48 protein-coding genes, 4 tRNA genes and 1 riboswitch (1 of these 53 only partly in view) are annotated in these 57,671 nt (G+C 58.2%); of the genes, 28 read left to right on the top strand and 24 right to left on the bottom strand.

The window, feature by feature from the left end:
• The 3 genes from EE949_RS03445 to EE949_RS03435 all read left to right on the top strand — a co-directional run.
• Nucleotides 1-74: transfer RNA gene (locus EE949_RS03445), tRNA-Pro, on the top strand (it extends 3 nt beyond the left edge of the window).
• A 5-nt stretch (nt 75-79) separates the two neighbouring features.
• Nucleotides 80-155: transfer RNA gene (locus EE949_RS03440), tRNA-Lys, on the top strand.
• A gap of 101 nt (nt 156-256) precedes the next feature.
• A tRNA-Pro gene (locus tag EE949_RS03435) sits at nt 257-333 on the top strand.
• 587 nt (nt 334-920) lie between these two features.
• On the opposite strand, the gene EE949_RS03430 is transcribed toward EE949_RS03435, so the two are convergent.
• The 5 genes from EE949_RS03430 to EE949_RS03410 all read right to left on the bottom strand — a co-directional run bounded on the left by EE949_RS03430 (nt 921) and on the right by EE949_RS03410 (nt 5,980).
• Complete coding sequence (locus EE949_RS03430) at nt 921-1,688, bottom strand: heme ABC transporter ATP-binding protein (RefSeq protein WP_122662902.1); 768 nt, start codon at nt 1,686-1,688, stop codon at nt 921-923.
• Nucleotides 1,688-2,713, bottom strand: coding sequence for a FecCD family ABC transporter permease (locus tag EE949_RS03425; RefSeq protein ID WP_122662900.1), 1,026 nt, complete (start codon nt 2,711-2,713; stop codon nt 1,688-1,690). Before EE949_RS03425 ends, EE949_RS03430 begins: the two co-directional genes overlap by 1 nt.
• Complete coding sequence (locus EE949_RS03420) at nt 2,710-3,615, bottom strand: heme/hemin ABC transporter substrate-binding protein (protein WP_122662897.1); 906 nt, start codon at nt 3,613-3,615, stop codon at nt 2,710-2,712. Before EE949_RS03420 ends, EE949_RS03425 begins: the two co-directional genes overlap by 4 nt.
• Before the next feature lie 311 nt (nt 3,616-3,926).
• Entirely contained in the window at nt 3,927-5,321 is a 1,395-nt protein-coding gene (locus EE949_RS03415) for an ATP-binding protein (RefSeq protein ID WP_122662895.1), read from the bottom strand.
• Nucleotides 5,321-5,980, bottom strand: a complete 660-nt coding sequence (locus tag EE949_RS03410) for a response regulator (RefSeq protein ID WP_122662894.1) — start codon at nt 5,978-5,980, stop codon at nt 5,321-5,323. The genes EE949_RS03415 and EE949_RS03410 overlap by 1 nt, the downstream gene beginning before the upstream one ends.
• Nucleotides 5,981-6,150: 170 nt before the next feature.
• On the opposite strand from EE949_RS03410, the gene EE949_RS03405 reads away from it, so the two are divergent.
• The 6 genes from EE949_RS03405 (at nt 6,151) to mntP (ending at nt 11,960) form a co-directional block, all read left to right on the top strand.
• Entirely contained in the window at nt 6,151-6,420 is a 270-nt protein-coding gene (locus tag EE949_RS03405; protein WP_027900126.1) for a PepSY domain-containing protein, read from the top strand.
• A complete protein-coding gene (locus EE949_RS03400; RefSeq protein ID WP_122662892.1) occupies nt 6,420-6,965 on the top strand; it encodes a cytochrome b/b6 domain-containing protein in 546 nt (181 codons plus the stop codon). The genes EE949_RS03405 and EE949_RS03400 overlap by 1 nt, the downstream gene beginning before the upstream one ends.
• 38 nt (nt 6,966-7,003) lie before the next feature.
• The gene (locus EE949_RS03395; protein ID WP_122662890.1) at nt 7,004-8,302 is read left to right on the top strand and encodes a sialidase family protein; all 1,299 of its coding nucleotides are present in this window, start codon (nt 7,004-7,006) and stop codon (nt 8,300-8,302) included.
• Complete coding sequence (locus EE949_RS03390; protein ID WP_122662888.1) at nt 8,299-8,916, top strand: hypothetical protein; 618 nt, start codon at nt 8,299-8,301, stop codon at nt 8,914-8,916. Before EE949_RS03395 ends, EE949_RS03390 begins: the two co-directional genes overlap by 4 nt.
• Nucleotides 8,917-8,939: 23 nt before the next feature.
• Nucleotides 8,940-10,973, top strand: a complete 2,034-nt coding sequence (locus EE949_RS03385) for an LTA synthase family protein (RefSeq protein ID WP_122662886.1) — start codon at nt 8,940-8,942, stop codon at nt 10,971-10,973.
• 244 nt (nt 10,974-11,217) lie between these two features.
• A riboswitch (yybP-ykoY riboswitch) is annotated at nt 11,218-11,395 on the top strand.
• The gene (mntP, locus tag EE949_RS03380) at nt 11,394-11,960 is read left to right on the top strand and encodes a manganese efflux pump MntP (RefSeq protein ID WP_122662884.1); all 567 of its coding nucleotides are present in this window, start codon (nt 11,394-11,396) and stop codon (nt 11,958-11,960) included. It overlaps the preceding riboswitch by 2 nt.
• A 148-nt stretch (nt 11,961-12,108) precedes the next feature.
• Here mntP and EE949_RS03375 read toward each other — a convergent pair whose 3' ends face one another.
• The 5 genes from EE949_RS03375 to EE949_RS03355 all read right to left on the bottom strand — a co-directional run bounded on the left by EE949_RS03375 (nt 12,109) and on the right by EE949_RS03355 (nt 16,530).
• On the bottom strand, nt 12,109-13,614 hold the full coding sequence (locus tag EE949_RS03375) for a methyl-accepting chemotaxis protein (protein ID WP_122662882.1): 1,506 nt from the start codon (nt 13,612-13,614) through the stop codon (nt 12,109-12,111).
• A 207-nt stretch (nt 13,615-13,821) separates the two neighbouring features.
• Complete coding sequence (locus tag EE949_RS03370) at nt 13,822-15,120, bottom strand: NAD(P)/FAD-dependent oxidoreductase (protein WP_122662880.1); 1,299 nt, start codon at nt 15,118-15,120, stop codon at nt 13,822-13,824.
• Nucleotides 15,121-15,192: 72 nt separating this feature from the next.
• Nucleotides 15,193-15,366, bottom strand: coding sequence for a DUF3094 family protein (locus tag EE949_RS03365; RefSeq protein WP_122662878.1), 174 nt, complete (start codon nt 15,364-15,366; stop codon nt 15,193-15,195).
• Between the two features lie 28 nt (nt 15,367-15,394).
• Nucleotides 15,395-15,904, bottom strand: coding sequence for an MOSC domain-containing protein (locus EE949_RS03360; RefSeq protein WP_122662876.1), 510 nt, complete (start codon nt 15,902-15,904; stop codon nt 15,395-15,397).
• Nucleotides 15,901-16,530, bottom strand: a complete 630-nt coding sequence (locus EE949_RS03355; RefSeq protein WP_122662874.1) for a DUF1780 domain-containing protein — start codon at nt 16,528-16,530, stop codon at nt 15,901-15,903. The genes EE949_RS03360 and EE949_RS03355 overlap by 4 nt, the downstream gene beginning before the upstream one ends.
• Before the next feature lie 331 nt (nt 16,531-16,861).
• Here EE949_RS03355 and EE949_RS03350 point away from each other — a divergent pair, with 331 nt between their 5' ends.
• Nucleotides 16,862-17,329 carry a hypothetical protein gene (locus tag EE949_RS03350; protein ID WP_122662873.1) on the top strand — a complete coding sequence of 156 codons (468 nt, stop codon included), beginning with the start codon at nt 16,862-16,864 and terminating at the stop codon, nt 17,327-17,329.
• A gap of 278 nt (nt 17,330-17,607) precedes the next feature.
• Here EE949_RS03350 and yacG read toward each other — a convergent pair whose 3' ends face one another.
• The 5 genes from yacG to pilB are packed head-to-tail and all read right to left on the bottom strand — an operon-like array spanning nt 17,608 to nt 22,214.
• Nucleotides 17,608-17,808: a DNA gyrase inhibitor YacG gene (yacG, locus tag EE949_RS03345; RefSeq protein WP_087274556.1), complete on the bottom strand. Its 201-nt coding sequence runs from the start codon at nt 17,806-17,808 to the stop codon at nt 17,608-17,610.
• A complete protein-coding gene (gene coaE, locus EE949_RS03340) occupies nt 17,805-18,428 on the bottom strand; it encodes a dephospho-CoA kinase (RefSeq protein ID WP_122662871.1) in 624 nt (207 codons plus the stop codon). The genes yacG and coaE overlap by 4 nt, the downstream gene beginning before the upstream one ends.
• Complete coding sequence (locus tag EE949_RS03335) at nt 18,425-19,297, bottom strand: prepilin peptidase (protein ID WP_122662869.1); 873 nt, start codon at nt 19,295-19,297, stop codon at nt 18,425-18,427. The genes coaE and EE949_RS03335 overlap by 4 nt, the downstream gene beginning before the upstream one ends.
• Nucleotides 19,298-19,299: 2 nt before the next feature.
• A complete protein-coding gene (locus EE949_RS03330) occupies nt 19,300-20,517 on the bottom strand; it encodes a type II secretion system F family protein (protein ID WP_122662866.1) in 1,218 nt (405 codons plus the stop codon).
• A 2-nt stretch (nt 20,518-20,519) separates the two neighbouring features.
• Nucleotides 20,520-22,214, bottom strand: coding sequence for a type IV-A pilus assembly ATPase PilB (gene pilB, locus EE949_RS03325; RefSeq protein WP_122662864.1), 1,695 nt, complete (start codon nt 22,212-22,214; stop codon nt 20,520-20,522).
• A 224-nt stretch (nt 22,215-22,438) separates the two neighbouring features.
• Between pilB and EE949_RS03320 the strand changes: the two genes are divergently transcribed.
• Both EE949_RS03320 and EE949_RS03315 read left to right on the top strand, forming a co-directional pair.
• Nucleotides 22,439-22,864: a pilin gene (locus EE949_RS03320; RefSeq protein ID WP_122662862.1), complete on the top strand. Its 426-nt coding sequence runs from the start codon at nt 22,439-22,441 to the stop codon at nt 22,862-22,864.
• A 65-nt stretch (nt 22,865-22,929) separates the two neighbouring features.
• Nucleotides 22,930-23,003 (top strand) — tRNA-Thr (locus EE949_RS03315).
• Between the two features lie 303 nt (nt 23,004-23,306).
• On the opposite strand, the gene nadC is transcribed toward EE949_RS03315, so the two are convergent.
• Complete coding sequence (nadC, locus tag EE949_RS03310) at nt 23,307-24,155, bottom strand: carboxylating nicotinate-nucleotide diphosphorylase (RefSeq protein WP_122662860.1); 849 nt, start codon at nt 24,153-24,155, stop codon at nt 23,307-23,309.
• A 362-nt stretch (nt 24,156-24,517) separates the two neighbouring features.
• Here nadC and EE949_RS03305 point away from each other — a divergent pair, with 362 nt between their 5' ends.
• The 3 genes from EE949_RS03305 (at nt 24,518) to ampE (ending at nt 28,458) form a co-directional block, all read left to right on the top strand.
• On the top strand, nt 24,518-26,770 hold the full coding sequence (locus EE949_RS03305; RefSeq protein ID WP_122662858.1) for a DUF1631 domain-containing protein: 2,253 nt from the start codon (nt 24,518-24,520) through the stop codon (nt 26,768-26,770).
• 286 nt (nt 26,771-27,056) lie between these two features.
• Nucleotides 27,057-27,605 carry a 1,6-anhydro-N-acetylmuramyl-L-alanine amidase AmpD gene (gene ampD, locus EE949_RS03300; protein ID WP_122662856.1) on the top strand — a complete coding sequence of 183 codons (549 nt, stop codon included), beginning with the start codon at nt 27,057-27,059 and terminating at the stop codon, nt 27,603-27,605.
• A gap of 16 nt (nt 27,606-27,621) precedes the next feature.
• Entirely contained in the window at nt 27,622-28,458 is an 837-nt protein-coding gene (gene ampE, locus EE949_RS03295) for a regulatory signaling modulator protein AmpE (protein WP_122662854.1), read from the top strand.
• Between the two features lie 264 nt (nt 28,459-28,722).
• Here ampE and EE949_RS03290 read toward each other — a convergent pair whose 3' ends face one another.
• Both EE949_RS03290 and cra read right to left on the bottom strand, forming a co-directional pair.
• Nucleotides 28,723-29,508, bottom strand: a complete 786-nt coding sequence (locus tag EE949_RS03290; RefSeq protein WP_162874475.1) for a TatD family hydrolase — start codon at nt 29,506-29,508, stop codon at nt 28,723-28,725.
• Complete coding sequence (gene cra / locus EE949_RS03285) at nt 29,505-30,500, bottom strand: catabolite repressor/activator (RefSeq protein WP_122662850.1); 996 nt, start codon at nt 30,498-30,500, stop codon at nt 29,505-29,507. Before cra ends, EE949_RS03290 begins: the two co-directional genes overlap by 4 nt.
• A gap of 331 nt (nt 30,501-30,831) precedes the next feature.
• Between cra and ptsP the strand changes: the two genes are divergently transcribed.
• The 5 genes from ptsP to EE949_RS03260 all read left to right on the top strand — a co-directional run bounded on the left by ptsP (nt 30,832) and on the right by EE949_RS03260 (nt 39,505).
• A complete protein-coding gene (gene ptsP, locus EE949_RS03280) occupies nt 30,832-33,693 on the top strand; it encodes a phosphoenolpyruvate--protein phosphotransferase (RefSeq protein WP_122662848.1) in 2,862 nt (953 codons plus the stop codon).
• Complete coding sequence (gene pfkB, locus EE949_RS03275) at nt 33,693-34,634, top strand: 1-phosphofructokinase (protein ID WP_122662846.1); 942 nt, start codon at nt 33,693-33,695, stop codon at nt 34,632-34,634. Before ptsP ends, pfkB begins: the two co-directional genes overlap by 1 nt.
• Before the next feature lie 149 nt (nt 34,635-34,783).
• Complete coding sequence (locus EE949_RS03270) at nt 34,784-36,514, top strand: PTS fructose-like transporter subunit IIB (RefSeq protein WP_122663197.1); 1,731 nt, start codon at nt 34,784-34,786, stop codon at nt 36,512-36,514.
• 181 nt (nt 36,515-36,695) lie between these two features.
• On the top strand, nt 36,696-38,258 hold the full coding sequence (locus tag EE949_RS03265; protein WP_122662844.1) for an alkaline phosphatase D family protein: 1,563 nt from the start codon (nt 36,696-36,698) through the stop codon (nt 38,256-38,258).
• A 305-nt stretch (nt 38,259-38,563) separates the two neighbouring features.
• Nucleotides 38,564-39,505, top strand: coding sequence for an AEC family transporter (locus tag EE949_RS03260; RefSeq protein ID WP_122662842.1), 942 nt, complete (start codon nt 38,564-38,566; stop codon nt 39,503-39,505).
• On the opposite strand, the gene EE949_RS03255 is transcribed toward EE949_RS03260, so the two are convergent.
• From EE949_RS03255 to gatC, 6 genes are all read right to left on the bottom strand, one after another.
• Nucleotides 39,502-40,989 carry a PhoPQ-activated pathogenicity-related family protein gene (locus tag EE949_RS03255; protein ID WP_122662840.1) on the bottom strand — a complete coding sequence of 496 codons (1,488 nt, stop codon included), beginning with the start codon at nt 40,987-40,989 and terminating at the stop codon, nt 39,502-39,504. The genes EE949_RS03260 and EE949_RS03255 overlap by 4 nt on opposite strands.
• A 149-nt stretch (nt 40,990-41,138) precedes the next feature.
• Nucleotides 41,139-42,206, bottom strand: a complete 1,068-nt coding sequence (locus tag EE949_RS03250; RefSeq protein ID WP_122662838.1) for a calcium/sodium antiporter — start codon at nt 42,204-42,206, stop codon at nt 41,139-41,141.
• 29 nt (nt 42,207-42,235) lie between these two features.
• A complete protein-coding gene (locus EE949_RS03245) occupies nt 42,236-42,613 on the bottom strand; it encodes a septal ring lytic transglycosylase RlpA family protein (protein WP_122662836.1) in 378 nt (125 codons plus the stop codon).
• A gap of 149 nt (nt 42,614-42,762) precedes the next feature.
• Nucleotides 42,763-44,208 carry an Asp-tRNA(Asn)/Glu-tRNA(Gln) amidotransferase subunit GatB gene (gatB, locus tag EE949_RS03240; protein ID WP_122662834.1) on the bottom strand — a complete coding sequence of 482 codons (1,446 nt, stop codon included), beginning with the start codon at nt 44,206-44,208 and terminating at the stop codon, nt 42,763-42,765.
• Between the two features lie 12 nt (nt 44,209-44,220).
• Nucleotides 44,221-45,672 (bottom strand): Asp-tRNA(Asn)/Glu-tRNA(Gln) amidotransferase subunit GatA, encoded by a 1,452-nt coding sequence (gene gatA / locus EE949_RS03235; RefSeq protein ID WP_122662832.1) that lies wholly within the window; start codon nt 45,670-45,672, stop codon nt 44,221-44,223.
• A 15-nt stretch (nt 45,673-45,687) separates the two neighbouring features.
• Nucleotides 45,688-45,975, bottom strand: a complete 288-nt coding sequence (gatC, locus tag EE949_RS03230; protein WP_122662830.1) for an Asp-tRNA(Asn)/Glu-tRNA(Gln) amidotransferase subunit GatC — start codon at nt 45,973-45,975, stop codon at nt 45,688-45,690.
• 209 nt (nt 45,976-46,184) lie between these two features.
• Between gatC and mreB the strand changes: the two genes are divergently transcribed.
• The 8 genes from mreB to tldD all read left to right on the top strand — a co-directional run bounded on the left by mreB (nt 46,185) and on the right by tldD (nt 57,593).
• Nucleotides 46,185-47,222 carry a rod shape-determining protein MreB gene (mreB, locus tag EE949_RS03225; RefSeq protein ID WP_020292894.1) on the top strand — a complete coding sequence of 346 codons (1,038 nt, stop codon included), beginning with the start codon at nt 46,185-46,187 and terminating at the stop codon, nt 47,220-47,222.
• Nucleotides 47,223-47,438: 216 nt separating this feature from the next.
• Entirely contained in the window at nt 47,439-48,497 is a 1,059-nt protein-coding gene (gene mreC / locus EE949_RS03220) for a rod shape-determining protein MreC (protein WP_240350607.1), read from the top strand.
• A complete protein-coding gene (gene mreD / locus EE949_RS03215) occupies nt 48,490-48,981 on the top strand; it encodes a rod shape-determining protein MreD (protein ID WP_087264911.1) in 492 nt (163 codons plus the stop codon). The genes mreC and mreD overlap by 8 nt, the downstream gene beginning before the upstream one ends.
• A gap of 79 nt (nt 48,982-49,060) precedes the next feature.
• Nucleotides 49,061-49,660: a Maf family protein gene (locus tag EE949_RS03210; RefSeq protein ID WP_122662826.1), complete on the top strand. Its 600-nt coding sequence runs from the start codon at nt 49,061-49,063 to the stop codon at nt 49,658-49,660.
• Entirely contained in the window at nt 49,657-51,114 is a 1,458-nt protein-coding gene (rng, locus tag EE949_RS03205) for a ribonuclease G (protein ID WP_122662824.1), read from the top strand. The genes EE949_RS03210 and rng overlap by 4 nt, the downstream gene beginning before the upstream one ends.
• Before the next feature lie 176 nt (nt 51,115-51,290).
• Nucleotides 51,291-55,115 carry a YhdP family protein gene (locus EE949_RS03200; protein ID WP_122662822.1) on the top strand — a complete coding sequence of 1,275 codons (3,825 nt, stop codon included), beginning with the start codon at nt 51,291-51,293 and terminating at the stop codon, nt 55,113-55,115.
• 184 nt (nt 55,116-55,299) lie between these two features.
• Nucleotides 55,300-56,151, top strand: a complete 852-nt coding sequence (locus tag EE949_RS03195) for a carbon-nitrogen hydrolase family protein (RefSeq protein WP_122662820.1) — start codon at nt 55,300-55,302, stop codon at nt 56,149-56,151.
• Between the two features lie 2 nt (nt 56,152-56,153).
• Nucleotides 56,154-57,593, top strand: a complete 1,440-nt coding sequence (gene tldD, locus EE949_RS03190; protein ID WP_122662818.1) for a metalloprotease TldD — start codon at nt 56,154-56,156, stop codon at nt 57,591-57,593.
• Nucleotides 57,594-57,671: the final 78 nt, after the last annotated feature.

Below are 57,671 nucleotides of genomic sequence, written 5' to 3'. Positions count from 1 at the left end.
GGTATAGCGCAGTCCGGTAGCGCGCCTGCTTTGGGAGCAGGATGTCAGGAGTTCGAATCCCCTTACCCCGACCATTTTTGGGTCGTTAGCTCAGTTGGTAGAGCAGTTGGCTTTTAACCAATTGGTCGTAGGTTCGAATCCCACACGACCCACCATTTTTGGCCTCAGCAGCAATGCCGGGGCCGAATCTTATAGATCTGATGCCATTCGCATCAAATCGCAGACGGCTGGTTGAGGCGTCTTTAAAAGTTTCACCCGGGGTATAGCGCAGTCCGGTAGCGCGCCTGCTTTGGGAGCAGGATGTCAGGAGTTCGAATCCCCTTACCCCGACCATCTTCACAAAAAAGCCTGATTTAAGCCTTGTGCTCAGATCGGGCTTTTTTGCGTCTGCGTTTTGGTTGTTTATTCAATCGTATGTTGTCTGGCGAACACGTTCGCACTTATCAGACTACCTATAACTCCTGTCGGGTCCAGGGTTTCTGTTGGAGCGAGGCTTGCCCGCGAAGGACGTTAACGCGATGGTCCCTGACATACCGAGTCGGCTGGTTCGCGGGCAAGCCACGCTCCAACAAATCCCTTGTTTGCTGCTTGAACGCGCGGTGTCAGGGCCGCTGGGCGATTCCCTATCAAACAGTTAGTCACTGAAATGCGCTTTCTGTAGGAGCTGCCGAAGGCTGCGAAGCATTTTTCCTGACATACCGCCATCGCAGCCTTCGGCAGCTCCTACAGGTCCAGTGTTGCTGTGTGAGAGCCGACACTGGGCGATCTGCTTAAGAGGGACGCCCCCCCGTTCCGCGAGAAGCTGATTTTCAACGCGTTAAATTAATAGCGGAGGCCTAAGTCAATCCGCATCAGCACGTCTAAAATCAGGGTTCGTTGATATCTTCATTTCCCCGCTAAAGCAGTTCCCACGTGTCTACTCAGCGAACAATCACCACCGGGTAGCCATCCATGGGGTGTTCTTGAATGAGCACTTCGAGGCCAAACACCTCATGCAGCAAATGTGGCTGCAAGACTTCGGCAGGAGTGCCCAGCGCATGGATGCGCCCTTCGGCCAGCAATAGAAGCCGGTCGCAGTAGCGGGCCGCCAGATTCAGGTCGTGCAATACCAGCGCCACCGAGACGCCATCGGCAGCCAACTGGCGAATCCGTTGCAGAGAGGCGTGCTGGTGACGTGGGTCGAGAGCTGCGGTGGGTTCGTCCAGCAACAGGGTTTTGCCGGATGCCGCAGGCCAGAGCTGGGCGAGGGCGCGAGCCAGTTGCACCCTTTGGCGTTCGCCCCCGGACAGCTGCGTATACGTTCGTTGAGTCAGGTGTTCCAAAGCGCAGTGAGCCAGCACCTGCTCGACGATTTCGGCGTCGGCCTGGGCACCGCTGTCGTGTGGCAGGCGACCGAAACTCACCACTTGGTTCACCAGAAAGTCGAACTCCAGCGTGGACGTCTGCGGAAGCACGGTCATCTTCTGCGCCCGTTCGCGCCCCGTCCATTTACCCAGTGCTTGTCCTTCCAGCAGCACCTCGCCGGTACTCGGCGAAAGCTCCCCACTCATGGCGCCGAACAGGCTGCTTTTGCCCGCGCCATTAGGGCCGAGCACGCCCAGCACTTCACCTGCGACGAGGCTCAGATCGATATCGCGCAAGCGCCAGTTGTCACCGGTTTGCAGGCCAAGGCCAGAGACGCTGAGCATCAGATCCCCCGACGGATCAATAGATAAAGAAAAAACGGTGCGCCCAGCAAGGCCGTGACAATGCCCAGCGGTAATTCGGCTGGCGTCAGCAACATGCGCGCAATGGTATCTGCCAACAGCAACAAGCTTGCGCCGCCGAGCAGGGACGCGGGCAATAGCAGTCGATGATCAGGGCCTGCGAGCAACCGCAGCAAGTGCGGCACCACCAGCCCGATAAAACCGATCAGACCGGCAGCGGCCACCGCAGCGCCAACCCCCAGTGCGGTACAGAAAATCAGCTCGGCTTTGAGTCGCTCAACTTCGATGCCCAGATGGCGGGCTTCCGATTCACCCAACAACAACACGTTCAAGGCGGCAGCCCGGCGGGGTAACCAGGCGGCTACCGCGAGCACGATCAGCAGCAACGGCCAGAGGCGTGCATAACTGGCACCGTTGAGGCTGCCCAGGTTCCAGGAAGTCAGTTGCCGAAGTGTTGCATCATCGGCGAGATAGCCCAGTAACCCGATTAATGCAGCAGCCATGGCGGTGATTGCGATCCCGGCAAGCAGCATGATGCCGACCCGGGTCTGTCCGGCCCGGTAGCCGAGTCGGTAGACAATGGCCGTGACACCCAGCCCGCCAGCGAACGCGCACAGCGAAAGCAGGTAAGGCTGGAACCATGCAGGTGCGGCCATACCGCCCAGACAGATCGCAAACGCTGCGCCCAACGCCGCGCCTGTCGAGACGCCGATCAAACCCGGATCAGCCAAGGGATTACGGAACAGTGCCTGAATGGCCACGCCAGTGATTGCCAGCACCGCGCCCACGGCAATCCCCATCAGGGTACGGGGCAGGCGGATCTGACCGATGACCAGCACCGCCTGTTCGTCGGCGTCGACTGGCAAACCCGTTATGTGCGCCAACGCGCGCAAGGTATCCATCAATGCGAGGTTCAACGGGCCAAGCGTCAGAGACAGCAGCACGCTGACCAGCGTCAGCGCACCAAGGCCGATCAATAAGGGCCTAGCCTGGAGTCTAAGGCTCATGGTTTATGAGCGATCATCGGGGCGAGGGTTGGACGGAAAGACTTTGCCAGCGCTTCTGCGGCAGCGGGCAGGCGAGGACCCAGCCCGCCCACCAGCAGCGTGGCATCCAGTGGCAACAGATGGTTTTCACGCACTGCGCGGCTGCTGGCCAGACCGGGGTTTTGCGCAACTAATGCCTGCGCGGCAGCCGGGCCATTGATCCGCCGATCAGCGATGACAATGAACGCAGGGTTCAGTCCCAGCAGCATCTCACTGGACAATGGTTTGTAACCCTGGTGGGTAGCGATGTTGGTAGCACCTGCCTGGGTCAGCAACCATGAACCCAGTGTGTCCGATCCTGCTACCAGCGGTCGGTCGCCGGCTCCACCGATGACTAGCAGTACTCGTGGTGCCTGATCCTTGTTGGTCGCCAGCCGGGTGGAGAGGTTGTTCAGGCCGTCGCGAAACGCTGCAAATTCCGCCTGAGCCTGTTCTGGTTTACCCAGCCACGCACCCAGTTGCTTCAGGTTATTTTGCAGCGCCGGAAGTTCAGGTTTTGAGGACAGCATTTCGACCCGGACCGAAGCGCGGCGCAGTTGCTCCAGCACGGGGGGAGGTCCCATTTCCTCGCTGCCGACCAGCAAATCCGGACGCAGCGCCAGAATGCCTTCGGCGCTTAGCTGACGTTGATAGCCAATCTTTGGCATTTTTTCCAGGCTGGCAGGATGTTGGCTGGTCGTGTCGACGGCTACCAGTCGAGACTCTCCCCCCAGCTCGACGATCCACTCACTCACCGATCCTCCCGCAGATATCCAGCGCTGGGGCAACTCTGCTGCGTGGGTGGTCTGGGCCAATAGCCACAAGCCTGCCGCTGCAACGAGTGCTTTGGCAAAAGAGGAAGGGTGGGCTGCGAAGCGGCTCATGGCGATGTCCTTAAGGCATGACCCGGCGATGCGTTTATCAGCGTTCGCCAGGTTGGAGAATTCGAGAACCTATACTATCCGCAAATGACATTTTTTCTCATTAAGATGTCGTAACCTTTTTCCATTAGCAGCCAACTGGGCACATCGACTGCTCCGGGAAAAACACAGGACCTGTGTGCGATTCTATGTTGGCCTGCAAACACAAATCCGTGGGAGCGAATTCATTCGCGACGGGGCCTGTACATCCGCAACTGATGTATCGCTTGAAATGCCGCCTTCCCGAATGAATTCGGTCCTACCATTGATCTCGGTCAGCCCGGAGCGTTTAGCTTCAGTTCTACAAGATTCCGAAGCCGCAACTGTGCACAGCACCCGCCATCAGGGCGATTGCCGATAAGCAGGCGGCTGTCGAGTTTCTTCACGATCATTTCAACGATTGCCAGCCCCAGCCCTGCGCCGTTGCTGTGGCCGTTGCTGTAGAAGCGCTCCAGCAGGCGTGGTGCGTTCTCTTCGTCGATACCAGGCCCGCAATCTTCGACGCGCAACTCAGCCTGTCCGTCATGACTGCGGTCGAGAATGACGCGGATCTCGCTGTTGGCCGGGGCGAAGTTAAGCGCGTTGGTCAGCAGATTCTGAAAAGCGACGGTAATGGCTGCGGGGTCACTGCGTAGCCGGAAGTCTTCGATCCCATCGAACACCAGTTCAACCTTTTTCTCGGCCGCCAGTGGTGTCAGCTCTGCCAGTTCCTCACGTACCAGGCTGCCCAGGTCGAAGGTCAGCAATTCGTTGTGGTTAATCTTCGGCTCGAGTCGCGCCATGGTCAGCAACTGACTGGCGATGCGCGTCGCGCGGTCGACGCCATGCACCAGGTAATCCAGCGCTTCTTCGCGTTGCTCTGGCAATTGCGCCTGTTTGGCGTTCTGCGCGTGGATGCGCAGGATGGTCAGCGGGGTACGCAATTCATGAGCAGCGTCGGCGATGAAGCGTCGTTCCCGCTCCAGCAGATTTTCGATCTGGATTAGCAGCCGATTGAGTGCTGTCTGCATGGGTTCCAGCTCTTTTGGCAGTGGCGAGAGCGCCAAAGATTCAAGACTTTCCGGCTCACGGCGGCGGATGACACTGGCCATGAATTGCAAAGGGCGCAGACCCCAGCCGATAGCCAGCCAGATCGCCAGCGCCAGAAGGGGCACGCCAATCACTGTGGGCCACAGGGTATGACGGACAATGCGTTGAATCAGATCCTGACGCACGTCGTCGCGCTCGCCAACCCAGATCAACAGTCCTTGCTGTGCGTCGACCAGCAGGAAGCCACACCAGTCATTGCCGTCTTTGAGGAAGTCATGTGAGCCTTCGGTAACGGGCGGACCGTCCAGCTCCGGAGCCTCGGCGGACCGCACCAGCAGTTCCCCGGAGCTGCGCCAGATCTGGAACGTTAAACGGGTTTCATAAGGATGTGCGGCTTCACCGCCGCCCACTCGACTCATGGCTTCGTCGAAAGCCTGATACAGACGATTGAGGTCGGTTTCGCCTGGAGGCCGTTGGCGCAAAACGCCCTGCAGCAGGCGTGCACTTTGCGCCAACTGGGCGTCGTACACCTCTTCAATTTCATGGTGGCTGTCACGTAGCGACAACCAACTGATGGTCAGGTCGCCCATGAGTAACAGGAGCAACACGGGGATAAGTATGCGTGCGCGAACTGAGCTCATCACAGAGTCTCGATCCGGTAGCCGACACCGCGCACGGTGCGGATCAATTCTGCGGAGAGTTTCTTGCGCAGGTTGTGGATCAACACCTCCAGCGTGTTGCTCTCCACCTTGTCTTGCCAGCCGTACAGCGTCGACGACAGACGCTCACGGGTCACGACTTTGCCGGGCCTGATCATCAGTTGGTGAAGTAGTTGATACTCCATCGGTGTCATGGCGATTTCGATGCCGTTGAAACTGACTTGCTGGGTCGCGGGGTCAAGGCTGATGTGTCCATGTTCCAGCAACGGCTGCGCACGGCCCTGACTGCGGCGCAGCAGCGCGCGAACCCGAGCCTTGAGCTCATCCACATCGAACGGTTTGACCAGATAGTCATCAGCGCCAGCGTCCAGACCGGCGATGCGATCCGGCATGCCGTCGCGTGCAGTCAGGATCAGCACCGGCAAAGACTGTTGATCTGCGCGAATCTGGCGCAGCAAGACGATACCGTCCAGACGCGGCAAGCCAAGGTCGAGCAGCAGCAAATCAAAGCGTTCACTGCGCAGGGCGTGCAGTGCGCTCGCACCGTCCTGCAGCCAGTCCAGCGTATAGCCTTCACTGCCGAGGGCGACGCGGATGCCCTGGCCCACGGCGCGGTCATCTTCCACAAGGAGCAGTCGCATAAGGTTTCTCGTGTCGGTGTTTCGGCAGTTTGGGCGCACATCATGCCGTTGCGGCAATGGTTCGGGCAGAGCCTTGTGTCGAGGAAGATGTAACGGGCTGTTGCGTCCTAAGCTTTCGCTAAGCTTCGTTTCGCACAGTAGCGGCTCCTTAGTTCTTACGAGTGTCTGCCATGCGTAAAGTCCTGTTGCTGGTTCCCTTTCTGCTCGCCAGTCCACTGGCTCTTGCCGGTCCACAATGCACTACTGCCGAACGCTCTACCTGGCAGGATCAGGGCAAATTCCAGGAGCAACTCAAAGCTCAGGGTTACGAGATCAGCAAGTTCAAAGTCACTGACGGCAACTGCTACGAAATCTATGGCTTCGACAAAGACAAACGCAAAGTCGAGATCTACCACGATCCGGTCACCGGCAAAGCCGTGAAGACCGAGATCAAGGGCTGATGACTCGGCCGACCCTGCGCTTGTGGGACCCGCTGGTGCGGCTGTTCCACATTTCCCTGGCCGGTGTTTTCGTCGCTAACTACTTCTTCAATGAAGCCGGTGACGATTGGCATGTCTGGCTGGGTTACTACGCGGTAGCCTGGTTGGTGGCGCGGGTGGTGTGGGGTTTCATCGGACCGCGCAGTGCGCGCTGGTCCGATTTCTGGCCGACGCCTGCGCGTTTGCGTGCCCATGTTGGTTCGCTGCTCAGGCGTCAGCCGGAACATCGGCTGGGCCACTCGCCGCTGGGTGCGTTGGTCATGGTGCTGATGATGGCGATTGTTTTCGGCATCGGTCTCACGGGTTGGTTGATGACCGAAGTGGATGCCTTGTGGGGCGCAGACTGGCCTCAGCAGATTCATGAAACGCTGGCTGACGGCCTGGCGTTGGTGGTGTGCCTGCACATAGCGGCGGCACTGTTTGAGAGTTATCAGGTGAAGGACAACCTGCCGTTGTCAATGATCACCGGCCGACGTCGGCCTCTCGCCGACGAGCCACGTGATTGAGCCCAGACATTTTGCCTTCGCGATTGTGATCACTACCCATGCGACTGACTTCTTTCAATGTACCTGTCTTGAGTGCATGCCTTGCGCTCGCTCTGGTTTTTCTCGGCGCCTGGTTCAGCCATCCGCAGCACAGCTTGTCAGGTTTTGCGGTTGCTGCTGCGGTGCCGCCGGTTGCAGGCGCTACTGCTAAAGCCAGTTACAGCACACGCTTCGCTTCGTCTGACCTGGATGATTTTGTGCACTCTTCGGCGGTGACTGCATTGCCCGGTGGCGACCTGATGTCTGTATGGTTCGCGGGCTCTCGTGAAGGTGCGGGGGATGTGGAAATCCGCGCCTCGCGATTCGACGCACGCTCAGGCGAGTGGGGCGATGAGCAAGTGCTGGCGACCCGTCAGTCCACTCAGGAGGGCACCGGCAAATACATTCGCAAACTCGGTAACCCGGTGGTTGCCCTGGCACCGGACCAGCGCTTGTGGCTGTTCTATGTGTCTGTGTCGGTAGGCGGCTGGGCAGGCAGTTCGGTCAACGTGATGGTCTCCGAGGACATGGGCAAGAACTGGTCGCAGCCACGGCAATTGGTCACCTCGCCGTTTCTCAATATCAGCACCTTGGTGCGTGCCGCGCCGGTATTTCACGCCGACGGTTCGATCGGCCTGCCGGTTTACCACGAGTTTCTCGGCAAGTTCGCCGAATACCTGTACCTCAGCGCCAATGGTGATGTGATCGACAAATTCCGCATCAGCCGCGGCACGAACTCTCTGCAGCCAACCGTGGTGCCGCTGGATGGCAAGCGCGCGGTCGCGTTGCTTCGCTACGCCGGCAATACGCATCACAAAGTGCTCGCCAGCCGCACCGAAGATGGCGGTCAGACCTGGAGTGAACCGCTGCCCCTTGCGCCGAGTAATCCCAACTCTTCGCTGGCAGCTGTTGGTACGCGTGACCGCGGCCTGTTGGTTGCGCTGAATGACCTGCGCGACGGTCGTTTCAAATTGAGCCTGTACGGCACGGACGAGCAGATGGATCACTGGACTTCTCTGATCGATCTGGACAAGTCCCCCGATCCGCTGGGCAATCCATTTTCCTTTGAGGCCTACAAGGAAATCATCGGCGAAGGTTTCCGGGCCTCCAGTGGTGAGCGCCGTCATCCGTTGGAAGAGGCGTTTCTGAGCAACCTCGATCAGCGTGTGTGTTCACCTCAAGGCTGCGACTTTGAGTACGAATACCCGTACTTCATCCGCAGCCCTGAAGGCATCTATCACCTGGTGTATTCGTGGAATAACACCTTCATCAAACACGTCAGCTTCAATGAAGCCTGGCTGGCGGAGCAACTGCTGTGATCTCTCTGTGGCAAGCCCATCTGTTCTTCAGCCTGACGCTGTTCCTCGTGACGGCTTCGCTGGCGCCAAACCTGAAGGGGCGGCTACTCATTCTGGCGAGCGCTTCAGTGTTGAGTTTTGTCAGCCTCAATGGTCTTTCGCTCGCGGCCTACGTGCGCAGTTTTACTGATGACCTGGCGATCAGCACAACGATTGTTCTTGTCTGGTTCACGTTGCGGCGTCTGAACGTGAAACTGCCTGGCGTCGATCAACCCTACGCCGTTGTGGTGATGGTTTTTGCTGCGCTGGCATTGATCCTTTACCCGGCCACATTGGGCCTGACCTACAGCGATCCTTATCGTCTGGGCTTTAATCCGCGCCCGTTGATCATTGCTGTCGCGGTCCTCGCTTTTGGCTTGCTGTACCTGCGCAATGGCCTGGGTGTGGTGATGCTGGCAGGCGCGACACTGGCGTTCGCAGTGCGCAGCAAGCCTTCGGAAAACTATTGGGATTACCTGATCGACCCGCTTTTGGCGTTGTATTGCTGCGTGGCGCTGGTGGTGATGGTTGTGCATGGCATCTATCGTCGCTGGCCATTAAAACTATCAAACGGCAAGCCCGTTTCGGGCTTGTGAGTACAACGGTCAAGGGGATAAAAATGGGGTGGCTGCAATCACGGCGCTTGCTGTATTGGCTGGGCGTGACCGTGCTGTTTTTTGTGCTGCTGAGTGTGTTGCGGCTGGTGTTTTTCTTCGGGTTCTCCGGCGTTGATCCTGCCAGCCTGAGCACCGACACCACCGTCGCACAGACGCTGGGCATCGGCTTTCGTTTCGACTTGCGTCTGGCTTTGCTGTTGGCGTTGCCCCTCGTCGTGCTGCTGTGGATTCCTCGCTGGAACCTGCTGAACGTAAGCGCGGTGCGTTGGTTGGCGCGGGTGTATCTGGCCGTTGCATTGGCGCTGATCACCCTGATTTACATCGTCGATTTCGGTCATTACGCGTATCTGGGTGTGCGTATCAATGCCAGCGTCATGCGTTATCTGGACGACGCGCAAATTTCCCGGGACATGCTCTGGCAAACCTATCCGGTGCTGTGGATCACCGCCAGTTGGCTGGCCGGTATCGGGGGCATAATCGCGGCCTTTATCGGGCTGGAGCGGCTTACCCTTGAGCGTCAGGCCAAGCCGATCAGGCGTTGGTCCGTCGCGTTTGGCGCAGTGCTCGTGACGTTGGCCACGTTGTTGGGGCTGCTGGGCCGCGTTGAAAACCTTAATCTGGAAAACCCGGTCCCGCTGCGCTGGAGCGACGCGTTCTTCTCGGGTAACAGTCAGGTGGCCGCCTTGGGTTTGAACCCGGTGCTGTTCCTCTATGACACGCTCAAAGTCGGGCAGTCTCGTTACGACGAAGAAGCAGTACGTCGCCATTATCCGGTGGTCGCTGATTATCTGGGTGTCGATAAGCCCGATCTGCAAAGCCTGACCTTCAAGCGTCAGCAGGATGTACAGCCATACAACGTGGCTGCCACGCGGCCGCCGAACGTGGTGTTCGTGATGCTTGAGTCCTTGGGCACCAGTGCCGTGGGGGCATACGGTAATCCGCTCAACCCGACCCCAAATCTGGATCGGCTGGCTCAGCAAAGCTGGTTCTTCCGGCATTTCTATGTGCCCGTGACGGGAACTGCCAAAACTGTATGGGCAAGCATTACCGGAGTCCCCGATGTGACCCGTCAGGAAACCGCGACCCGACACCCGATGCTGACCCGGCAAAACACACTGATCAACGACTTCAAGGGCTACGAGAAGCTGTACATGATTGGTGGCAACTCCGGTTGGGCCAACATGAATGCTCTGATCCGCCGCAGCATCGTCGACATTCGACTCTATGACGAGCGTGACTGGCATTCGCCTGTGGTGGATGTCTGGGGGATTTCCGATCTGGATCTGTTCAAGGAAGGCGACCGAATCCTGCGTGCGCTGCCCAAGGACAAGCCGTTCTTCGCCTATTTGCAGACGGCAGGCAATCACCGGCCGTTTACCATTCCCAAGGAAAACGACGGTTTTGAAGTCAGCAAACTGAGCCTTGAACAGGTACAGGCAGCGGGCTCGCGCAGCGTCGAGCAATACAACGCGGTGCGCTTGCTGGACTTCAATATCGGACGGCTGATGGACCTGGCCAAGGCGGGCGGCTACTACGAGAACACGATTTTTGTCCTGTTTGGCGACCACAACACCCGTATTAGCCAGATCCCGCATATGCCTCCGGCCTTTGAACAGTTAGGCCTGGAGAGCAACAACGTGCCGATGTTGATTCACGCACCAGGCTTGATAGGGACTAAAAAGGTTGAGGAGGCGGTCGGGTTGGCGGACTTGTTGCCCACCGTGGCAGGCATGGCGGGCATCGCGTTCAGCAACGGCGCCATGGGCCGGGATATCCAGCAGCCTGCGCCGGAAGGTGAACGTGTCGTGCCGTTGGTACTGCGCGAAGGTACATTCCCGTTGATCGGTGGCGTGACCCGGCACTTTTTACTGCAAATGGAACACGACGGAACCTCGCCGACGCTGCACGACCTGGCCTCGGCAACCCCGTTGGAAGACGTTGCCGGTCAGCATCCGGAGGAATTCAGTCGCTTGCGTGCGTTGACCCTCGGGCTGCATGAAAGCGCTCGAATGATGTTGTACCGGAATGTGCAGTGAGCCTGGGCCGTGGCTATGTCATCGCTTACTCACTGCAATTCGATTGCTTGAACTGCAATGCATTTACCAGTGGGAGCTGGGCTTGCCCGCGATAAGGTTTAGGTGATCTACCTGCAGAATCGAGGTGTCCTTATCGCGGGCAAGCCCGGCTCCCACTGGAATAATGGTGCTCGATGGAAATCGAGTACTGCCTGAAAACCGTGAAACGTTTGACGATATTTTCATGCCGTTAACGGGTATGATGCCCACCTTCGTTGGGGAGTAGCCTGCTGCTGAGTTATCTCAGGAGCGTTCGTATCAACATTCTCGGCAGCAGCCGTGGTACGAACACCTTTTGGTTGGCGAGACCAGCGACATATCCATGCCTAAAGTCGGGCGTGTGGATGTGTCGTTGACTCATAGCCCGACTGGAAGTAAACCGTGAGCCCCATTTCCCTCATATTCGTTGCCTTGGCCATGTCCACGGACGCTTTCGCAGCGGCCATCGGTAAAGGCTCCAGCCTGCACAAACCGCGTTTTATCGAAGCACTGCGCACCGGTCTGATTTTTGGCGTGATTGAAGCCATCACGCCCGTCATTGGTTGGGCCATTGGTAGTGCCGCGAGCAGCTTTGTCCAAAGCTGGGACCACTGGATTGCCTTTACCCTGCTGCTGATCCTCGGCTTGCATATGATCTACAACGGGTTGAAGCCGGAGGAGGACGAGGCTGAGGAAAAAGCCGGACAGCACTCGTTCCTGATTCTTGCCGTCACCGCGTTTGCCACCAGCATCGACGCGCTGGCTGTGGGGGTGGGGCTGGCCTTTGTTGATGTGAATATTCTGGTGGCAGCGGCTGCAATCGGTCTGGCGACCATGACCATGGTGACTATCGGCGTGATGCTCGGTCGGGTACTTGGGACGATGGTCGGCAAGCGTGCCGAGATCGTGGGCGGCGTCGTGCTGATGCTGGTCGGCGCGACGATCTTGTATGAGCACCTGTCGGCGTAGTCAACACCAGCATTTTGTAGGGGCTGACGAGCAGCGCGAGGCTGCGAAGCATTCATCCTGGCAGACCGCAATCGCAGCCTTCGGCAGCTTCTACAGGTCCCGTTTTTTCCGCGAGACAGCGCGGCAGAAAGAGGTAGCGTCTCAACTATTACAGCTGTTTTTTTACCGCAAACGCTGCGCCCAGGGCCTGAAGCCGGGTCGCCATTGGCGAGAGGTCTTCGCTGCACTGGATGAGGGTGACCACATCTGTAGCGTTGTTTTGTGCAATCGTGTGCACGGTCGTCAGACGATCGTTGATACCCACCGACACTGCGGATTGCTGTTCGGTAGTGCCCGCGATCAATACGTTCAGGCGATGAATTTCCAGCACATCAGCGACGGTGCTTTTCAACAGTTCCGAGCCCAGTTGGCTGGCCTGGACGCAGCGTCCAACCTCTTCGCCGCTGTTACGCATCGAGTCGGCTGCGGTACGGCTTTCCTTCTGCAGTGATTCGACGATCTGGCGAATCTCTTCCACCGAGCCTGCGGTTTTCTGCGCCAGGCCTCGAACCTCATCGGCAACCACGGCAAATCCACGACCCTGCTCCCCGGCGCGGGCAGCTTCAATGGCGGCATTGAGTGCCAACAGGTTGGTCTGCTCCGCGATTTCGCGGATGACGTTGATGACCTTGCCAATCTTTTCTGCCTGATCGGCCAGCGACTGCACACTCTGGTTAGCGCCGCTGATTGAGGATTCCAGGTTGGCGATGTCCTTGCTGGCCTTATCCACTGACTGCCTTCCCTTGACCAGTTGCTCACTGGCTTTGTTGGCGCCTTGATGGGCCTCGTTGGCATGTTGTGAGATGTCGTCCAGTGCTGTGGTGAGCAACTGCATCGAGTGAGCCATGCGAGTGATTTCTGCCAGTTGCTGCTGCGCGCCTTTGTCCAGGGTTTCGCCTGCGACCGATAACTGACGACCCATGTCACTCAAGCCGCTGGTTTCATGAATCACGCCACCAACGGTGTTGGTGATCAACGCCAGGAACTCGTCAAAGCGCTCGGATGAGTGCATGCCTGCGCGGCTTTCAGTGACGCCTGCTCTTTTGTCCAGGCGCGCGGCGGCCTGGAGGATTTTGTCCAGCAGGTCCTGGTTCTCGCTGGCTTCGCGATGGCTGTGTATCGCCAGATAAATCAGGATGGCGCTTTCAGCGACGACATAAGCGGCATGGATGAAGACCACATCCCAACCGCCGTGATGCTGCATCACATATACCGGATAACCTGAATGCTGCAGCACATGGAACAGTAAATGGTGAACGGCGATGGTCGCGGCAGCCACGACAATGGGCAGCCAGTCCCGGTAGAACGTCAGCACCGCCAACAGCGCGAAAATACCGAAGTGGACTTCGATGAGGCCTTGAGCCTGATTGATGTGCAGGCCCGACATGACCATCAGGGCAACGCCCGCCAGGCAACGAAACAAGCGGGTACCGCGCAAAACGGGATACAGCGCAGTCATCGCCACGGCCGTGCCGCCGCCGACCAGAACGGCCTGGCCAAAGGTAGAGTAAATAGTCGCCAGCCCCAGGGCGTAGATAAAACATATCCACAGGAGCCCGAGCATAATGCGGTCGGCTTTACGGTAATGATCGGTAAAACGAGGCACCGTCGACATAGCGTAAATCCTCAACATCCATTTCATGGAACCGCATGAATGCCGAGTATGCCTGCGTCTATGGGACTAAAGAAGCGGTATGCCATCACCGATGCTGTCTCGCGACAATCATTGGACCTGTAGGAGCTGCCGAAGGGTGCGATGGCGGCATGTCAGGATAAATGCTTCGCAGCCTTCGGCAGCTCCAGGGGATGGGCTTGTCAGTTGTTAATGCAGCTTCATCCGCGGCTCGGTTCCTTTGCCGATGCGGCTGCCGAGCATCAGCATCAGGGTGCGGAAGGTGCCGTACAGAGCCATCTGGTGCATGCGATACAGAGAGATGTAGAACATCCGCGCGAGCCAGCCTTCGAGCATGACGCTACCGGTCAGGTTGCCCATCAGATTGCCCACTGCCGAGAACTTCGACAGGGAGATCAGCGAACCATAGTCGGTGTATTTGTAGTCCGGGAGCGGCTTGCCTTCGATGCGCAAGCGCAGCGATTTGACCAGCAACGAGGCCTGCTGATGCGCGGCCTGGGCGCGGGGCGGGACATTGCGGTCCGAGCCTTTTTGCGGGCAGGCTGCACAGTCGCCGAAAGCAAAAATGTTTTCATCGCGAGTCGTCTGCAACGTTGGCAGCACCTGCAATTGGTTGATGCGATTGGTTTCCAGCCCGTCGATTTCCTGCAGGAAACCCGGTGCCCGAATACCGGCTGCCCAGACCTTGAGCGTGGCCGGGATCACCAGACCACTGGCGGTGATCAGTGAATCGGCAGTCACTTCGCTCACGGCTGCATCGGTCAGCACGGTAACACCCAGTTTCTCCAGGGTCTTGTGGACCGGGCCGCCAATGCGCTCCGGTAAGGCAGGCAACACGCGTGGGCCAGCCTCGATCACCGTGATACGCAGGTTTTCCGGTTTGATCTTGCCCAGTCCGTAAGCCGCCAGCTCGTGAGCCGCGTTGTGCAGTTCAGCGGCCAATTCGACCCCGGTTGCGCCTGCGCCGACAATCGCCACGGTAATTTCCTCGGCGGTGTCGCTTTGCCCCGCATGGGCGCGCAAGTAGTGGTTGAGCAGTTGCTGATGGAATTTCTCGGCCTGTTTGCGCGAATCCAGAAACAGACAGTGCTCGGCTGCGCCCAGGGTATTGAAATCGTTGGTGGTACTGCCCACCGAAATCACCAGCGAGTCATAGTCGAGGCTGCGTGCCGGAACCAGTTCCAGGCCGTCTTCATCAAGGGTGGCGGCCAGATGAATCTGCCGCGTTTCACGGTTCAGGCCAGTCATCTTGCCGAGCTGGAACTGAAAGTGGTTCCACTTGGCCTGAGCCACATAGTTCAGCTCATCTTCATAGGAGTTGAGCGAGCCAGCCGCGACTTCGTGCAGCAGCGGTTTCCAGATGTGAGTCAGGTTGGCATCGACCAGCGTGACACTCGCTGTGCCCTTTTTGCCCAGGGTCTTACCCAGGCGGGTGGCCAGCTCCAGGCCGCCAGCGCCGCCGCCAACGATCACAATACGATGAGTCATAGGGATATCTCATAAGGTTTAAGGAATTCGGGGGGAGTGAGTTGATCTGCGCGAGCGCTGAATTCGTGCTGCTCATAGCGTCAGATAACTCAACAATCGGCTCAACAGGCCCAGGCTAACCACCACTGCAACCACCACGATCAGGAGCAGCCAGGGCCGGAAAGGCCGGCGCTCAGCTTGATGCTGGGGGGCTTGCAGGTACTCTTCGACACGCTTTTGGTCTTCGGGTTTCAGGCGACTGGACATGGGAGCCTCAGAAAAGAGGGCAACGGTGTTATTCGGCAAGCAGTTCGAGCGGTTCGACCCGTAACGAATCATCTAGACGAATGATGCCGCTTTGTATCACTCGCGCGGTAATTCCGCCATGCCCACGTACGGCCTGAAAGGTGCCGTGTCCCAACCGCTGTTCCAGCCGTGCGCAGGGCTGGCACCAGCCGGTGGTCTCCAGAATCGCCTGGCCGATCCTGAAACGACGGCCTTTGAGGCTGAATAGATTGATGCCGCTGATCACCAGATTGCGGCGCAGGTCTTGCGGCACGATGGGGTGATCGTCAGGACGGTTCAACAAGGAGCTGACAACCGCGAAGTGCTCCCACTGAATTAACGTCACCTGTCGCGCATTACGTGGCCCGGGACGGGCGTGGTCACCGGTCAGCCCTGCTTCGCGGCGCGCTTCCACAGCCTCCAGTTCAACCATGTCACCACGAGACTCGGGGCGCACGCCAATCCAGCGTACCCGGCCGGTTTGCGGCACGTCGGCCAACAGCTCTTGCAGAGGGCTCATAAACTGATTCCAACATCGAAAACAACGCTGCGGCCCAGATTGGTCCGCAGAAAATCCGGTGCGCCGGGATGGGCAAACAGCACGCGGGCAAAGGTCGGCCCCACCAGGGACAACGAACGCCAGCCCTGGCGCAGGTACTCGGTGGGCGGTGGGAAGTGGCTGTTCAAATCCAGCACTTCGCGTTTGAGGCTGGCGAAGGCAATGATGTCCAGCTCACCCAGATCAATGCCGCGCTCGTTGTAGTTGTGGGCTTTTTTGCGCAGCGTCGGTGCCAGGCGTTGCAGCAGCTCATTGGCAGGAATGCGCTTGGGCTTGGCTTCGCGGCGCACCAGCTGGCTCAAGGAAAACGCGCCCCGTCTTCTTGCGAGCTCTTCGCGCCACTCGTCGTTAAGCCGACGGCCTTCATCCAGAACAAAAAACACTTCAAAACAGGCGTCGCGAAACAGCACATCCGGCGGTTCCTGCCCTGCAGCAGTGAAGTCTTCGTGGCGATGCGGGATGTTCAAACCTTGCAGTAACCGTTCACAAACCCATCGCTCACGCTCCCACTTTCGCGCATTGGAAAGGAACGCGTTGGCTTGTTCGGCCTGGATCGTTAGCAGGCGAAGGTAGTCTGAGTCATCCATAGGCCAAGCTTAGCGTTCTAATAGCTACAACTGGAAGAAGGATTAATGGGTTAATTCTGGGGGAGCGGTGCTTGCCCGCGATAAGGCTTCGGTGATCTGCCTGTCAAACCGTGGTGCCTATATCGCGGGCAAGCACCGCTCCCACAGGTTGGCCATGATTTCAAGTTCATCACTGAGCTGTGGGACCGAATTCATTCGGGAAGACGGCATTCCAGGCGATGTATAGGCTTCGGATGTACTGGCCCCTTCACGAATGAATTCGCTCCCACAGGTCCGCGCCCATTTGGGCTATGGTATTGGTTTTTCCATTCTGCTCAGGAGAGTTGCACCGTTGAAACTCTGGCCCATTCTGCTGTTGATCCTGTTGCCGTTCACCGCGCAGGCTATTGAAATTGGCGATCCTGTGCCGACCTGGAGCCTGTTTGATCAGTTCGACGAGCCGTATGTGATGAACCCGCAGAAGACTCAGACGATTCTGGTCGCCAGCAGCATGAGCGCGGGCAAAATCATGGAGAAGGCGCTCAAGGACAAACCCAAAGGCTTTCTGGAGGCCCGGCATACTGTATTCATTGCCAACATCGAGCCTATGCCTGCTTACGTCACCAAATTTTTTGCCGTGCCTAAAATGCGCAGGACTTATTCTTATCGTGTAGCCCTTGATCGTGAGGCGCAGATCGCGCCGGGTTATGGGGGGGAGGCGGCTGCTGTTCAGTGGTTGCAGCTAAAGGACGGCAAGTTGCAGGAGCGTCGTGAATTCAACGGTCCTGACGCACTTCGCGAGGCACTCGAAAAGCCATGATCGGCGCGCAGGTCCTGACACCGCAAACGAACGGCGAGAGGTGAAGCCAGCGGACATGTGCAGTCGCGGCCATCCTTCCGTGGGGAAGTCCTGTGTTTGCTTGCAAGTTTTCCTGCGTCTGGTTCGACGTCATCGCGAGCAAGCTCACTCCCACAGGGCGGCCGACATTTTGTAGGAGCGAATTCATTCGCGAAGGGGCCAGTACATTCACAGCTTGTGTATCGTCTGAAATACCGCCTTCCCGAATGAATTCGGTCCCACGGGTTGCGCGGGGTTAATCAATGGCGCTCGGGCAGATCCCCGGAAAACATTTCATCTTCGGCATCCGGGCTGACCGGAATCGCGTGCTCTTCCGACGCCCAGGCACCCAGGTCGATCAGCTTGCAGCGCTCCGAGCAGAACGGCCGGGCAGGGCTGGCAGCGCTCCATTCCACGGGGGCGCCACAGGTTGGGCAGTCGACGGTCATTGGTTGGCTCATGATTGGCCTCCGGGCAAAGTTAAATAAAAGTGATGCAGGCGCTGGACTTCGCTTTGCAGCCAGGCAGCGTCACGGTCATTGACCAGCACATCATTGGCACGACTCAATCGATCTTCTCGATTGGCCTGGGCTTTGATGATGGCTTCGACCTGCTCCTGACTGGAACTGTCGCGCAGCATGGTGCGCTGGACCTGCACGTTTTGCGGTACGTCGATGACCAGCACGCGCTGAGTGATTTTCCACTGACCTGACTCGACCAGCAAAGGCGACACCAGAATCGCATAGGGCGACGTGGCGCTGGCCAGGTCGCGCTGGATCTCCGTCGCGATCAGTGGATGCAACAAGGCTTCAAGCCAGCGGCGCTGTTCGGCATTTTCGAAGATCAAGCCGCGCAAGGCACCTCGATTCAGCGTGCCATCGGCATTCAGCACCGAAGGTCCGAAGTGCGCGGCGATCAGCGCCAGCGCCGGTCGGCCGGGCTCGACCACCCATCGTGCTGCGTGGTCGGCGTCGACTACATGGATGCCCAGATCGATAAAGCACTGTGCTGCTGCGCTTTTGCCGCTGCCGATGCCGCCAGTGAGTCCAAGAATCCAGGGTTTTTTAGCGGTTTGGTTCATCTGAAACCGGCAAATTGCAAATAGGAGTCGGTTATTTGACCACCCCAGAGCAAAGCGATCCAGCCTGCGATGGCCAGATAGGGACCGAAGGGGATCGGTGTGCTGGTTTCAACATTCCGCAAACGCAGCAGGATCAGGCCCAATACGGCGCCGACCAGCGATGACAAGAGAATGGTCAGTGGCAGGATCTGCCAGCCACCCCAGGCCCCCAGCATGGCCAGCAACTTGAAATCGCCATGGCCCATGCCTTCCTTGCCGGTGATCAGTTTGAACAGCCAATACACCGACCACAGCACCAAATAACCGGCCACTGCGCCCCAGAGCGCATCGCCCAACGTGGTGAACACGCCGAACGAGTTGACGATCAGCCCCATCCACAACAGCGGCAACACCAGGTCATCAGGCAGCAACTGGTGATCGGCATCGATCAGACTCATGGCCAGCAGGCCCCAGCTCAGCACCAGCATCGCGGCAGCAGGCCATCCAAAGCCGAAGTGCCAGGCGATGTAGCCGGACAGCAGGCCGCAGGTCAGCTCAACCAGCGGATAACGTTTACTGATGGGCGCTTTACAGCTCGAACACTTGCCGCCCAGGAACAGGTAGCTGAGTACCGGCAGGTTTTCCCATGGCCGGATTTGGCGTGCGCAATGCGGGCAGCGTGAGTGCGGCAGGATCAGGTTGAAGGTTTCGCTTGCAGGCTCGGCAGGCAGCTTGAGCATTTCCCGGGACTGAGCCTGCCAGTCGCGCTCCATCATTATAGGCAGGCGATAGATCAGCACATTGAGAAAGCTGCCGACCAGTAAACCGAGAATCAGTGCAGATAAAACAAAGGCCAGCGGTGAGCTGGCCAGGAAATCAACAAGTGACATAGTCAGACAACGCTTCCGAGTTTGAAAATAGGCAGGTACATGGCAATCACCAGACCGCCGACGATGACGCCAAGGATGGCCATGATCATCGGCTCCATCATGCTGGTCAGGTTATCGACCATATTGTCGACTTCATCCTCGTAATAGGTTGCGACCTTGTCGAGCATGGAGTCCAGTGCGCCCGACTCTTCGCCGATGGCCGTCATCTGAATGGCGAGGCTGGGGAACACACCGGTGGAGCGCATGGAAAAGTTAAGCTGCATACCGGTCGAAACGTCTTGTTTGACCTTGTTCACTGCATTGCGGAACACCACGTTACCGGTTGCGCCCGCTACTGAGTCCAGCGCTTCGACCAGCGGCACGCCTGCGGCAAAGGTGGTGGACAGCGTACGGGCGAAGCGTGCAACTGATGACTTATAAATCAGGGGGCCAATCACCGGTACTTTCAACAAGCCGCGGTCCACGCTGTCGCGGAAATTTTGAGAACCTTTGTAGCTGCGTCGGAACAGGAAAATACTGACGAACATTGCCCCCAGAATGATCAGCCACCAATCCTGAACGATTTTCGACAGGCCGATCACCATCAAAGTGAACGCAGGAAGCTCGGCACCGAACCCGGCAAAGATGTCCTGAAATTTGGGCACCACGTAAAGCAGCATGATCCCGGAAACCACAAACGCCATGATCATCACCATGATCGGGTAGGTCATGGCCTTCTTGATCTTCGCTTTGAGTGCTTCGGTTTTTTCCTTATAGGTAGCCACTCGATCAAGCAGTGCTTCCAACGCACCTGCCTGTTCACCGGCGTCCACCAGATTGCAGTACAGATCGTCGAAATATTGCGGCTTCTGCCGCAGCGCGAAGGCGAAGCTGTTACCGGCTGCGACTTCGCTTTTCACTTCTTCGATCAGCTTGCGCATGTTCGGGTTTTCCGAACCTTCAGCAATGATGTCGAAGGACTGCAGCAGCGGCACACCGGCTTTCATCATGGTTGCCATCTGTCGCGAGAAAAACGCGATATCCAGCGGCTTGATCTTCTTCCCCGAGCCAAACAGAGACACCGGTTTCTTGCGCACTTTGGTGGGGCTGATGCCTTGCTTGCGCAACTGCGCCTTGATCAGCGCAGGATTGTGGCCGGTGAGTTCGCCGGTCATCTTCGCGCCTTTCTTGTCCGTGCCTTCCCACGTGAAAACGATGGCTTTTGCTGCTTTGCTGGCCATGATCAGTCCTTGGTCACGCGGTTGACTTCTTCAAGGCTGGTGACGCCCTGCATCGCTTTGATCAGGCCCGATGTGCGCAGGTCATTGAAGCCGTCCTTGCGCATTTGTACGGAGATATCCAGCGAGTTGCCTTCTTCCATGATGATTCGCTCCAGAGCCGGGGTCTTCTTGACCACCTCGTAAATCCCCACGCGGCCTTTATAACCGCCATTGCACTGATCGCAGCCGACCGCTGTATAAATCTTGAACGTGCCGACCTGATCTTCCGGAAAGCCTTCCTTGATAAGGGTTTCTTTGGGAATGTCTGCTTCTTTCTTGCAGTGCGGACACAGCTTGCGCGCCAGACGCTGGGCAATGATCAGGTTGATGGCGGTAGCGATGTTGAACGCTGCCACGCCCATGTGATGCAAACGGGTCAGTGTTTCAGCCGCGCTGTTGGTGTGCAGCGTGGAGAGCACCATGTGGCCGGTTTGCGAAGCCTTGATGGCGATCTCGGCAGTTTCCAGGTCACGAATCTCACCGACCATGATCACGTCAGGATCCTGACGCAGGAAGGCGCGGAGTGCTTGGGAGAAGTCCATTCCTTGACGCGGATTGACGTTGACCTGATTCACGCCTTCCAGGTTGATTTCAACCGGATCTTCAGCCGTTGAAATATTGATGTCCACGGTATTGAGAATGTTCAGGCCGGTGTACAGCGACACGGTTTTACCCGAACCGGTGGGGCCGGTGACCAGAATCATGCCTTGCGGCTGCTTCAGCGCCTCCAGATACAAGGCTTTCTGCTCGGGCTCGTAGCCCAGCGCGTCGATGCCCATCTTGGCCGTGGTCGGGTCGAGCAGACGCATGACGATTTTTTCGCCCCACAGCGTCGGCAGGGTGTTCATCCGGAAATCGATGGCTTTGGTTTTCGAAATACGCAGTTTGACCCGGCCGTCCTGAGGCTTGCGGCGCTCGGAAATGTCCAGGCTGGCCATTACCTTCAGGCGCGCGGCGATGCGGCTTGCGAGGTGGATAGGCGGTTTTGCAACTTCGTGCAGGATGCCGTCGGTACGCAGCCGGACCCGGAAGGTCTTTTCGTAGGGTTCGAAATGCAGGTCGGACGAGCCAAGGCGAATCGCGTCCAGCAGCATCTTGTTGACGAAGCGCACCACCGGAGCGTCGTCTGCATCGTCCTGGCCGAGAGAAGTTTCCTTGGCTTCGCTCCCCGATACGATTTCCAGGCTGAGATCGACATCGCCCAGATCACCCAACGACGAATGGCTGTCGAAGAACTTTTCGATGGCGTCGGTGAGCTTGTCGTCCTCCACCAGAATCGCTTCGATGGCCAGGCCGGTGCTGAACTGCAGATCGTTGATAGCCTGCTGGTTGGCCGGGTCGGAAATCCCGACATAGAGCTTGTTGGCACGTTTCCACAGGGGCAGGACGTGGTGTTGGCGGATGAGCTTTTCGCTCACCAACCCCTTGGGTTGTTCTTCTTTATTAAGGCTGTTGAGGTCCAGGAACGGCAAACCGAAATGGTCCGACGACATCTCCGCCAGGACCAGTGCTTTGACCAGGCGGTTTTGTACCAGATAACTGATCAGCGAAACCTTGTCGCGCCGGGCCTGTTGATAAGCCTGTTGCGCTGCTTTTTCAGTCAGAAGTTCGGCAACTACCAATTGCTTGGCCAAACCGCTCAGAACAACGTCACTCATAAAACCACCAAACCCATACAGTATCTGGTTTATAGCCTAGTCAGGCGGCGCTGCCAATGATGCATGGCAAGGTGACCAAAATTGTCAGTTAGTGATCCTGTCGGGACACACAATTGCGCAGCCAATCAAAGGATTAGCAATAAAGAAGGATTGAACAAGGCTTGGCATGACCTATGCTTTGGCACAGGCAAGCAACACCTTATTGACGCACCGGAGCAGTACCCATGAAAGCACAAAAAGGTTTTACGTTGATCGAGTTGATGATCGTAGTAGCGATCGTCGGTATTTTGGCTGCTGTGGCGATTCCGTCGTATCAGAACTACTCCCGTAAGGCGGCGTACTCGGAAGTGATCGCGGCCATGGCTGCTATAAAAACAAGCATGGGCGTCTGCTTGTCTCAGGCCAATGCGCTTGCTGACTGTGATACCGCTGGCGAACTCGGTATAAATTTGCCACCTGTTTCAGCTGCAGGAGCTGTGAACAATATAGTAATTGGAGCTGGCACGATCGTCGCAACTCCTAATAATTTTAGAGGGATTGCTGCTGCCGATACCTGCACACTCCAAACTGCTTTGCCTGCTGCTGCAGGCGCGCCTTTAGTATGGACTTACGTCGGTAACTGCGTAGCCAACGGCTACGTTCGTAACTAAGCTATTTCTAGCTCAATGCTGTGGTGCTTGTCTTATGCGTTATACGCACTAGCTTTACAGGATTAGCCGAAATAGCTCAGCCCGGTAGAGCAGCGCACTCGTAACGCGAAGGTCGCAGGTTCGATTCCTGTTTTCGGCACCGCAGACCCAAAAAGCCCGATCCATCTGGATCGGGCTTTTTCGTTTGTGTGGCATCGTTAGTGCGTGATGCCCTTTAACAGGCTGAATCCAGACTTAGGTTCCTGACACCCATCAGTCGCACTGCCAACCCAAGGCCCTGTAGGAGTGAGCTTGCTCGCGATGGCGTCCTGTCTGACAGTGGTTTACTGAATGACTCACCGCTATCGCGAGCAAGCTCACTCCTACAGGATTCGTGTTTGCTGCGTGACAGCGCGGCGTGCTCCTACAGGGGCTTGTGTCATTGGGGCAGTCAGTTATTACCTCAAAGGCTCAACCGCATCGACAGATCCACCGCCTTCACGTCCTTGGTCATTGCCCCAATCGAGATATAGTCCACACCTGTTTCGGCAATCACCAGCAGCGTGTCGTCGTTGATCCCGCCGCTGGCTTCCAGCTTCGCTTTGCCTGCGTTGAGGCGTACGGCTTCGCGCATGTCGTCGAGGCTGAGTTCGTCGAGCATGACGATGTCAGCCCCGGCATCCAGCGCTTCGCGCAGCTCATCGAGACTTTCCACTTCGATTTCCACCGGCTTGCCCGGTGCGATCTTGTGCGCTGCAGCAATGGCCTCAGCGATTCCGCCGCAAGCCGCGATGTGGTTTTCCTTGATCAGAAAGGCATCGAACAACCCGATACGGTGGTTATGGCAGCCACCGCAGGTCACCGCATATTTCTGTGCGAAGCGCAGCCCCGGCAAAGTCTTGCGGGTGTCCAGCAATTTGACTTGAGTATTGGCGACCATGTCGGCGTAATGCCGGGCCTTGGTTGCCACCCCTGACAGCATCTGCAGAAAGTTGAGTGCGCTGCGCTCGCCGGTCAGCAACGAACGCGCCGGACCTTCTAGATGGAACAGCGCCTGGTTTGGCTGCACCTGTTCGCCGTCCACCACCTGCCAGTGCACGGCAACCCGCGGATCCAGTTGGCGAAATACCGCATCAACCCAGGCCGTTCCGGCAATCACCGCTACATCTCTGGAGATAACCGTGGCTTTGGCGAGGCGTTCGGCGGGGATCAACTGAGCTGTGATGTCGCCACTGCCGACGTCTTCCAGCAACGCACGGCGCACGTTGGCTTCGATTTCGGCGGTGAGGGTGGCGAGTTGTAAATTCGGCATAGCGGACTCCATTTCAGGTCGCCCGAGTATAAGGCAGGTTGCCCACTTAACTCACGGCGCCCCATCTATAACGGGCCTTTGCCACTCCCCAAACGAATGACAGTTGGTCGGTTTTTTACATTTCGTTGCGATGGATTGCATTTTTTGCGGTCTATCCCTGCACGCGTCAATCCGCTAGCCGGAAACGAAATGTAAAGAACAAGACTTCTCTGGCAGATCGGATATATTTTGAAAGATGATACGACTTGTATTTGACGTCACGCTTTTGACGTGTAGCGGGATGAATCGGGGGATCGCTTCACAGGCACGGGATCAAGCCCTGCTTGTGATGAGGTCGATGACGCTGTCTGGCAGGTGGCTTGATGCAAAACGACGAGAATGTTGTGCCGTTAACTAAAGCAAATACCGACCAGGCGGCTCATTCGCCCCTCGCACGCCTGCCTGTCGTTTTGCTGCAGGTTCGTGACAAAGCCGCCCAGCAGCTCAAGGACGCTCTGCAGGAGCTGTTCGATAACGCAGACGACACGCTGTTTGAAATGGCGGACCGTGCGCAGAGCAATTCCGAGCAGAACATCTTTTTCGAAGCGATGCGTGACCTGCGCCTCAAGCGTAAAAGTATCGAACGAGCGTTTCTCGACAAGTTCTACGAAGCCTTTCTGCGTCTTGGCCAGTACCAAGTGTCCGAGCCGGTTATCGCTACGCCGGTGTCATTCGACAAGCTGTCACTGGTGCACAACGATGATCTGGAAAAGACCGTTGCTGTCGACGCCATGGTGACCAAGGTCCTGAGCCGTGACGGCACTGCGCTTGCGCAACTCACGACCCGCCTGAACCAACTCGTCACTCAGCCGCTGACCAACGAAGCCAACCCTATGGGGCCGGCGATGTTGTGTGATTATTTCCTGCAGGCCGGGCGTAGCCTCGGCGTGGGGATCAAGGTCAAGCTGATCGTGCTCAAACTGTTTGAGAAATACGTCCTGTCCGATACGGACGACCTTTACAGCGAAGCCAACCAATTGTTGATTGCGACTGGCATCTTGCCGGAGCTGAAAGCTGTTCCTGCACGTCGCTCTACTGATCGCAGCACCCGGCCAAGCCGCAGCGTCGAGCAGTTCTCTGATCCTGCTCTGGCCCAGACCGCCGACAAGCTTGATAAAGGTGTGCAGGACGTTTTTTCTGCCCTGCAGGAATTGTTGCTGCAAGTGCGTGGCAATATCGTGCCCCGCCATGAGGCCAGCGCCGAAGCCCGGCCTATCTCCAGTCAGGACCTGCTGCGCTTGTTGTCGCACATGCAGCAATACGTTCCGTCGTCGGATTTACCGGATGATTTCGATCTGCGTAACCAGTTGGAGCAACTGCTTACGCGCGTCAGCGTGAAGAGTGGCAAGTTTCGCGTGGTGGGTGTCGGCGATGAAGATGTCATCAATCTGATCGCGATGTTGTTCGAGTTCATTCTGGATGATCGTAATCTGCCGTCCTCACTGCGGGCGCTGATTGGTCGGCTGCAGATTCCGATGCTCAAGGTTGCGGTGATCGACAAGAGTTTCTTCAGTCGCGGCAGCCATCCGGCTCGGCGTCTGCTCAATGAAATCGCCGCTGCGGCGCTGGGCTGGGGTGGGCGAGACGACTATCAGCGTGATTCGCTTTACGTGCGTGTCGAGCAGATCGTGCAGCGTTTGCTGAACGACTTCGTTGATGATCCGGCGATTTTCTCTGAGCTGTTGGTGGATTTTCTCGCCTTCACCAGCGATGAGCGCCGCCGCAGTGAGCTGCTTGAGCAGCGTACCCGTGATGCCGAAGAAGGCCGTGCGCGTGCCGAGTTGGCTCGTCAGCGGGTGCAGCAGGAATTGAATCAGCGCTTGCTCGGCAAAGTGCTGCCTGAAGTGGTTGTGCGTTTGTTGCAGGAAGCCTGGAGCAAGGTGTTGCTGCTGACCTGCCTCAAGCATGGTGATGATTCCGTAGAGTGGCAGGCCGGCTTGGCCGCGATGGATGATTTGGTCTGGAGCGTAGAGCTGCATGAGGAGCCAGAAGCCAGGCAGCGATTGCTTGATCTGGTGCCGGGCTTGCTCAAGGCGCTGCGTGAAGGCCTGACCAGTGCGGCGTTCGATCCGTTCGCGACCAGCGAATTCTTCAGCCAGTTGGAAGTGTTGCATGTGCAGGCGTTTCAGCACTTCTCACGCATGCAGGACGACGCTGCCAACGGCTCGCCTGATACGGCTGATGTCGAGGATGCGCAAGGGCCAGCGATGATTCAGGTGGTTGAGGAGATCGTATTGATCGCCCCGGGTGGTGAGCAGCTGTTCAACGAACCTGCGCCGCGTTTGCCGGAAGATGATGCGGGGCTCGCGCAGGTCGACAAGCTGCGTCTGGGTGGCTGGGTGGAAATTCAGGAAGACGAAGAGCACAAACTGCGCTGCAAGCTGGCGGCGATAGTCGAGCCCAGCGGGCGCTATGTGTTCGTCAACCGCACCGGCATGAAAGTCCTTGAGAAGACACGTACGGGGCTGGCGATGGAGTTCCGTCGCGGCACCATCCGCATGCTCGACGATGCGCTGCTGTTTGACCGCGCGCTGGAATCGGTGATGGGTAACTTGCGCAAGCTCAAAGGCGCGTGAGGCACAAGTGCAACCTCGGGGGATATTCCAGGTTGGCCTGGCAACGTGATTCCTGTGGAAGCAAATTCATTCGCGAAGGGGCGATACATCCGCAGCTTATGTATTGGATGAAATACTGCCTTCCCGAATAAATTCGGTCTCACTGGGTTGCGCTCCGACATAAATAGCGTTTCAGGGTGTACCACGCCAGACCCTTCCTACCCAAACCTCATCCATTTACACCCTGCCTATTTTCTTCACAGCGGGCATACTTGCCCCTATCGATTTATCCGTGCAAGGAACCTTCATGCAGCTCGACTGTGCAAGCGGCTGGTGCCGTGGCATCGATCATTGCCCCTCGCCCAACTTCAATGCGCGCCCTGAGGGGGAAATCTCTCTGTTGGTGATTCACAACATCAGCCTGCCGCCTGCACAGTTCAAGACCGGCAAAGTGCAGGCGTTTTTTCAGAATCAACTGGATGTCACCGAGCACCCCTACTTTGAGGGGATTGCAGACCTGCGTGTGTCGGCGCATTTTCTGATCGAGCGTGATGGAGAAGTGACGCAGTTTGTCTCCTGTCTGGACCGCGCCTGGCATGCAGGCGTGTCGAATTTCGAGGGGCGGGAAACCTGCAATGACTTTTCCGTCGGTATCGAGCTTGAAGGGACCGACGAGCAGCCGTTCACCGACGCACAGTACGCAGCCTTGATCGATCTGACTCGTCAGTTACAGTCTGCGTATCCGGCAATCAACAGTGCGCGGATCTGTGGCCATAGCGACATCGCACCGGGTCGCAAGACGGACCCGGGCCCCTTTTTTGACTGGTCGCGTTTCAGGGCGGCCTTGCAGGCTTGAAGTGAGGGACAGGTAAATGAGTTTTCTGGTGTTACTGCTGGCGGTCTTGATCGAGAAGTTTTCGGCACTGCGTGAGCGCGTTCAGCGTGATGGGGCATGGCTGGCCGAGCTGGCCCGGCTTGAGGCCAGCCCCCGTATGGCGTCACATCCCTGGTTGATTCTCGGACTGAGCGTATTGCTGCCGGTGTTGCTGGTGGCGTTGATTCTGGTGGTACTGGGTTCGGTCGCCAATGGCTGGCTGGCCCTGCCGGTGCATTTGCTGGTGTTGATCTACAGCCTCGGGCGTGGCGATCTGATTGCTGCGCTCGGGCCGTTCCGTGATGCTTGCCGACGCGGTGATGCGCAGGCGGCAGTCCACGTCGCCGAACGCGACATGGGCGTGCTGGCTGATAACAGCGAAGAGTTGCTCAAAGGCGTGCAGGGCCACTTGTTGTGGCAGGCCTATCAGAGCTTCTTCGCGGTGATTTTCTGGTATTTCCTGCTGGGCCCTGTCGCGGCGCTTGCCTACCGTCTGCTGGCACTGGCCGCCGAGAATGCGAAAACGCCAGGTGTGGCAGAAAATGCTGCGCAACTGCGCCACGCGTTCGACTGGATTCCGGTGCGTTTGCTGGCTGCGAGCTTTGCGCTGGTGGGCAACTTCGTGGCGGTGAGCCGGGTCATGCTGCACGAACTGCTCAACTGGGACATTAGCGCTGCGCAGCTGATTGCCAAAGTCGGTTGTGTGGCCGGTGAAGTTCCCGCTCCGGTGGTCGGTGCAGAAGGCGTCAACAGCCTTGATGTGCTCTGGGAGCTACTGATCCGCGCCGCGATTGTCTGGTACGCCGGTTTTGCACTGTGGACGTTGTTGGTTTGAGGGGGTATTTGTCGACGGGCTCAAATCTGTGGGAGCGAATTCATTCGCGAAGAGGCCGGATCATCCGCTGATAATTCATCGCCTGAAATACCGCATTCGCGAATGAATTCGCTCTCATCAAACAACATGCAACCTACTGGATTGATGTGCATTCTTTGTAGGAGCTGCCGAAGGCTGCGAAGCATTTATCCTGACACGCCGCGATCGCAGCCTTCGGCAGCTCCTACAGGACCTATGTTTGCTGCGCGATATAGCGGGGTCAGGTCAATACCACCCAAACAACTCACACGCATTCCGGGTACTCGCTTCCGCCAACCGCTCAGGCGTAATGCCCATCAAACCAGCCAGCGCCGCACAGATATCCGGCAAGTGCTCCGGGCTGTTGCGTTGGCCGGGGTACATGGCCGGTGCCATGTCCGGGGAGTCGGTTTCCAGCACGATGCTGTCCAGCGGCAGCTCGGCAATCACCCGGTGCATGCGCAGCGCCTGAGGCCATGTTGCTGCGCCGCCAAGGCCCAGTTTGAACCCCAGCTTGATGTATTCACGCGCCTCTTCACGGCTGCCCGCAAACGCATGAATGATCCCGCTGCGTTCGAGTTTGAAGCGTTTGAGGGTGGCAATCACATCGGCATGGCTGCGGCGAACATGCAGCAGCGCGGGCAGATTGAAGTCCGCAGCCAACTGTAGCTGGGTGTCGAAAACCTGCTGCTGACGCTGACGATCCAGCGTTTCAACATAGTAATCCAGGCCAATTTCCCCGACTGCACATAGCTGCGGGTGGCCTTGCAGGCGGGTCAGCCAATCGGCCAATTGGTCTAGGTGTTGCGGCTGATGTTCATCGATGTACACCGGATGCAGGCCGAACGCGGCATGCAGGGCCGGGTTTTCCTGAGTCAGGTCCCACACGCGCTGCCAGTTACGCTCATACACGCCCAGCACCACCATGTGTTCGACGCCCAGCGCGCGGCAGTTGGCGAGAACTGCTGCGCGATCATCGGCGAAATCGTCGAAATCCAGGTGCGTGTGGGTGTCGATGAGCTTCACACTCAGGCCTCGTGAATGCGTTGTTTGAAGGTCCGCACAATGGCGTGCACACCGGGTTCGTATTGATTTTTCTCGATGGCGGCCAAGGCCAGATCCAGCGCTGCGCTGGCGATCAGCTGGTGTTGCTGGGCCATCGCGTTGACGGGCAACGGCAAGAAGTCCAGCAATTGCGTGTCACCGAAGGTACCCAGATGAAACTGGTCGGGATTGACTGCGCGGCGTTGCAGTACATCGAAAACACCCTGCAATAGCACGTAGGAGGTGGTCACCAGGGCATCCGGGAAATAACCCAGGCGGTCAAAAATGTCCTGCATCAATTGCTGGCCACATTGCCTGCTGAACGCATCGCCGTGCTCGACAATCACTGAGCCTTCAAAACCATGCAGCGCATCTTCAAAGCCGCTCGCCCGTGCGCGGCTGATGCTCAGCTCCGGGCGGGCGCCGATCAGCGCGATGTGCCGCGGGCGGGTTTGCAGCAGGCTACGGGTTAACTGCAAGCTGGCGTCATGGTCGTCGCTGACCACCGAGCAGAAGTGTTCCGCGTCCATTTCCCGGTCGATGGCGATGATCGGCAAGCCTTTATTTTGTAATTCGCGATAGCTGGCATCGCTGGCGGGCAGGCAACTGGCAACAAACAATGCGTCGCAGCGCCGGGCCCGGAACAGCTGCAGCAGTTGCAGCTCACTGATGGGGTCATCATCAGAGCTGGCGATCAGCAACTGATAGCCATGAGCCCGGGCGCCTTGCTCAAGAAGTTTGGCGATCCGCGCATAACTGGGGTTTTCCAGGTCGGGCAGGATGAACCCAAGCGTCCGGGTATGGCGGCTGCGCAAACCCGCCGCCTGCGGGTTGGGGCGGAATCCGTGCTCTTCGACCACGGCCTGAACGCGCTCGACGGTCGCATTACTGATGCGCTGTTGTTCGGCCTTTCCGTTGATCACGTAACTGGCCGTGGTGACGGACACTCCCGCCAGACGTGCAATATCACTGAGCTTCACTCGTGATTCCTTTTGTTATTGATGCCTCATCAGAGAGAAGCGATTTTCACCGAAAGTGGCTGATCTGCACAGCAGACCATGGTCCACCCCAATGTTCTCAGGTTTATTTACGTTTGCCGGGCAACATTGGACCGAGTGCTCTTCAACCGGTGGAGATAATCGAGTAACGTGCCGAGCAATTAGATTAAACGTTTCAGCAACTATTTTTGTTGCTGTTGTCATAGGCATACCTTTGATCGTTTATCTGTTTCATCACCTAAGCTGTCGATCAGTCCATGATCGTTCTTAAAACAAGAATCAGGCGCTTGCCCGCGCTGTACAGGAGACAGGCATGCTCGAGCTCACTGTTGAGCAAATATCCATGGCCCAGACGGCTGTGGATAAGTCCGCCGCTTTGCAACTGCTTGCCGATTTGCTGGTGACCGATGGTCTGGTTGCCGACGGCTATCTGACAGGTCTGCAGAACCGTGAAAAACAAGGTTCGACTTTTCTTGGGCAGGGCATTGCAATCCCTCACGGCACGCCGGAAACCCGTGATCAGGTATTCGCCACGGGCGTACGTCTGATTCAATTTCCTGAAGGTGTGGATTGGGGCGATGGCCACATGGTGTATCTGGCGATTGGTATCGCTGCCAAATCCGACGAGCATTTGCGCCTTCTGCAACTCTTGACCCGCGCTCTGGGCGAAACAGATCTGGGTGAAGCGCTGCGCCAGGCGGATAGCCCTGAAGCGCTGCTCAAACTGCTGCAAGGCGCGCCGCAAGAGCTGGCCCTTGATAGCCAGATGATCAGCCTGGGTGTTTCTGCCGACGATTTTGAAGAACTGGTCTGGCGCGGCGCGCGTTTGCTGCGCAAGGCCGACTGCGTCAATAACGGTTTCGCTGCGGTGCTTCAGCAAGTGGAAGCCCTGTCGTTGGGCGATGGCTTGTGGTGGTTGCACAGCGAACAAACCGTCAAACGTCCAGGCCTGGCGTTTGTCACGCCTGATAAACCGATCCGTTACCTGGGTCAACCGCTCACCGGGTTGTTCTGTCTCGCCAGTCTGGGGGAGGCGCATCAGGCGTTGCTTGAGCGTTTGTGCTCCCTGTTGATTGAGGGCCGTGGTCACGAACTGGGGCACGCCACCAGCAACCGCGCCGTGCTTGAAGCGCTGGGCGGTGAAGTGCCTGCCGAGTGGCCGACCCAACACGTGACCCTGGCCAACGCCCACGGGCTGCACGCTCGCCCGGCGAAGATCCTTGCGCAGTTGGCCAAGGAGTTTGAAGGCGACATCCGCGTTCGCGTCCTGGATACCGGTGAAAGCGCTGTTTCCGCCAAGAGTTTAAGCAAGCTGTTGAGTCTGGGTGCACGCCGTGGTCAGGTCCTGGAGTTCATTGCCGAGCCCAGTGTTGCCGCTGATGCGTTGCCTGCCTTGCTGGCCGCTGTCGAGCAGGGCCTTGGCGAAGACGTTGAGCCGCTGCCGACCGCCACATCGCCGACGCCGGTAGCCGCGATCGTCCCTAAGGAAACCCTGGCTCCCGCAGATGGCAGTCAGATCGCTGCAGTTCCGGCATCCCCTGGCATTGCCATTGGCCCTGCGCATATTCAGGTGCTGCAAGCCTTCGATTACCCGATGCAGGGCGAGTCGGCGGCCATTGAGCGCGAGCGTCTGGAGAAGGCACTTGCTGAAGTCCGTCAGGACATTCAGGGCCTCATTCAACGCAGCAAGGCCAAGGCAATCCGCGAGATTTTTATCACCCACGTCGAAATGCTCGACGATCCTGAACTGGTTAACGAAGTCATCTTGCGTCTGAGGCAGGGCGAAAGCGCTGCTGCGGCCTGGAACAACGTGATCGACAGCGCCGCGCGTCAGCAGGAACAACTGCAGGACGCACTGCTGGCAGAGCGCGCCGCTGATCTGCGTGATGTCGGTCGTCGAGTGCTGGCGCAGATTTGCGGCATTGAAACCTTGGTTGCCCCGGACGAGCCTTACATTCTGGTAATGGATGAGGTCGGCCCATCCGATGTCGCCCGGCTGGATCCGGTGCAGGTTGCCGGCATCCTCACCGCCCGCGGTGGTGCTACTGCACACAGCGCAATTGTTGCCCGGGCGTTGGGTATTCCGGCGTTGGTGGGCGCGGGTGACGGCGTGCTGCTGCTCAAGCCAGGCACGCTGTTACTGCTTGATGGCCAGAAGGGCCGTTTGACTGTTGCGCCAGATACCGAGACCTTGCAGCGTGCTGCTCAGGACCGTGACAACCGCGAACAGCGCCTGCAAGCTGCCGCAGCGAAACGTATGGAGCCTGCGCTCACCCTGGACGGCCATGCCGTTGAAGTCTTCGCCAATATCGGCGACAGCGCCGGTACGCCGGCCGCTGTAGAGCAAGGTGCGGAAGGCATCGGCCTGTTGCGCACCGAATTGTTGTTCATGGCTCACTCCCAGGCGCCGGACGAAGCGACTCAGGAAGCCGAATACCGCCGCGTGCTGGACGACCTGCAAGGTCGCCCTCTGGTGGTTCGCACGCTCGATGTGGGCGGCGACAAACCGCTGCCTTACTGGCCAATCGATAAAGAAGAAAACCCGTTTCTCGGCGTACGCGGCATTCGCCTGACACTGCAACGTCCGCACGTCATGGAAAGCCAGCTTCGCGCCTTGCTGCGCGCCGCCGACAATCGTCCGCTGCGCATCATGTTCCCGATGGTCGGCACCGTTGAAGAGTGGCGTCAGGCGCGGGACATGACCCTGCGTCTACGTGAAGAGATCCCGGTGGCAGACTTGCAGATCGGCATCATGATCGAAGTCCCGTCAGCCGCCTTGCTTGCGCCAGTCCTGGCAAAGGAAGTGGACTTTTTCAGTGTCGGCACCAACGACCTGACTCAATACACGCTGGCCATCGACCGTGGCCACCCGACGTTGTCAGCTCAGGCTGACGGTTTGCATCCAGCGGTGTTGCAACTGATTGATATCACCGTGCGCGCGGCCCATGCCAATGGCAAATGGGTCGGCATCTGCGGCGAGCTGGCGGCAGATCCGCTGGCCGTCCCGGTGCTGGTGGGCCTGGGCGTCGACGAGCTGAGCGTTTCGGCGCGCAGCATCGGTGAGGTCAAAGCCTGTGTGCGCGAACTGAATTTGAGTACGGCAAAGCAACTGGCGCAAAACGCGCTGACGGTAGGCAGTGCCGCCGAAGTGCGTGCCCTTGTGGAGGCTCTGTAATGGCCAAGATTCTGACCCTGACCATGAACCCGGCGATGGACCTGACTGTACAGCTAGGGCCGTTGCAACTGGGCCAGGTCAATCGCAGTGAAGCCATGCTCAGCCACGCGGCGGGCAAAGGTCTGAACGTCGCTCAGGTGCTCGCCGATCTGGGGCATGAGCTCACCGTCGCCGGCTTCCTCGGCGTCGATAACCAGCAGCCTTTTGAAGCTCTTTTCACGCGTCGTGGCTTTGTCGACGAGTTTGTTCGCGTGCCAGGGGAGACCCGCAGCAACATCAAGCTGGCGGAGCAGAGCGGACGTATCACCGACCTGAACGGCCCCGGGCCGATGGTCAGCGAGGATGCGCAGCAGGCTTTGTTTGCCCGTGTTGAGCAGATCGCAACCCAGTTTGATGCAGTTGTGGTCGCGGGCAGCCTGCCGCGCGGCGTCAGCCCGGAATGGCTGCACAAGCTGCTGGTGCGCCTGAAAGCGCTGGGCCTCAAGGTCGTACTGGACACCAGTGGTCTGGCCTTGCGCGCCGGTCTTGCGGCTGGGCCGTGGCTGATCAAACCCAATACCGAAGAGCTGGCTGACGCACTGGATGCGCCGATCATCTCTATCGCTGCTCAGGCCGAAGCGGCAGCAAGCCTGCGCGCCCGGGGGATTGAGCATGTGGTGATTTCGCAGGGCTCCGAGGGTGTGCATTGGTTCAGCGCGGATACGGCGCTGCAGTCTTTGCCGCCGAAAGTGACCGTGGCAAGCACGGTGGGTGCCGGAGATTCGTTGCTCGCGGGCATGGTGCACGGTTTGCTCAGTGGCCATTCTGCACAGCAGACTTTGCGTACCGCGACGGCGATTGCCGCTATGGCTGTCACCCAGATCGGATTTGGTATCACCGACAACGCAACGCTGAAGAAGCTTGAAGGCGGCGTGAACGTTCGCACTTTGGCGGAAAGATAAAGGAACCGGCCACTGCATGGTCGATGCAGGAGCTGCCGAAGGCTGCGATCCGGTGTGTCAGACACGCCGCTTTCGCAGCCTTCGGCAGCTCCTACAGAATGCATTCCAATCAACTTGGTTATGCGCTGTTTAATAAGAGAGGCCAGGTAATGAAATTAGCCATTGTGACAGCCTGCCCAAATGGCAAGGTCAGCAGCGTTCTCAGTGCGAGGCTGCTGGATGCTGCCGCCCAGCGTATGGGCTGGAGCACCTGTGTCGAGGTCTTTGATCCGCGCAATCCGACACAGCTTTTGTCCGCCCAGGAAGTCGCCGACGCGGACTGGATTCTGGTGGTCAACACCGGTGAAGTGGACCTTTCCCGCTTCGTCGGCAAGCGTCTGTTTCAGGATTCTCCGGCCCACGCGCTGCAAGACGTTGACGGTTTTCTGCACCGGGCTGCCGAACAGGCCCAGGTCTACGAGGCATCTGCTGCTGTAGCGCCTGCAGCGTCTGGAGCCATCCCGCGCATTGTCGCCGTCACTGCTTGCCCAACGGGCGTAGCGCATACGTTCATGGCTGCTGAGGCGATTCAACAAGCTGCCAAGCGTCTTGGCTATGAGCTTCAGGTTGAAACTCAAGGCTCGGTGGGCGCGCGCAATCCGCTCAGTGCCCAGGCGATTGCCGACGCTGACGTGGTATTGCTGGCGGCCGATATCGAAGTGGCCACAGAGCGTTTCGCGGGCAAGCGTATTTATCGCTGCGGCACCGGGATCGCACTCAAGCAGTCCGACGCCACGCTGAAAAAAGCCTTGGCCGAAGCCGAGGTAGAGTCTTCCGGCAGCACGTCGAATGCGCCCGCCAGGCAGGAAAAAACTGGCGTCTACAAACATTTGCTGACCGGTGTGTCGTACATGCTGCCGATGGTGGTGGCGGGCGGCCTGTTGATCGCATTGTCGTTTGTGTTCGGTATTGAGGCGTTCAAGGAACCCGGTACGCTGGCTGCGGTGCTGAAACAGGTGGGGGATGCGGCCTTTACGCTGATGGTCCCCTTGCTGGCTGGCTACATCGCCTACTCCATCGCTGACCGTCCGGGCCTAGCCCCGGGCATGATTGGCGGTCTGTTGGCGAGCACGCTCGGAGCGGGTTTCATCGGTGGTATCGCAGCGGGTTTCATTGCGGGCTACAGCGCTTGGGCGATCAATCGCTACGTGCGGTTACCGGCCAGTGTTGAGGCGCTCAAACCGATTCTGATCATTCCTTTGCTGGCTAGCCTGATCACCGGGCTACTGATGATTTACGCGGTGGGCAAACCCGTCGCGGGGTTGCTGGAAAGCCTCACACTGTTCCTCAACAGCATGGGCACCACTAACGCCATCCTGCTGGGTGTGGTGCTCGGCGCGATGATGTGTGTCGATCTGGGTGGGCCGATCAACAAAGCGTCCTACGCGTTCTCGGTTGGTTTGCTGGCGTCCCAGAGTTACGCGCCAATGGCTGCAGCCATGGCGGCCGGGATGGTGCCACCGATTGGTATGGGCATCGCCAGCTTCATCGCCCGGCGCAAGTTTGCCCAGAGTGAGCGGGAGGCGGGCAAGGCAGCGTTCGTCCTGGGGCTGTGCTTTATCTCCGAGGGTGCTATTCCGTTTGCAGCAAAAGATCCGTTGCGGGTCATCCCGGCCAGCATCGCCGGCGGCGCGCTGACGGGTGCGTTGTCCATGTACTTTGGCTGCAAACTGATGGCGCCTCACGGTGGCCTGTTCGTGATGCTGATCCCGAACGCAATGAATCATGCGCTGTTGTATCTGTTCGCGATTGTCGCGGGCAGTGTGGTGACGGGTGTTGTATACGCAGTGCTTAAACGTCCGGAAGTGGTTGAGATGGAGGTTGCACCCGCCAACGCTTGATGTGCTGACTTTGCCGGCCTCTTCGCGAATGAATTCGCTCCCACAGGTAAACCGCATACCTCCTGTGGGAGCGAATTCATTCGCGAAAGCTGCATCTCTGGCGACGAAATTCCCGCACTGTCACAAATGCCCAATCTTGCACTGCTAGCTTTCCCCTTTACCTTCCACAAGGGGACCCTCCATGACTCAGTTCGACCCTACGCGACGTCGCATTATTCAGGCTGCTGGTGCAGGTCTGCTTTTGCCTGGTCTGGCTCCGGCCGTTATCGCTTCTATTCAGGATCGGCCGAAAATCACTGACGGTGTGCAGTCCGGTGATGTACTCGGTGATCGGGCGATGGTCTGGAGCCGCAGCGATCGGCCGGCGCGCATGGTGGTTGAATGGGACACGCGCAGCATGTTCACCAATCCGCGTCGTGTGGTTTCGGCCCTCGCTGATCAGCGTACCGACTTTACTGCACGCGTCGAGTTGAGCGGGTTGCCAGCCGATCAGGCGATTTTTTACCGTGTGCAATTTGAAGACGCCCAGTCTGGTGTGACCAGCGAGCCCTGGTTCGGCCATCTGCGCAGCGTGCCGCAACAACGTCGTGATTTGAGATTCGTCTGGAGTGGCGACACGGTGGGTCAAGGCTTCGGCATCAACCCGGACGTGGGTGGCATGCGAATCTATGAGGCGATGCGTTTGCGTCTGCCGGATTTCTTTATCCACAGTGGCGACACGATTTATGCCGACGGCCCTGTCCCGGCGCAAATCGTCACTGAAGGCGGGCGTATCTGGCGCAACATCACCACTGAAGCCAAGAGCAAAGTCGCTGAAACCCTGGACGAGTATCGCGGCGCTTATCGTTACAACCTGATGGACGACAACCTGCGACGCTTCAACGCCGAGGTGCCGCAGATCTGGCAATGGGACGATCACGAAGTGACCAACAACTGGTCGCCGAGCAAACAGCTGGATGATCGTTACAAGGTCAAGGACATACAGCTACTGGCCTCGCGTGGCCGCCAGGCCTTTCTCGAATACGCACCGATGCGTCTGCAGGAGGCGGACAACGGCGGGCGTATCTACCGCAAGATGAGCTACGGGCCGATGCTCGATGTGTTCGTGCTGGACATGCGCAGCTACCGCGATGGCAACGACGCCAACCTGGCGGATAAACCTGGCCCTACCACGGCTTTCCTGGGGCGTACGCAACTGGACTGGCTGAAAAGCGGGCTGAAGAATTCAACCGCGCAATGGAAGGTGATCGCTGCCGACATGCCAATTGGTCTGGGCGTTCCTGATGGCGAAGTCAGCCCGGGTGTGGCGCGCTGGGAAGCTATCGCCAATGGCAATGATGGCCCGGCAGCCGGGCGTGAACTCGAAGTTGCTGAGCTGTTGACGTATCTGCGTGCACAAAAAATCCGCGACTGCGTTTGGCTGACCGCCGATGTGCATTACTGCGCCGCGCATCACTATCAACCTGATCGCGCCGTGTTTCAGGACTTCGACCCGTTCTGGGAGTTTGTCGCCGGACCGCTGAACGCCGGGAGCTTCGGCCCCAACCCGCTGGACAAGACCTTTGGTCCTGAACTGGTCTTTCAGAAAGCGCCGCCTGCGCAAAATACCTCGCCGTTTGCCGGTTTCCAGTTTTTTGGCGAAGTGAATATTGATGGCCAGAGTTCAGAGATGACTGTGACATTGCGAGATCTGGATGGGGTGTCGGTGTTCGAGAAGAAGCTGGTGCCAGCGCGGGATGCCTAGAACCAAACAGCATCTGGATCTGTAATGAAATCTTCTGTGGGAGGCTTGTCGGCGCTAAGCCTCCCACAGGTTCAACACGATCCCGTGGGACCGAATTCATTCGGGAAGACGGTATTTCAAGCGACATATAAGCTTCGGATGCATCGGCCCCTCGCGAATGAATTCGCTCCCACAGAGATTAGCGCCGGCAGGCACACAATCACCGTGTATGGGTTTTGTCCGGAGCCCCTCCAGAAATTCCCTGTAACGCTATCGTCTATGCTGGCTTATCATTAGCTACCTAACGACGGGACAGGGTTCGACGAATGCTGGACATTTTTTATCAGACCTTGGCCATCACTGCGCCGGTGTTCGCCATGCTGTTCCTGGGCGTGCTGCTCAAGCGCATCAACTGGATCGATGACGGTTTCATCATGACCGCGTCGAGTCTGGTGTTTAACGTGACGATGCCCGCGCTGCTCTTTCTGGGCATCATCCATGCCGATCTGCGTGAAGCGCTGCAACCGTCGCTACTGATTTTTTTCACCATCATCACGCTGGCCGGTTTCGCGTTTGCGTGGGGCTGGGCCATCTGGCGCGTACCGCTGGCAGACCGTGGCGTTTTTGTTCAGGGCGCTTTTCGCGGCAACAACGGCGTAATCGGTCTGGCGCTGGCCGCCAGTATGTACGGCGATTACGGGATTTCTCTGGGGGCGATTCTCGCGGCCCTGGTCATCCTGTTCTACAACGCGCTGTCGACCATCGTGCTCGCGGTGTACAGCCCGGTGATCAAGTCTGATCCTTGGAGCCTGTTCAAAAGCGTACTGGGCAACCCTTTGATCATCAGCATCATCGCGGCTACGCCCTTCGCCTATTTCAAGATTCCGCTGCCGCACTGGATCGAAACCTCGGGCAATTACCTGGCGCAAATGACCTTGCCGCTGGCCCTGATCTGTATTGGCGGCACGCTGTCACTGAGTTCGCTGCATCAGAGCGGCAAGCTGGCAATCAGCGCCAGCATGATGAAGATGGTCACCTTGCCGGTGCTGTCTACGCTAGCTGCCTGGCTGTGTGGTTTCCGCGGGGCAGAACTGGGGATTCTGTTCCTGTACTTCGCCAGCCCGACCGCGGCGTCCAGCTACGTCATGGCCCGTGCGGCCAATGGCAATCATGTGCTGGCGGCTGCGATCATCGTTATCACGACACTGGCGGCCGCAGTGACCACCAATATCGGGATTTTCATTCTGCAGTGGGGTGGCTGGATCTAGTCGTCAGTCAGCGTTTTGCATGCTGGCTCAACCACTGGCGGGCGCTGCACCGGGTAACGCTGCGGCAGGATGTGCACCGGTGTGGTGATCACTATCCCGTCACTGAAGGTCGCTTCGACGAAGCTGGCCATCCAGCCCTGTTCGGGCTTCTTCAGTGTCACTTCGGTCTTTTGAGCGGTTACCGTCAGAGTCTCAGGCTGATAGCGGATGCCGCACGCATAACGGAAGTCACGGGCCAGGGGATTGCTTGCAGTCCACTGCATGACTTTGACGGGGGGTTCAGAAAAACTCACGACAAAACGTTGTGGCTCAGGCGAGCGCGTGCTTTGCAGGGTGGCCGTTGGCAGGGGGCGCCCCTCACGCAGGCGATTGATGAACGGCACCAATGCCTCTTCCAGGTACTCTCGAATACCGTAATGACTGGAGTTGGGTGCCACGCGCAGCGCTTTGGGACCTGGCAACTCATTGAAGAAAAACCGGGTGCTGTCGGGAACGAAAAAATCGTCGCCGCTAGCGTTGACGATATATTTCGGGATCGCAAGGCGCTGGCCATAGGGGCTGTCCAGATACCGAAGTGGATCTTCGATTTGCAGCAGTTTGTCGAAGGCGGCTGTTCGGGTCTGTCGGGTAATGCCTTCGCGTTGATAGGCTGAAAATGCGGCTGGCCAACTGTTCCCGTAGGTCCGGTAGGTGTGTTCCAGTACTTTGTCCATGCCCAGGACGTCGATCACGAACGGGACGATGGCAACTACCCTTTCGTCCGCAATCGCTGTGAGCCAGGTGGCCCAACCGCGCTTGGATGCGCCGCTGATGATGAACTCGTCGACCTTCCACGATGCAAGTTCGCGCTGGGCAAGGTCCATGGTTTTGATCATCGATTGCATCATGGGGATGTGCAGCGACATCGTGGGGCGTTGTTGTGGGTTTCTCAGGAACAGCTTCCAGCTGTGGGCGACGCTGTCGTCTTCCCGTCGCGCGAGACCGTCGTCGGTGTACGTCAGATATTGATTGGGAACGTTGCTGGTGGAAATGACGATGGTGCCGGTTTTTCTGGCCACCGAGATCGCTATCTCTTCGCTGAAGTCATCCGCCGGGCGCGGGGCGTCTCCTGGTCTGGGCAGGTGAGTACCGTTGTTGGCAATCAGCAATGCCTGACCGGGCCGGGCGTTATCAGGTATATAGATCACCACTTCATGAAGCCATTGGGCTGGCTCAACAAGACCCTCTGGCGACCATGTCTGGGATTTCAGTTCGAACGTGCGCTTTTCTATACCGGGTAGTGATTCAACGCCACTGGCTTTGTAACTGAGGGGTATCGATGCCTGGGATTTTTTATAGCTCATCAGCACTTCGCTGAAATTCGGCTCGCCTTTACCGACAACGGACGTCAGCGCTGCGGTGGGTTGTGCAGCTACATTGCTACTTGCGAACAACGTTAGCGCCAGTGATTGAACTGAAATCAGCAGCCTGCGAAGAGCAGCCATCTATAGCTTCCTGTTATTTGAAGTGGCCGAGACGCGCATCTAGCGCGGGAACTCGACATTCTTCGTCAGGAATATTGATGCTGCAGTAGGGTATTTCCCGATTGTTCGTGGGAAAGGGCTGACTTTCCGGTCGTCGGTGGCTTATTGCTTCAGTGCTGGCGACGCCATGCTCTGATGGTGCTGAACATGATCACCACGGCGAACACCGGCAGGACGAACTGGACCATCAGCCGCTCAAGCTTGTCGGCCAGAGGCATACCGGTGGTGAATGACACGATGTGCAGTCCGTAAGCCAGATAGAGGGCCAGCAGCATCAACCCTTCGATGCGCGTGATCCGGTAGCCCGAGTAGAACAATGGCAAGCACAGCGCGGCGACACCGAGCATCACCGGGAGGTCGAAATCCAGCGCGTTGGGTGAGACGGACAGTGGCACCGGCGCGATCAATGCTGTGATGCCCAGCACGCCCAACAGGTTGAAGAGGTTACTGCCAATCACGTTGCCCACGGCAATGTCACGCTCGCCACGCAATGCCGCGATCAATGAGGTGGTCAGGGCGGGAAGTGATGTGCTGACGGCAATCACCGTCAGGCCGATGACCCGCTCTGACAAGCCAAGATCCAGTGCGATGACCACCGATGCAGCCACCAGCAGATGACTGCCCAGCACCACGCACGCGATACCGCCAAACAACGCACCCAGGCGCAGCACAACCTGGCCCGTTTTGCGCGAGTGTGCCGTGCCGCTGGATTGGCGATAGGCAAAGCGTTGCCCGGACTGACGGAATACAGTCAGCAGGTAAACCAGCAAGCCCAGCAGCAGGATCGCGCCATCCAGCGCACCCAGTACGCCGTTCCAGGACAGTGCCAGGACCAGGGCACTGGCTGCAATCATCAACGGGATCTCCAGGCGTACCAGTTGCCGGGTAACCCGCAGCGGGATTATCAGCGCACACAATCCAAGGGTGACCAGCACATTGAAGATGTTGCTGCCTACCACGCTGCCCACGGCGATATCGGCGCTGGAGGTGAAAGCTGCTTGCAGGCCGACCGCCATTTGCGGGGCGCTGCTGCCCAAGGCAACAAACGTCAAGCCGATGAATAACGGCCGCACGCCCAGTGTGGTTGCCAGGCTCACGGCTGCACGCACGGAAAGCTCGGCACCGATGAGCAGCAACAGCAAGCCGCAGACCCATTGAAGTACGTCGGGAAAGGGCAGGGATGATAGTTCGAGAATTCGGGGCGTCCTTAGTCGCTCAGACTTTGTACGCGCACGGGCGCGGTTCCGCTGCGCACCATGCCGATCTGTTCGGCAGCCGCGCGTGATAAATCAATCAGTCGGCCACGTGTATGGGGGCCGCGATCATTGATCCGGACGATGACGCTTTTGTCGTTATCCAGATTGGTGACTTTGACTCGCGTGCCAAAGGGTAGCTGGCGGTGGGCCGCAGTCAGCGCATTTTGGTCAAAGGGTTCGCCGCTGGCGGTACGTTTGCCGTGATGCCGGGCGCCGTAGTAGGACGCATCGCCCTTTTGATCGTAGCCGCGAGCGTCAATGGTCTGATTCTGGCTAGCGCAGCCAACCAGAAAGGTGAACAGGGCTGTGGTGCCGAGAAGCCGCAGCATGGGTGCGATCCTTGAATGCCTGGACGCAATCTGTAGGAGTGAGCTTGCTCGCGATAGCGTCAGGCCATTCGATAGAGGCGCTGAATGGCATACCGAATCGCGAGCAAGCTCGCTCCTACAGGTCGTTGTGACTGTTAGAGTTTTTTAAATCAACCTTCCAGCTTTTTCTTCAGCAGTTCATTGACCTGCTGCGGATTCGCTTTGCCTTTCGAGACTTTCATCGCCTGACCGACGAAGAAGCCGAACATCTTGCCGCGTTTGGCTTCATCAGCCGCGCGGTACTGTTCAACCTGCTCGGCATTGGCTGCCAGCATCTCGTCGAGCATCGACTCAATGGCGCCGCTGTCAGTCACTTGCTTCAGGCCGCGTTTCTCAATGACTTCATCAGCGCTGCCTTCGCCATTGGCCATGGCTTCGAAGACCATTTTGGCGATTTTGCCGGAGATGGTGTTGTCGGTGATCCGCTTGAGCATGCCGCCCAGTTGCTCGGCGCTGACCGGCGATTCTTCGATTTCCAGGCCTTGCTTGTTCAGCAGACTGCCCAGCTCGACCATGACCCAGTTGGCAGCCAGTTTGGCGTCGCCACTGATGCTGACCACTTGCTCGAAGTAATCGGCTTGCTCGCGGCTGGAGGCCAGCACGCTGGCGTCGTAGGCTGACAGGCCGAACTGACTCTGGAAGCGTTCGCGTTTTTGCGGAGGCAATTCCGGTAGCGTGGCGCGGGTTTCTTCGATGAACGAGTCTTCGATGATCACCGGCAACAGGTCTGGGTCCGGGAAGTAACGGTAGTCGTTGGCTTCCTCTTTGCTGCGCATGGCGCGGGTTTCGTCTTTGTTCGGGTCGTACAGGCGGGTCTGTTGAATGACCTTGCCGCCGTCTTCGATCAGGTCGATCTGACGCTGAATTTCGCTGTTGATCGCTTTCTCGATGAAGCGGAACGAGTTGACGTTCTTGATCTCGCAGCGCGTCCCGAATTCCACCTGACCTTTCGGGCGAATAGACACGTTACAGTCGCAACGCAGCGAGCCTTCCGCCATGTTGCCGTCGCAAATGCCGAGGTAACGAACCAGTGCGTGCATGGCTTTGACATAGGCCACCGCTTCTTTGGCCGAACGCATGTCGGGCTCGGAAACGATCTCCAGCAGCGGGGTGCCAGCACGGTTCAGGTCGATGCCGGTCATGCCACTGAAGTCTTCGTGCAGGCTTTTGCCTGCGTCTTCTTCGAGGTGAGCACGAGTAATGCCTACGCGTTTCACGGTGCCGTCTTCAAGGGTGATGTCCAGATGGCCTTTGCCGACAATAGGCAACTCCATCTGGCTGATCTGGTAACCCTTTGGAAGGTCCGGGTAGAAGTAGTTCTTGCGTGCGAAAACGTTGTGCTGACCGATCTCGGCGTCTACCGCCAGGCCGAACTTGACGGCCATACGCACGGCTTCTTTATTCAGTACCGGCAAAACTCCGGGCATGCCCAGGTCAACCAGGCTGGCCTGTGTGTTGGGCTCGGAGCCAAACGCGATGGCGCTGCCGGAGAAAATCTTCGATTGGGTCGAAAGCTGGGTGTGAATCTCCAGCCCGATAACGACTTCCCATTGCATTGTGTTTTCTCCTTAGAAGCCGCTAGGCGTGCGCAGATGCCAATCGGTAACTTGCTGATACTGATGAGCGACGTTCAGCAAGCGGCCTTCCTGGAAATACGGGGCGAGCAATTGCACGCCTACCGGCAAACCGTCAGCAAAGCCTGCTGGCATGGACAAGCCCGGCAGACCCGCGAGGTTGGCGGTGATGGTGTAGAAGTCTTCCAGATATTCGGCGATCGGGTCGTTGGTCTTGGCGCCGATTTTCCAGGCCGGGTTAGGCGTGGTCGGGCCAAGGATCACGTCGACTTCGGCGAAGGCATTCATGAAATCGTTCTTGATCAGGCGACGGATTTTCTGCGCCTGCAGGTAATAGGCATCGTAATAACCGGCCGACAGCGCATACGCGCCCACCATGATCCGGCGCTGCACTTCCGGGCCAAAGCCCTCGGCACGGGAGCGTTTGTACAGATCGGTCAGGTCCTTGGGCTCGTCGCAGCGATAGCCGAAACGCACGCCGTCAAAGCGCGACAGGTTCGACGATGCTTCTGCCGGAGCGATCACGTAATAAGCCGGGATAGCGTGTTGCAGGTTTGGCAGGCTGATTTCCTTGACGACCGCGCCCAGCTTTTTCAGCTCTTCGACGCTGGCCAAGACCAGATCAGCAATGCGTGGGTCCAGACCGGCGCTGAAATATTCTTTCGGAATACCAATGCGCAGGCCTTGTAGCGAGCCGTTGAGGCTGGCGCTGTAATCCGGCACCGGTTCGTCGATGCTGGTGGAATCCTGCGGATCGAAACCGGCCATGCCTTGCAGCAGCAGTGCGCAGTCTTCGGCCGTGCGGGCCATCGGGCCGGCCTGATCGAGGCTGGATGCATAGGCGATCATGCCCCAGCGGGAAACACGACCATAGGTCGGCTTCAGCCCGGTCAGGTTGGTCAGTGCAGCCGGTTGGCGAATCGAGCCGCCGGTGTCGGTGCCGGTTGCAGCAGGCAGCAGGCGTGCAGCAACTGCTGCAGCCGAGCCACCGGAAGAACCGCCCGGTACGTGCTCGACATTCCAGGGATTCTTGACCGCGCCATAGTGGCTGGACTCGTTGGCAGAACCCATGGCGAATTCGTCCATGTTGGTCTTGCCCAGGGTCACAGTGCCCGCAGAGGCCAGTTTGCTGACCACAGTGGCGTCGTACGGTGCCTTGAAGTTATCAAGCATCTTCGACGCACAACTGGTGCGGATACCTTTTGTGCAAAACAGATCCTTGTGGGCAATGGGTGCGCCCAGCAATGGATTGTTTTCACCGGCCGCGCGGCGAGCGTCAGCGGCTTGCGCCTGGGTGATCGCCAGGTCTTCGGTGAGGGTAATGAAGCTGTTGAGCTGTGGATCGAGCTGGGTGATACGAGCCAGCAGGACACGGGTCAATTCTTCGGAAGAAAACTTTTTATCGGCGAGCCCGCGAGCGATCTCGGCCAGAGTCATTTGATGCATTGAAGGCACATTCCCTTAGTCGATGACTTTTGGAACCAGATAAAGGCCGTCTTGGACCGCTGGTGCGATGGCTTGATAAGTTTCCCGATGATTTTGTTCGGTAACCGCATCTTCGCGCAGGCGTTGGGACGCTTCGAGGGGGTGTGCAAGGGGTTCGATACCGGTTGTATCGACCGCCTGCATTTGATCTACGAGCCCAAGAATGCTGTTAAGTGCTTCGGTAGTACGCGGGATATCGGCGTCATTCAGGCCAAGTCGGGCCAGATGAGCGATCTTTTCCACGTCGGAGCGATCAAGCGCCATGGGGTTCTCCAGTGGAATGCCTACGGATGGGGTCCGTGTGTTAGATTGGCGAACACTATCGCATTTTCTACGGTCATAAGGCCGCGAACGTCGAGGGTCGTGCTCGGAAAAACCGCTAATTTAGCATATTGGCTCCTTGCCCAAAATCCCTGTCGTTGTTAGAGTTTGCCGCACTTTTTTACCCACGCGTTCCCTAGGGTCCCTTTCCCATGTTCAAGAAACTGCGTGGCATGTTTTCCAGCGATCTGTCTATCGACCTGGGCACTGCCAACACCCTTATTTACGTGCGTGAGCGCGGCATCGTTCTGAATGAACCATCAGTTGTGGCCATTCGGACCCACGGAAACCAGAAAAGCGTCGTTGCTGTCGGGATGGAAGCCAAGCGCATGCTCGGCCGTACTCCAGGCAACATCGCGGCTATTCGTCCGATGAAAGACGGCGTTATCGCCGACTTCAGCGTTTGCGAAAAAATGCTGCAGTACTTCATCAACAAGGTTCACGAAAACAGCTTCCTGCAGCCAAGCCCTCGGGTGCTGATCTGCGTGCCGTGCAAATCCACTCAGGTTGAGCGTCGTGCGATTCGCGAATCCGCTCTGGGTGCCGGTGCACGTGAAGTGTTCCTGATCGAAGAGCCAATGGCTGCTGCTATCGGTGCCGGTCTGCCGGTTGAAGAAGCGCGTGGTTCGATGGTGGTCGATATCGGTGGTGGTACCACTGAAATCGCCCTGATCTCGCTCAATGGCGTGGTTTATGCCGAATCCGTACGGGTCGGCGGCGACCGTTTCGACGAAGCGATCATCACTTACGTGCGTCGTAACTACGGCAGCCTGATCGGTGAGTCCACTGCCGAGCGCATCAAGCAGGAAATCGGTACTGCCTACCCGGGCGGCGAAGTGCGTGAAGTTGACGTGCGCGGCCGTAACCTGGCTGAAGGCGTCCCACGTGCCTTCACCCTGAATTCCAACGAAGTGCTTGAAGCGCTGCAGGAATCTCTGGCGACCATCGTTCAGGCAGTTAAAAGCGCGCTGGAGCAATCCCCTCCGGAGCTGGCATCGGACATCGCTGAGCGCGGTCTGGTGTTGACCGGTGGTGGTGCGTTGCTGCGTGATCTGGATAAATTGCTGGCTCAGGAAACAGGTCTGCCGGTAATCGTTGCCGAAGATCCGCTGACCTGTGTAGCGCGTGGCGGTGGCCGTGCGCTGGAAATGATGGATAAGCACACGATGGATCTGCTCTCCAGCGAGTAACGCGCTGCGAGCCCCTATCCTGCATCCTTCTGCATACAGGTAGCGCTTTGGCTACCTGTATGCTTTAGGCCGCCGAAATATGGCGTTTACCTTTTCATCTGCCCAGGCCGGTTTGATACCGCATGAATAACAACAGCCGATTAAAATCTTGCTTCGGAGGAGCGGCCTATTAAACCGCTTTTCGCAAAGGGCCCGTCACTGGGCGTGCGCCTGTTGGTGCTGGTCGTTTTATCGGTGGCGCTGATGGTGGTTGACGCGCGGTTTACCGTGCTCAAGCCCGTGCGTAGCCAGATGTCGCTGGTGCTGATGCAGTCCTACTGGGTCGTCGATCTGCCGCAACGCCTGATTCAGGGCGTAGCCAGTCAGTTCGGCAGCCGTACCGAGCTGATCGCCGAAAATGAAAAGCTCAAGACTGAAGCCTTGCTCCTGCAAGGGCGCTTGCAGAAGCTCGCAGCCCTGACCGAGCAGAACGTGCGTCTGCGCGAATTGCTCAACTCGTCGGCACTGGTCAACGAGAAGGTTGAAGTGGCCGAGCTCATCGGCATGGATCCCAATCCGTTTACCCATCGAATCATTATCAACAAAGGCGAGCGCGACGGTGTCGTTCTCGGTCAGCCGGTACTCGATGCTCGAGGTCTGATGGGGCAGGTGGTCGAGCTGATGCCTTACACGTCGCGTGTTTTGCTGCTGACCGATACCACCCACAGCATTCCGGTACAGGTCAACCGTAACGGATTGCGCGCTATCGCCAGTGGTACCGGTAACCCGGAGCGTCTGGAATTGCGGCATGTGGCCGACACCGCTGACATCAAGGAAGGCGATCTGCTGGTCAGCTCTGGTCTGGGCCAGCGTTTTCCTGCCGGTTACCCTGTCGCGACGGTTAAAGAAGTCATTCATGACTCCGGGCAGCCATTCGCCATCGTTCGTGCGGTGCCGACTGCTGCGCTGAACCGCAGTCGCTATCTGTTGTTGGTGTTCTCTGATGGCCGCTCTCCTGAAGAGCGTGCGGCCGATGCCGCGAGGGCGCAGGAGTCCATCGAGAAAGCGGCTGATCCAGCGGCTGTACCAGCTGCGGCTCCAGCCAGCAACGCTGCCACGCATCCGGTGCCTGCCGCTCACGGCACTGCTGCTCCGGCTGCCGCGCCATCTGCAACACCGGCCGCTGCGCCAGCGACGCCCGCACCTAAGCCCGTCAGCAAGCCGCCTGTAAAGCCTGCCGCGACCAAGCCACCGGCCACCGCGCCTGCCACTACTCGGGAGAGAATTGATGGCTAGTCATGCCCCGGAACGTAACGGGTGGGTCGTCTGGTTCACTTTTGTCGTGGGTTTGCTGTTAAGCGTTTCACCGCTGCCACAGTTCATGGAAATTTTTCGTCCGCTCTGGCTGGCGCTGCTGGTGACTTTCTGGGCGCTCTATCTGCCCCATAAGGTCGGCATGACCACGGCATGGCTATTGGGTTTGATGGAGGATGTGCTGTACGGCACGTTGCTGGGGCAAAACGCCCTGACACTGTGTCTGATCACATTTCTGGTGATGTCTCTGCAACAACGTTTGCGCATGTTCCCGATGTGGCAACAGTGCCTGATCCTGCTGGTTATCTTCGGCCTCGCCCAGTTGGCGCAGCTCTGGCTCAGTGCCTTGACCGGTAACCGGCAGCCTACGCTGGCGCTGGTCTTGCCTGCGCTGGTCAGTGCGTTGTTGTGGCCTTGGGTCAGCTATGGCCTGCGGGGCTTGAGCAAGCGTTTGAAAATCAACTGACGCAGCGTGTACGTCCGGTCCCGGGCGAGCATCTCTGGCTCGGGGGCGGCATCACGATCTTTGACACGGAGATGTCCCCATGCCCTCGCTTTATCTGGCCTCTGGCTCGCCACGCCGTCGGGAACTACTGACCCAGATTGACGTTCCTTTCACTGTGCTCAGCGCACAGATCGACGAAACTCCTCTCAACGAAGAAACCCCCTCTGCGTATGTCGAGCGGCTCGCGCGTGGTAAAGCGCAAGCCGGGTTGGCGTTGCTGGCGGACGATCAAGGTTGCGTCATGGGGGCTGATACGGCGGTGGTGCTCGATGGCCGTATCCTCGGCAAACCGGTCGATGAAGCTGATGCATTGAGCATGCTGGCGGCCTTGTCCGGGCGTGAGCACGAAGTGTTGACGGCGGTAGCGCTGGTTACCCGGCAGCGCTGTGAAACTCGTGTGGTCACCAGTCGCGTGAGGTTTCGTGCTGTTTCCGGTGACGAAGCCCGTGCCTACTGGGCCAGTGGCGAGCCTCTGGATAAAGCCGGCAGCTACGCTATTCAGGGCCTGGCGGCGATTTTCGTCGAGGGCTTGCAGGGCAGTTATTCCGCAGTGGTCGGGTTGCCTCTATGCGAAACCGCAGAACTGCTGGGCCGTTTCGGCATACCCTGTTGGCAAGGCCAGGAAGGTGACAAGTCATGAGTGAAGAGATTCTGATCAACATCACGCCAATGGAATCACGCGTGGCAGTGGTGGAAAACGGTGTTCTGCAAGAGGTTCACGTCGAGCGGACCCAGCGTCGCGGCATCGTTGGCAATATCTATAAAGGCAAGGTTGTGCGGGTTTTGCCTGGCATGCAGGCGGCGTTCATCGACATTGGTCTGGACCGTGCAGCCTTTATTCACGCCTCGGAAATCTCCATGCGTGAAGGCTCTGCCGTTGAAACCATCAGCTCGCTGGTTCACGAAGGTCAAAGCCTAGTCGTGCAAGTGACCAAAGATCCGATCGGCAGCAAGGGCGCACGTCTGACGACACAGCTGTCTATCCCGTCGCGGTATCTGGTGTACATGCCCAAGACCGCACACGTCGGGATCTCCCTGAAAATCGAGGACGAAGCCGAGCGTGAGCGACTGAAGAAAGTCGTCAGCGATTGCGTCGCCCTTGAGGGCATCAAGGAGGCCGGTGGTTTTATCCTGCGCACCGCTGCTGAAGGCGCCGGGGCCGACGAAATTCTGATGGATATTCGCTACCTGCGTCGTCTCTGGGATCAGATCGGAGACCAGATCAAGACCATCAGCCCGCCCAATGTGATTTACGAAGACCTTGGTCTGGCGTTGCGTACCCTGCGTGATCTGGTCAGCCCGCGCATTGAAAAGATCCGTATCGACTCCCGGGAAACCTTCCAGAAAACCACCCAGTTTGTGGCCGAGCTGATGCCGGAAATCGCCGATCGTCTGGAACATTACCCTGGCGAGCGCCCGATTTTTGACCTCTATGGCGTCGAGGATGAAATCCAGAAGGCGCTGGAGCGCAAGGTGCCGCTCAAATCCGGCGGCTATCTGGTGATTGATCCGGCCGAGGCGATGAGCACTATCGACGTGAACACCGGAGCTTTTGTCGGGCATCGCAATCTCGAAGAGACGATCTTCAAGACCAATCTGGAAGCGGCTACTGCTATTGCCCGACAGCTGCGTCTGCGCAATCTGGGCGGCATCATTATTATTGATTTCATCGACATGGAAGACGGTGAGCATCAGCGCCAGGTTTTGCGTACTCTGGAGAAGCAACTGGAGCGCGATCACGCCAAAACCAACATCATCGGTATCACCGAGCTGGGTCTGGTACAGATGACCCGCAAGCGTACCCGCGAAAGTCTTGAACAGGTGCTCTGTGAGCCTTGTCATGCCTGTCAGGGACGCGGCAAGCTGAAAACCCCTGAAACCGTCTGTTACGAGATATTCCGGGAAATCCTGCGCGAAGCCCGTGCTTATCAAGCGGTGGGCTACCGTGTATTGGCTAACCAGCGGGTTGTAGACCGCCTGCTGGACGAGGAGTCGGGTAATGTGGCGGAGCTGGAGGCGTTCATCGGCCGTACCATTCGTTTCCAGGTAGAAACCATGTATTCACAGGAACAATACGACGTAGTCCTGCTCTGACATTGCTCAAAATGAAAATGATTTGATAACGGTGCCTCAGGGCCAGCGGCAAGGAAGCCGTCACTAAGAGAACTCTGCGTGGTAAATGAGCAAACCCCCTACAGCACCTGCACCATTGAGTGGGGCCATTTCACGCAAGCCAGCTGTTGCGCGTCTCCGTCTGGAGGCTCGCCGATATGGGCCGTCTGATACGTTTATCCTCGCTCCTGACGCGTTGGGGCCTGAGCCTCTGCGCGCTGGTGCTGGTCATGGCCGCGTTGTATGTCAGCGTAGGCCGTGAGCTGACACCGCTGATCGCCGGGTATCGCGTTGAAGTTCAGACCAAGGCTCAGGCCGCAATCGGCATGCCGCTGGCGATTGGTAGCCTGGAGGGTAGCTGGCGGGGTTTTTCGCCGGTCTTCGTCGCCAATGATGTGATGGTGGGTGAAGGCACGAGCGCAGTGCGTCTGGATGAAGTGCGTGCAGAACCTGATCTCTGGGCCAGCCTTCTGGCATGGGACGTGCGGTTGGCACACGTGGAGGTCAACGGGCTGCAACTCATTCTGAAGGAAGATCAGGACGGTCATTGGGCCCTGCAAGGGCTGCCGGTCCAGAATGAAAAACCACTGGATCCTGAGCAGATACTCAACCAGATGCAGGTTGTATCGCGCCTCTCGCTGCTTAACAGCCAGGTCACCCTGCAACCTTTTGAACAAGCTCCCCTCACGCTGACCTACGTCAATCTCAGCCTAGCCACGGGTAGCGCTAATCAACGTCTTGATGCGCGTTTGACGCTTCCCGACGGTCAGCCGTTGGCGCTGAACGTTCGTTCGCGGATTCAGGCCCGACAGTGGCAACAGGGTGAAGCGGATATTTACCTGAGCCTTCCACAAAGCGACTGGTCGAAGTGGCTACCTAAAACCCTGACCCGCCAATGGAAAGTGTCGACCCTCAAGGCCGGTGGCGAATTTTGGCTGAGTTGGGGCAACGGCACCGTACAAAGCGCCGTTGCGCGCCTTAATGCCCCGGTGGTGAAGGCCGGATACGCCGAACGTAAACCATCGACCATTAATAATCTGGCGCTGAGTGCCTGGCTCAGTCGTGACCGTGACGAAGGCCTCAAGATAAACCTGAGTTCGCTGGCCATGGACCTTAAAGGCAAGCGCTGGGAAAGCCACATCCAGCTCGATCAGAAGGTTGCGGGCACTGATCAGGAAGAGCTCTGGCACGTCCAGGCTGATCGGCTCGATCTGACGTCTGTAACACCATTGCTGGACTCGCTTGCTCCGCTCCCTGAAACGCTCAAGGAAGTGATCGATAACCTCAAGGTGACCGGCGCTCTGCGTAACGTACTGCTTGATTATCGTCCCCAGGCAGTAGGTGACAAGCGATTGAGCTTCGCCGCCAATCTGGAGAACGTGGGTTTCCACGCCTATCACGGTGCCCCGGCTGCCGGAAATGTCAGCGGTGCAATCAGCGGGGACCTGGGCCAGGGTGAATTGCGCCTCGACAGCGACAATTTCATGCTGCATCTGTATCCAATCTTCAACAACCAATGGACTTACCCAAAAGCCAATGCACGCCTGACCTGGCGTCTGGATGATGAGACCTTCACCTTGATCGCGCCGTACATCAAGGTCCTGGGTGATGAGGGCAAGATCGCAGCCGACTTCCTGATTCGCCTGCACCTGGCTCATGAGCGGGCTGATGAAGATTACATGGACCTGCGGGTTGGCATGGTCGATGGCGATGGCAGTTACACCAGCAAGTACCTGCCAGCAGTCCTCAGCCCGGATCTGGACAAGTGGCTGCGTACAGCAATCATTGGCGGCAAAGTCGATCAGGGTTTCTTCCAGTATCAAGGCTCATTGAGCAAGAACGCCGCAGACACTGCGCGGGTGATCAGTCTGTTTTTTAAAGTGCGTGACGCAACACTGGACTTCGAGCCGGGCTGGCCACGACTGACGGGTGTGGATGGCAACGTGTATGTGGAGAACAGCGGCGTAAGAGTCAAGGCCAGCAAGGGCAAGCTACTCAATACGGATGTCAGCAAGGTGCTGGTCAATATTCCACATGTGCCTGCCGGGCAACCCAGTCATCTGCTGGTGGATGGCAATTTTTCCGGTGATCTGGCCGATGGTGTGAAAATCCTCCAGGAGGCCCCCATCGGCACCGCCAGCACCTTCGCTGGCTGGCAGGGCGATGGCCCTCTGGACGGCAAGCTGAAACTGGATATCCCGCTGGTCAAGGATCAGGAACCCAAGATAGCGGTGGACTTCCGCACTGAAGGGGCGCGTCTGAAACTGGCTGATCCGGCCCTGGATCTGACCCAGTTGAAAGGTGAGTTTCGCTTCGACAACGCCAAGGGGCTCAGCGGCAAAGGTGTGCGGGCACAGGCGTTTGATCGTCCGGTTACCGCAGAAATTGCGGCTGAAGGTAAACCAGGTGCGAACCTGACCCGTGTGGTTGCCAATGGTCAAATCACCGTCAAAAGACTCACCGAATGGTTGGGCGTTACCCAGCCACTGCCAGTATCGGGTGATATTCCGTTTCAGTTGCAGCTCAGTCTTGGTGGTCCCGACAGTCTGCTGCGGATCAACTCCAGTTTGAAGGGTGTAGCGGTTGATTTGCCGGCGCCTTTTGGCAAGCCAGCGGATACAGGCCTGGACAGCGAATTTCGCATGACGCTGCAGGGCGCGGAGCGACGCTTTGGTTTTGCTTACGGCAAGCTGGCCAATCTGGCGTACGCTGCCGCGCCGGGCAAGCTGGCGGACGGTCGTGGCGAGCTGTTTCTGGGAGACGGCGGTGCCATCGTACCGGAGGCCAAAGGCCTGCGTGTTCGCGGCTCTTTGCCTGAACTCGATGTTGCGCCCTGGCAGGCAATGGTCAACCGTTATGCCGGTGAAGATCCGGGCGGTAGTGCCAAGCAGTTGGTCAATAACGTCGACCTGCAGATCGGCAAGCTGACAGCTATGGGGACAACGCTGGACAAGGCCAGTGTTCAGCTCAAACGCAGTACTGACAATTGGGCATTGTCGCTGGACAGTCAGCTTGCCAAGGGGACTGCGACCTTGCCGGATGCCAAGGGTGCGCCCATTGGCATCGATATGCTTTATGTCCGTCTGCCCGCGCCTGATCCCGCTGCTGTGGTTGTAGAAAACGCCCCCGACCCTCTGGCCGATGTCGACCCGGGCAAAATCCCGGCACTGGATATCAAGGTCACGCAGCTCTTTCAGGGTGAACAGCTACTTGGCGCCTGGTCACTTAAAGTTCGTCCGACGGCTACAGGTCTTCGTTTGTCTGATCTGGACCTGGGCTTGAAAGGCATGCAGTTGAAAGGCGAGGGCGGCTGGGAAGGCGCACCGGGCTCTACCAGCAGTTGGTACCGGGGCAACATTGAAGGCAAGCAGTTGGGTGATGTGCTTAAAGCCTGGGGTTTTGCCCCAACGGTCACCAGCGAATCGTTCGAGCTGAAAGCAGACGGCCGTTGGCCCGGTTCTCCTGCCTGGGTGTCGCTCAAGCGGTTCTCTGGCAGCCTGGATGCCAAGCTCGAAACAGGGCAGTTTGTCGAAGTAGAGGGCGGCGCGCAGGCACTGAGAGTGTTTGGCCTGCTCAACTTCAATTCCATTGGCCGCCGTTTGCGTCTTGATTTCTCGGATTTGCTCGGCAAAGGCCTGAGCTACGACAGGGTTAAAGGTCTGCTGGTGGCGAGCGATGGCGTTTATGTCACGCGAACCCCGATTACCTTGACCGGCCCTTCAAGCAATCTTGAGCTGAACGGTACGCTGGACATGGTCAAAGACCGGGTCGATGCCAAGCTTCTGGTTACGCTGCCAGTCACCAACAACCTGCCGATTGCCGCGTTGATTGTCGGGGCGCCCGCGATTGGCGGGGCGTTGTTCCTGGTCGATAAGCTACTGGGTGATCGCGTCGCGCGTTTCGCCAGTGTTCAGTACAAGGTTGAGGGGCCATGGAAAGAGCCGAAGATTACCTTCGACAAGCCGTTTGAAAAGCCTCAATAGGGCGCTATGGAGTACAGTGACCGTTCAAGCGCCGGAAGATTCTGTAGGAGCTGACGAGCACCGCGAGGCTGCGATAGCGGTGTATCAGGTGGACCGCTATCGCAGCCTCGCGGTGCTCGTCAGCTCCTACAGCGAAAAAGTATTCCGGTTCAGGTGGTTGCGTATTGTTTGAGGAGAAGCCGCCGTGTCGTTTGCCGTGATTCAAATGGTTAGCCAGAGCGATGTACTGGGCAATCTGGCTCAGGCCCGGGGCTTGCTGGAACAGGCCGCAGCCTCTGGCGCGCGTCTGGCAGTATTGCCGGAAAACTTTGCTGCGATGGGGCGGCGCGACGCCGCGGAGATTGGCCGCGCCGAGGCTTTGGGGCAAGGGCCTATCCTGCCATGGTTGAAACTTGCCGCCCGCGACCTCAGGTTATGGATAGTTGCTGGCACCGTGCCGCTGCCGCCAAGCGCTCAGCCTGACGGCAAAATCACGGCGTGCTCGCTATTGATTGATGAGCACGGCGAACAAGTGGCGCGCTACGACAAGCTACATTTGTTTGATGTGGATGTTGCTGACAGCCGTGGACGGTATCGGGAGTCTGACGACTATGCTCACGGCAGCAATGTGGTGGTCGTCGATACGCCCGTAGGCCGATTGGGGTTAAGCGTGTGTTACGACTTGCGCTTTCCTGAGCTGTACACCGCCCTGCGAGAAGCAGGTGCCGAATTGATTACTGCGCCGTCCGCCTTCACCGCAGTGACGGGCGCAGCGCATTGGGACATTCTGATCCGTGCGCGTGCTATTGAAACTCAGTGCTACCTGCTGGCGGCCGCGCAGGGCGGGGTCCATCCGGGGCCCCGGGAAACTTATGGGCATGCGGCAATCGTCGACCCTTGGGGACGAGTGCTGGCCGAGCAGGCACAGGGTGAAGCGGTGCTGCTGGCCACGCGAGACAATGAAGAACAGGCGTCCATACGGGCGCGGATGCCGGTGTCCAGTCACCGGCGATTTTTTACGCAGGACGCCGTGCGGCCTGTGCAGACCTCGGAGTGAATATGAGCGACTTGTCCTCTGTCAGCGAACACCTTCTGGCTCCCGGCGGCTTGAACCTCGACAGCCTGCAGTCGGTGCTGGGTGAGCTGGCGGGTCCGGGTATCGATGCTGCTGACCTGTATTTCCAGGGGCAGATTTCTGAGTCCTGGTCTCTGGAAGACGGCATCGTTAAAGAAGGCAGCTTCAACCTCGACCAGGGTGTTGGTGTACGCGCCCAGTCCGGTGAGAAAACCGGCTTTGCCTACAGCAATGCGATCACGCAGGAAGCACTGAGCACTGCGGCTCGCGCGGCTCGTTCGATTTCTCGGGCCGGTCAGAATGGCACCGTGCAGGCGTTCACGTCTCAGGATGTGGCCCAGTTGTACGCGCCGGACAATCCGCTGGAGGTCCTGACCCGCGCCGAGAAAGTTGAGCTGTTGAAGCGTATCGACGTCGCGACCCGTGCGCTGGACTCTCGCATTCAGCAAGTCACAGTGAGCATGGCCGGGGTTTGGGAGCGGATTCTTGTGGCTTCCACCGATGGTGGTCTGGCGGCAGATGTACGGCCTCTGGTGCGTTTCAACGTCAGTGTGATCGTTGAGCAGAACGGGCGTCGCGAGCGTGGCGGCCATGGCGGCGGCGGACGTACCGATTACCGTTATTTCCTCAACGAGGACCGCGCCATGGGCTATGCGCGGGAAGCGCTGCGCCAGGCGCTGGTCAATCTCGAAGCGATTCCTGCTCCGGCGGGCACGCTGCCTGTGGTTCTAGGGTCTGGTTGGTCCGGCGTTCTGCTGCATGAGGCGGTCGGCCATGGTCTGGAAGGCGACTTCAATCGCAAAGGCAGTTCGGCTTACAGCGGCCGTATGGGCGAGATGGTTGCTTCAAAGCTTTGCACCATCGTCGACGACGGCACCCTCGCCGGACGTCGTGGTTCGTTGAGCGTCGATGATGAAGGCACGCCAACCGAATGCACCACGCTGATTGAAAACGGCGTACTCAAGGGTTACATGCAGGACAAGCTCAATGCACGCCTGATGGGCGTGGCGCGTACCGGCAACGGGCGTCGTGAGTCCTATGCGCATCTACCCATGCCGCGCATGACCAACACTTACATGCTGGGTGGACAGAGCGATCCGCAGGAAATTATTGCGTCGGTAAAACGCGGCATTTATTGCGCGAATCTGGGCGGCGGTCAGGTCGATATCACCAGCGGCAAGTTCGTGTTTTCAACCAGCGAAGCGTACCTGATCGAAGACGGCAAAATTACCGCGCCGGTCAAAGGTGCAACCTTGATTGGTAACGGGCCTGAGGCCATGAGCAAGGTGTCGATGGTGGGTAATGATCTGTCGCTGGACAGTGGCGTCGGTACCTGTGGCAAAGATGGCCAGTCGGTTCCAGTGGGCGTGGGTCAGCCGACCCTGAAGATCGATGCGATCACGGTAGGCGGCACAGGCGGTTGATGAGGTGAATCTGCGGGACCGGCTTCAACTGGGGATTTATTCCCGGCTAAAGCCGGTCCCACAGAAGCCGGACCCGTA

The sequence above is a fragment of the Pseudomonas viridiflava genome (assembly GCF_900602065.1).
Classification (GTDB): domain Bacteria; phylum Pseudomonadota; class Gammaproteobacteria; order Pseudomonadales; family Pseudomonadaceae; genus Aquipseudomonas.
Note: the sequence above shows the minus strand (reverse complement) of the source record. Positions and strands in the feature narration are given on the sequence as shown.

What these genes read in the sequence shown, in the direction of transcription:
- rng (WP_122662824.1), top strand. Translation starts at nt 49,657, where the DNA reads ATGAGTGAAGAGATTCTGATCAACATCACGCCAATGGAATCACGCGTG.
- EE949_RS03305 (WP_122662858.1), top strand. Translation starts at nt 24,518, where the DNA reads ATGCAAAACGACGAGAATGTTGTGCCGTTAACTAAAGCAAATACCGAC.
- ampD (WP_122662856.1), top strand. Translation starts at nt 27,057, where the DNA reads ATGCAGCTCGACTGTGCAAGCGGCTGGTGCCGTGGCATCGATCATTGC.
- EE949_RS03200 (WP_122662822.1), top strand. Translation starts at nt 51,291, where the DNA reads ATGGGCCGTCTGATACGTTTATCCTCGCTCCTGACGCGTTGGGGCCTG.
- coaE (WP_122662871.1), bottom strand. Translation starts at nt 18,428, where the DNA reads ATGAACCAAACCGCTAAAAAACCCTGGATTCTTGGACTCACTGGCGGC.
- mreD (WP_087264911.1), top strand. Translation starts at nt 48,490, where the DNA reads ATGGCTAGTCATGCCCCGGAACGTAACGGGTGGGTCGTCTGGTTCACT.
- EE949_RS03430 (WP_122662902.1), bottom strand. Translation starts at nt 1,688, where the DNA reads ATGCTCAGCGTCTCTGGCCTTGGCCTGCAAACCGGTGACAACTGGCGC.
- gatC (WP_122662830.1), bottom strand. Translation starts at nt 45,975, where the DNA reads ATGGCGCTTGATCGCTCCGACGTGGAAAAGATCGCTCATCTGGCCCGA.
- nadC (WP_122662860.1), bottom strand. Translation starts at nt 24,155, where the DNA reads ATGCCGAATTTACAACTCGCCACCCTCACCGCCGAAATCGAAGCCAAC.
- EE949_RS03375 (WP_122662882.1), bottom strand. Translation starts at nt 13,614, where the DNA reads ATGTCGACGGTGCCTCGTTTTACCGATCATTACCGTAAAGCCGACCGC.
- EE949_RS03320 (WP_122662862.1), top strand. Translation starts at nt 22,439, where the DNA reads ATGAAAGCACAAAAAGGTTTTACGTTGATCGAGTTGATGATCGTAGTA.
- EE949_RS03395 (WP_122662890.1), top strand. Translation starts at nt 7,004, where the DNA reads ATGCGACTGACTTCTTTCAATGTACCTGTCTTGAGTGCATGCCTTGCG.
- gatA (WP_122662832.1), bottom strand. Translation starts at nt 45,672, where the DNA reads ATGCATCAAATGACTCTGGCCGAGATCGCTCGCGGGCTCGCCGATAAA.
- EE949_RS03265 (WP_122662844.1), top strand. Translation starts at nt 36,696, where the DNA reads ATGACTCAGTTCGACCCTACGCGACGTCGCATTATTCAGGCTGCTGGT.
- yacG (WP_087274556.1), bottom strand. Translation starts at nt 17,808, where the DNA reads ATGAGCCAACCAATGACCGTCGACTGCCCAACCTGTGGCGCCCCCGTG.
- pfkB (WP_122662846.1), top strand. Translation starts at nt 33,693, where the DNA reads ATGGCCAAGATTCTGACCCTGACCATGAACCCGGCGATGGACCTGACT.
- EE949_RS03385 (WP_122662886.1), top strand. Translation starts at nt 8,940, where the DNA reads ATGGGGTGGCTGCAATCACGGCGCTTGCTGTATTGGCTGGGCGTGACC.
- tldD (WP_122662818.1), top strand. Translation starts at nt 56,154, where the DNA reads ATGAGCGACTTGTCCTCTGTCAGCGAACACCTTCTGGCTCCCGGCGGC.
- EE949_RS03330 (WP_122662866.1), bottom strand. Translation starts at nt 20,517, where the DNA reads ATGGCCAGCAAAGCAGCAAAAGCCATCGTTTTCACGTGGGAAGGCACG.
- EE949_RS03210 (WP_122662826.1), top strand. Translation starts at nt 49,061, where the DNA reads ATGCCCTCGCTTTATCTGGCCTCTGGCTCGCCACGCCGTCGGGAACTA.
- EE949_RS03255 (WP_122662840.1), bottom strand. Translation starts at nt 40,989, where the DNA reads ATGGCTGCTCTTCGCAGGCTGCTGATTTCAGTTCAATCACTGGCGCTA.
- ampE (WP_122662854.1), top strand. Translation starts at nt 27,622, where the DNA reads ATGAGTTTTCTGGTGTTACTGCTGGCGGTCTTGATCGAGAAGTTTTCG.
- EE949_RS03360 (WP_122662876.1), bottom strand. Translation starts at nt 15,904, where the DNA reads ATGAGCCCTCTGCAAGAGCTGTTGGCCGACGTGCCGCAAACCGGCCGG.
- EE949_RS03400 (WP_122662892.1), top strand. Translation starts at nt 6,420, where the DNA reads ATGACTCGGCCGACCCTGCGCTTGTGGGACCCGCTGGTGCGGCTGTTC.
- EE949_RS03245 (WP_122662836.1), bottom strand. Translation starts at nt 42,613, where the DNA reads ATGCTGCGGCTTCTCGGCACCACAGCCCTGTTCACCTTTCTGGTTGGC.
- EE949_RS03365 (WP_122662878.1), bottom strand. Translation starts at nt 15,366, where the DNA reads ATGTCCAGTCGCCTGAAACCCGAAGACCAAAAGCGTGTCGAAGAGTAC.
- EE949_RS03405 (WP_027900126.1), top strand. Translation starts at nt 6,151, where the DNA reads ATGCGTAAAGTCCTGTTGCTGGTTCCCTTTCTGCTCGCCAGTCCACTG.
- gatB (WP_122662834.1), bottom strand. Translation starts at nt 44,208, where the DNA reads ATGCAATGGGAAGTCGTTATCGGGCTGGAGATTCACACCCAGCTTTCG.
- mreB (WP_020292894.1), top strand. Translation starts at nt 46,185, where the DNA reads ATGTTCAAGAAACTGCGTGGCATGTTTTCCAGCGATCTGTCTATCGAC.
- EE949_RS03260 (WP_122662842.1), top strand. Translation starts at nt 38,564, where the DNA reads ATGCTGGACATTTTTTATCAGACCTTGGCCATCACTGCGCCGGTGTTC.
- EE949_RS03415 (WP_122662895.1), bottom strand. Translation starts at nt 5,321, where the DNA reads ATGAGCTCAGTTCGCGCACGCATACTTATCCCCGTGTTGCTCCTGTTA.
- EE949_RS03420 (WP_122662897.1), bottom strand. Translation starts at nt 3,615, where the DNA reads ATGAGCCGCTTCGCAGCCCACCCTTCCTCTTTTGCCAAAGCACTCGTT.
- pilB (WP_122662864.1), bottom strand. Translation starts at nt 22,214, where the DNA reads ATGAGTGACGTTGTTCTGAGCGGTTTGGCCAAGCAATTGGTAGTTGCC.
- EE949_RS03370 (WP_122662880.1), bottom strand. Translation starts at nt 15,120, where the DNA reads ATGACTCATCGTATTGTGATCGTTGGCGGCGGCGCTGGCGGCCTGGAG.
- EE949_RS03335 (WP_122662869.1), bottom strand. Translation starts at nt 19,297, where the DNA reads ATGTCACTTGTTGATTTCCTGGCCAGCTCACCGCTGGCCTTTGTTTTA.
- EE949_RS03410 (WP_122662894.1), bottom strand. Translation starts at nt 5,980, where the DNA reads ATGCGACTGCTCCTTGTGGAAGATGACCGCGCCGTGGGCCAGGGCATC.
- EE949_RS03355 (WP_122662874.1), bottom strand. Translation starts at nt 16,530, where the DNA reads ATGGATGACTCAGACTACCTTCGCCTGCTAACGATCCAGGCCGAACAA.
- EE949_RS03270 (WP_122663197.1), top strand. Translation starts at nt 34,784, where the DNA reads ATGAAATTAGCCATTGTGACAGCCTGCCCAAATGGCAAGGTCAGCAGC.
- ptsP (WP_122662848.1), top strand. Translation starts at nt 30,832, where the DNA reads ATGCTCGAGCTCACTGTTGAGCAAATATCCATGGCCCAGACGGCTGTG.
- EE949_RS03425 (WP_122662900.1), bottom strand. Translation starts at nt 2,713, where the DNA reads ATGAGCCTTAGACTCCAGGCTAGGCCCTTATTGATCGGCCTTGGTGCG.